Source organism: Bordetella genomosp. 5, assembly GCF_002261315.1.
Classification (GTDB): domain Bacteria; phylum Pseudomonadota; class Gammaproteobacteria; order Burkholderiales; family Burkholderiaceae_B; genus Bordetella.
The window spans coordinates 230,687-287,666 of record NZ_NEVP01000010.1; the positions used below are offsets into that span (position 1 = coordinate 230,687).

The 56,980-nt window shown below is 66.3% G+C and carries 51 protein-coding genes and 1 tRNA gene (2 of these 52 cut by a window edge); 27 read left to right on the forward strand and 25 right to left on the reverse strand.

Features of this window, described 5'->3' with window-relative positions; translation table 11 throughout:
* Nucleotides 1–893 carry the 3' portion of a YeeE/YedE family protein gene (locus CAL25_RS16510; RefSeq protein WP_094801968.1) on the forward strand. It extends 334 nt beyond the left edge of the window, so the window shows 893 of its 1,227 coding nt (coding positions 335–1,227); its start codon lies off the left edge, out of view; the stop codon is at nt 891–893.
* 131 nt (nt 894–1,024) lie between these two features.
* A complete protein-coding gene (locus CAL25_RS16515) occupies nt 1,025–2,713 on the forward strand; it encodes an FMN-binding glutamate synthase family protein (protein ID WP_094801970.1) in 1,689 nt (562 codons plus the stop codon).
* 57 nt (nt 2,714–2,770) lie between these two features.
* Here CAL25_RS16515 and CAL25_RS16520 read toward each other — a convergent pair whose 3' ends face one another.
* On the reverse strand, nt 2,771–4,225 hold the full coding sequence (locus tag CAL25_RS16520) for a phospholipase D-like domain-containing protein (protein WP_249279117.1): 1,455 nt from the start codon (nt 4,223–4,225) through the stop codon (nt 2,771–2,773).
* Between the two features lie 54 nt (nt 4,226–4,279).
* Nucleotides 4,280–4,867 (reverse strand): hypothetical protein, encoded by a 588-nt coding sequence (locus CAL25_RS16525; RefSeq protein ID WP_094801973.1) that lies wholly within the window; start codon nt 4,865–4,867, stop codon nt 4,280–4,282.
* Between the two features lie 323 nt (nt 4,868–5,190).
* Between CAL25_RS16525 and egtD the strand changes: the two genes are divergently transcribed.
* The 3 genes from egtD to CAL25_RS16540 all read left to right on the forward strand — a co-directional run bounded on the left by egtD (nt 5,191) and on the right by CAL25_RS16540 (nt 7,726).
* The gene (gene egtD / locus CAL25_RS16530) at nt 5,191–6,162 is read left to right on the forward strand and encodes an L-histidine N(alpha)-methyltransferase (protein ID WP_094801975.1); all 972 of its coding nucleotides are present in this window, start codon (nt 5,191–5,193) and stop codon (nt 6,160–6,162) included.
* 2 nt (nt 6,163–6,164) lie between these two features.
* A complete protein-coding gene (gene egtB, locus CAL25_RS16535; protein WP_432759247.1) occupies nt 6,165–7,526 on the forward strand; it encodes an ergothioneine biosynthesis protein EgtB in 1,362 nt (453 codons plus the stop codon).
* Between the two features lie 123 nt (nt 7,527–7,649).
* Nucleotides 7,650–7,726: transfer RNA gene (locus tag CAL25_RS16540), tRNA-Met, on the forward strand.
* Between the two features lie 71 nt (nt 7,727–7,797).
* Here CAL25_RS16540 and CAL25_RS16545 read toward each other — a convergent pair.
* Nucleotides 7,798–8,703, reverse strand: coding sequence for a LysR family transcriptional regulator (locus CAL25_RS16545; RefSeq protein ID WP_094801977.1), 906 nt, complete (start codon nt 8,701–8,703; stop codon nt 7,798–7,800).
* Nucleotides 8,704–8,859: 156 nt separating this feature from the next.
* On the opposite strand from CAL25_RS16545, the gene CAL25_RS16550 reads away from it, so the two are divergent.
* The 3 genes from CAL25_RS16550 to gvpU all read left to right on the forward strand — a co-directional run bounded on the left by CAL25_RS16550 (nt 8,860) and on the right by gvpU (nt 11,469).
* Nucleotides 8,860–9,852 carry a Bug family tripartite tricarboxylate transporter substrate binding protein gene (locus CAL25_RS16550; protein WP_094802219.1) on the forward strand — a complete coding sequence of 331 codons (993 nt, stop codon included), beginning with the start codon at nt 8,860–8,862 and terminating at the stop codon, nt 9,850–9,852.
* 91 nt (nt 9,853–9,943) lie between these two features.
* Nucleotides 9,944–10,909 (forward strand): 2-hydroxyacid dehydrogenase, encoded by a 966-nt coding sequence (locus tag CAL25_RS16555; protein WP_094802221.1) that lies wholly within the window; start codon nt 9,944–9,946, stop codon nt 10,907–10,909.
* 74 nt (nt 10,910–10,983) lie between these two features.
* Complete coding sequence (gene gvpU, locus CAL25_RS24435) at nt 10,984–11,469, forward strand: gas vesicle accessory protein GvpU (protein ID WP_249279118.1); 486 nt, start codon at nt 10,984–10,986, stop codon at nt 11,467–11,469.
* A gap of 55 nt (nt 11,470–11,524) precedes the next feature.
* Here gvpU and CAL25_RS16565 read toward each other — a convergent pair whose 3' ends face one another.
* Nucleotides 11,525–12,130 (reverse strand): HD-GYP domain-containing protein, encoded by a 606-nt coding sequence (locus CAL25_RS16565; protein ID WP_094801979.1) that lies wholly within the window; start codon nt 12,128–12,130, stop codon nt 11,525–11,527.
* Between the two features lie 828 nt (nt 12,131–12,958).
* Between CAL25_RS16565 and CAL25_RS16570 the strand changes: the two genes are divergently transcribed.
* Both CAL25_RS16570 and CAL25_RS16575 read left to right on the forward strand, forming a co-directional pair.
* Complete coding sequence (locus CAL25_RS16570; protein ID WP_141217942.1) at nt 12,959–14,137, forward strand: GGDEF domain-containing protein; 1,179 nt, start codon at nt 12,959–12,961, stop codon at nt 14,135–14,137.
* A gap of 106 nt (nt 14,138–14,243) precedes the next feature.
* The gene (locus CAL25_RS16575) at nt 14,244–15,683 is read left to right on the forward strand and encodes a diguanylate cyclase (protein WP_094801983.1); all 1,440 of its coding nucleotides are present in this window, start codon (nt 14,244–14,246) and stop codon (nt 15,681–15,683) included.
* Nucleotide 15,684: 1 nt separating this feature from the next.
* On the opposite strand, the gene CAL25_RS16580 is transcribed toward CAL25_RS16575, so the two are convergent.
* Entirely contained in the window at nt 15,685–16,062 is a 378-nt protein-coding gene (locus CAL25_RS16580; protein ID WP_094801985.1) for a hypothetical protein, read from the reverse strand.
* 110 nt (nt 16,063–16,172) lie between these two features.
* Between CAL25_RS16580 and CAL25_RS16585 the strand changes: the two genes are divergently transcribed.
* Nucleotides 16,173–16,508 (forward strand): YnfA family protein, encoded by a 336-nt coding sequence (locus tag CAL25_RS16585; protein ID WP_094801987.1) that lies wholly within the window; start codon nt 16,173–16,175, stop codon nt 16,506–16,508.
* Between the two features lie 88 nt (nt 16,509–16,596).
* On the opposite strand, the gene CAL25_RS16590 is transcribed toward CAL25_RS16585, so the two are convergent.
* Together CAL25_RS16590 and CAL25_RS16595 are read right to left on the reverse strand one after the other, a co-directional pair.
* On the reverse strand, nt 16,597–17,721 hold the full coding sequence (locus CAL25_RS16590) for an AI-2E family transporter (RefSeq protein ID WP_094801989.1): 1,125 nt from the start codon (nt 17,719–17,721) through the stop codon (nt 16,597–16,599).
* 54 nt (nt 17,722–17,775) lie between these two features.
* Nucleotides 17,776–18,447, reverse strand: a complete 672-nt coding sequence (locus CAL25_RS16595) for a DUF3053 family protein (protein ID WP_170948515.1) — start codon at nt 18,445–18,447, stop codon at nt 17,776–17,778.
* Between the two features lie 1,069 nt (nt 18,448–19,516).
* Between CAL25_RS16595 and CAL25_RS16600 the strand changes: the two genes are divergently transcribed.
* Both CAL25_RS16600 and CAL25_RS16605 read left to right on the forward strand, forming a co-directional pair.
* On the forward strand, nt 19,517–19,798 hold the full coding sequence (locus CAL25_RS16600; RefSeq protein ID WP_094801993.1) for a hypothetical protein: 282 nt from the start codon (nt 19,517–19,519) through the stop codon (nt 19,796–19,798).
* 54 nt (nt 19,799–19,852) lie between these two features.
* Entirely contained in the window at nt 19,853–20,527 is a 675-nt protein-coding gene (locus CAL25_RS16605; RefSeq protein ID WP_094801995.1) for a cytochrome b/b6 domain-containing protein, read from the forward strand.
* A 103-nt stretch (nt 20,528–20,630) separates the two neighbouring features.
* Here the strand turns inward: CAL25_RS16605 and CAL25_RS16610 are convergent, their stop codons facing one another.
* On the reverse strand, nt 20,631–21,086 hold the full coding sequence (locus tag CAL25_RS16610) for a c-type cytochrome (protein ID WP_094801997.1): 456 nt from the start codon (nt 21,084–21,086) through the stop codon (nt 20,631–20,633).
* A gap of 71 nt (nt 21,087–21,157) precedes the next feature.
* Complete coding sequence (purB, locus tag CAL25_RS16615) at nt 21,158–22,534, reverse strand: adenylosuccinate lyase (protein ID WP_094802224.1); 1,377 nt, start codon at nt 22,532–22,534, stop codon at nt 21,158–21,160.
* A 147-nt stretch (nt 22,535–22,681) separates the two neighbouring features.
* Here purB and CAL25_RS16620 point away from each other — a divergent pair, with 147 nt between their 5' ends.
* Nucleotides 22,682–23,293, forward strand: coding sequence for a glutathione S-transferase (locus CAL25_RS16620; RefSeq protein WP_094801999.1), 612 nt, complete (start codon nt 22,682–22,684; stop codon nt 23,291–23,293).
* Nucleotides 23,294–23,443: 150 nt separating this feature from the next.
* Here the strand turns inward: CAL25_RS16620 and CAL25_RS16625 are convergent, their stop codons facing one another.
* The 3 genes from CAL25_RS16625 to gcvA form a co-directional block, all read right to left on the reverse strand.
* Nucleotides 23,444–24,259 (reverse strand): sulfite exporter TauE/SafE family protein, encoded by an 816-nt coding sequence (locus CAL25_RS16625; RefSeq protein ID WP_094802001.1) that lies wholly within the window; start codon nt 24,257–24,259, stop codon nt 23,444–23,446.
* 128 nt (nt 24,260–24,387) lie between these two features.
* Nucleotides 24,388–25,509 carry a tRNA 2-thiouridine(34) synthase MnmA gene (gene mnmA / locus CAL25_RS16630; RefSeq protein WP_094802003.1) on the reverse strand — a complete coding sequence of 374 codons (1,122 nt, stop codon included), beginning with the start codon at nt 25,507–25,509 and terminating at the stop codon, nt 24,388–24,390.
* 7 nt (nt 25,510–25,516) lie between these two features.
* Nucleotides 25,517–26,443: a transcriptional regulator GcvA gene (gene gcvA / locus CAL25_RS16635; RefSeq protein WP_094802005.1), complete on the reverse strand. Its 927-nt coding sequence runs from the start codon at nt 26,441–26,443 to the stop codon at nt 25,517–25,519.
* 150 nt (nt 26,444–26,593) lie between these two features.
* On the opposite strand from gcvA, the gene CAL25_RS16640 reads away from it, so the two are divergent.
* The 5 genes from CAL25_RS16640 (at nt 26,594) to CAL25_RS16660 (ending at nt 31,679) form a co-directional block, all read left to right on the forward strand.
* Complete coding sequence (locus tag CAL25_RS16640; protein WP_094802006.1) at nt 26,594–27,583, forward strand: Bug family tripartite tricarboxylate transporter substrate binding protein; 990 nt, start codon at nt 26,594–26,596, stop codon at nt 27,581–27,583.
* 61 nt (nt 27,584–27,644) lie between these two features.
* The gene (locus CAL25_RS16645; protein ID WP_094802008.1) at nt 27,645–28,520 is read left to right on the forward strand and encodes an N-formylglutamate amidohydrolase; all 876 of its coding nucleotides are present in this window, start codon (nt 27,645–27,647) and stop codon (nt 28,518–28,520) included.
* Nucleotides 28,521–28,804: 284 nt separating this feature from the next.
* Nucleotides 28,805–29,923, forward strand: coding sequence for a Re/Si-specific NAD(P)(+) transhydrogenase subunit alpha (locus CAL25_RS16650; protein WP_094802010.1), 1,119 nt, complete (start codon nt 28,805–28,807; stop codon nt 29,921–29,923).
* A gap of 2 nt (nt 29,924–29,925) precedes the next feature.
* Nucleotides 29,926–30,243: an NAD(P) transhydrogenase subunit alpha gene (locus CAL25_RS16655; RefSeq protein WP_094802011.1), complete on the forward strand. Its 318-nt coding sequence runs from the start codon at nt 29,926–29,928 to the stop codon at nt 30,241–30,243.
* Complete coding sequence (locus CAL25_RS16660) at nt 30,240–31,679, forward strand: NAD(P)(+) transhydrogenase (Re/Si-specific) subunit beta (RefSeq protein ID WP_094802013.1); 1,440 nt, start codon at nt 30,240–30,242, stop codon at nt 31,677–31,679. The genes CAL25_RS16655 and CAL25_RS16660 overlap by 4 nt, the downstream gene beginning before the upstream one ends.
* A gap of 27 nt (nt 31,680–31,706) precedes the next feature.
* Here CAL25_RS16660 and CAL25_RS16665 read toward each other — a convergent pair whose 3' ends face one another.
* The gene (locus tag CAL25_RS16665) at nt 31,707–32,774 is read right to left on the reverse strand and encodes a helix-turn-helix transcriptional regulator (RefSeq protein WP_094802226.1); all 1,068 of its coding nucleotides are present in this window, start codon (nt 32,772–32,774) and stop codon (nt 31,707–31,709) included.
* Nucleotides 32,775–32,979: 205 nt separating this feature from the next.
* Here CAL25_RS16665 and CAL25_RS16670 point away from each other — a divergent pair, with 205 nt between their 5' ends.
* Together CAL25_RS16670 and CAL25_RS16675 are read left to right on the forward strand one after the other, a co-directional pair.
* Nucleotides 32,980–35,187 (forward strand): TonB-dependent siderophore receptor, encoded by a 2,208-nt coding sequence (locus tag CAL25_RS16670; RefSeq protein WP_094802015.1) that lies wholly within the window; start codon nt 32,980–32,982, stop codon nt 35,185–35,187.
* An 88-nt stretch (nt 35,188–35,275) separates the two neighbouring features.
* On the forward strand, nt 35,276–36,211 hold the full coding sequence (locus CAL25_RS16675; RefSeq protein WP_094802228.1) for an alpha/beta hydrolase: 936 nt from the start codon (nt 35,276–35,278) through the stop codon (nt 36,209–36,211).
* Nucleotides 36,212–36,244: 33 nt separating this feature from the next.
* Here CAL25_RS16675 and glcF read toward each other — a convergent pair whose 3' ends face one another.
* From glcF to CAL25_RS16710, 7 genes are all read right to left on the reverse strand, one after another.
* The gene (gene glcF / locus CAL25_RS16680) at nt 36,245–37,477 is read right to left on the reverse strand and encodes a glycolate oxidase subunit GlcF (RefSeq protein WP_094802017.1); all 1,233 of its coding nucleotides are present in this window, start codon (nt 37,475–37,477) and stop codon (nt 36,245–36,247) included.
* A gap of 3 nt (nt 37,478–37,480) precedes the next feature.
* Nucleotides 37,481–38,587, reverse strand: coding sequence for a glycolate oxidase subunit GlcE (gene glcE, locus CAL25_RS16685; RefSeq protein WP_094802019.1), 1,107 nt, complete (start codon nt 38,585–38,587; stop codon nt 37,481–37,483).
* A gap of 11 nt (nt 38,588–38,598) precedes the next feature.
* Nucleotides 38,599–40,098 carry an FAD-linked oxidase C-terminal domain-containing protein gene (locus CAL25_RS16690; RefSeq protein WP_094802021.1) on the reverse strand — a complete coding sequence of 500 codons (1,500 nt, stop codon included), beginning with the start codon at nt 40,096–40,098 and terminating at the stop codon, nt 38,599–38,601.
* A 205-nt stretch (nt 40,099–40,303) separates the two neighbouring features.
* Complete coding sequence (locus CAL25_RS16695; protein ID WP_094802023.1) at nt 40,304–41,713, reverse strand: FAD-binding oxidoreductase; 1,410 nt, start codon at nt 41,711–41,713, stop codon at nt 40,304–40,306.
* Between the two features lie 114 nt (nt 41,714–41,827).
* Complete coding sequence (aroG, locus tag CAL25_RS16700; protein ID WP_094802025.1) at nt 41,828–42,901, reverse strand: 3-deoxy-7-phosphoheptulonate synthase AroG; 1,074 nt, start codon at nt 42,899–42,901, stop codon at nt 41,828–41,830.
* Nucleotides 42,902–43,174: 273 nt separating this feature from the next.
* Nucleotides 43,175–44,635, reverse strand: coding sequence for a metalloprotease TldD (gene tldD / locus CAL25_RS16705; RefSeq protein WP_094802027.1), 1,461 nt, complete (start codon nt 44,633–44,635; stop codon nt 43,175–43,177).
* A gap of 4 nt (nt 44,636–44,639) precedes the next feature.
* Nucleotides 44,640–45,482, reverse strand: a complete 843-nt coding sequence (locus CAL25_RS16710; RefSeq protein ID WP_094802029.1) for a carbon-nitrogen hydrolase family protein — start codon at nt 45,480–45,482, stop codon at nt 44,640–44,642.
* Between the two features lie 123 nt (nt 45,483–45,605).
* Here CAL25_RS16710 and CAL25_RS16715 point away from each other — a divergent pair, with 123 nt between their 5' ends.
* Nucleotides 45,606–45,974: an H-NS family nucleoid-associated regulatory protein gene (locus CAL25_RS16715; protein WP_094802031.1), complete on the forward strand. Its 369-nt coding sequence runs from the start codon at nt 45,606–45,608 to the stop codon at nt 45,972–45,974.
* Between the two features lie 258 nt (nt 45,975–46,232).
* Here CAL25_RS16715 and CAL25_RS16720 read toward each other — a convergent pair whose 3' ends face one another.
* Nucleotides 46,233–46,892 (reverse strand): DUF4136 domain-containing protein, encoded by a 660-nt coding sequence (locus CAL25_RS16720; protein ID WP_094802230.1) that lies wholly within the window; start codon nt 46,890–46,892, stop codon nt 46,233–46,235.
* Between the two features lie 160 nt (nt 46,893–47,052).
* Here CAL25_RS16720 and pepN point away from each other — a divergent pair, with 160 nt between their 5' ends.
* Together pepN and CAL25_RS16730 are read left to right on the forward strand one after the other, a co-directional pair.
* A complete protein-coding gene (gene pepN, locus CAL25_RS16725; protein WP_094802033.1) occupies nt 47,053–49,758 on the forward strand; it encodes an aminopeptidase N in 2,706 nt (901 codons plus the stop codon).
* 9 nt (nt 49,759–49,767) lie between these two features.
* A complete protein-coding gene (locus CAL25_RS16730) occupies nt 49,768–50,787 on the forward strand; it encodes a class 1 fructose-bisphosphatase (protein WP_094802035.1) in 1,020 nt (339 codons plus the stop codon).
* Nucleotides 50,788–50,932: 145 nt separating this feature from the next.
* Here the strand turns inward: CAL25_RS16730 and CAL25_RS16735 are convergent, their stop codons facing one another.
* From CAL25_RS16735 to alaC, 4 genes are all read right to left on the reverse strand, one after another.
* Nucleotides 50,933–51,154, reverse strand: coding sequence for a YgdI/YgdR family lipoprotein (locus CAL25_RS16735; protein ID WP_094802037.1), 222 nt, complete (start codon nt 51,152–51,154; stop codon nt 50,933–50,935).
* A gap of 186 nt (nt 51,155–51,340) precedes the next feature.
* Nucleotides 51,341–52,753 (reverse strand): threonine synthase, encoded by a 1,413-nt coding sequence (gene thrC, locus CAL25_RS16740; protein WP_094802039.1) that lies wholly within the window; start codon nt 52,751–52,753, stop codon nt 51,341–51,343.
* Complete coding sequence (locus tag CAL25_RS16745; protein ID WP_094802041.1) at nt 52,750–54,054, reverse strand: homoserine dehydrogenase; 1,305 nt, start codon at nt 54,052–54,054, stop codon at nt 52,750–52,752. Before CAL25_RS16745 ends, thrC begins: the two co-directional genes overlap by 4 nt.
* Nucleotides 54,051–55,238 carry an alanine transaminase gene (alaC, locus tag CAL25_RS16750; protein WP_094802043.1) on the reverse strand — a complete coding sequence of 396 codons (1,188 nt, stop codon included), beginning with the start codon at nt 55,236–55,238 and terminating at the stop codon, nt 54,051–54,053. The genes CAL25_RS16745 and alaC overlap by 4 nt, the downstream gene beginning before the upstream one ends.
* A gap of 236 nt (nt 55,239–55,474) precedes the next feature.
* Between alaC and CAL25_RS16755 the strand changes: the two genes are divergently transcribed.
* The 3 genes in view from CAL25_RS16755 to CAL25_RS16765 are tightly spaced (at most 56 nt apart) and all read left to right on the forward strand, a layout consistent with a single transcriptional unit that may run on beyond the window.
* Nucleotides 55,475–55,933 (forward strand): Mth938-like domain-containing protein, encoded by a 459-nt coding sequence (locus tag CAL25_RS16755; protein ID WP_094802045.1) that lies wholly within the window; start codon nt 55,475–55,477, stop codon nt 55,931–55,933.
* On the forward strand, nt 55,930–56,394 hold the full coding sequence (locus CAL25_RS16760; RefSeq protein ID WP_094802047.1) for a peroxiredoxin: 465 nt from the start codon (nt 55,930–55,932) through the stop codon (nt 56,392–56,394). The genes CAL25_RS16755 and CAL25_RS16760 overlap by 4 nt, the downstream gene beginning before the upstream one ends.
* A 56-nt stretch (nt 56,395–56,450) precedes the next feature.
* A protein-coding gene (locus CAL25_RS16765; protein WP_094802049.1) for a PhoH family protein crosses the window boundary here: on the forward strand, nt 56,451–56,980 show its 5' end (the start). Its footprint extends 1,141 nt past the window's final position; the window shows 530 of its 1,671 coding nt (coding positions 1–530); its start codon is at nt 56,451–56,453; its stop codon lies off the right edge, out of view.

Below are 56,980 nucleotides of genomic sequence, written 5' to 3' on the forward strand. Positions count from 1 at the left end.
GCGGCTTCGTGTCGCCCCCGGGCGTGTCGGTCGTGCTCGGCGCATTCCTGTTCGGTATCGGCATGCAATTGGGCGGCGGCTGCGCCTCGGGCACGCTGTTCGCCGTCGGCGGCGGCAACACCCGCATGCTCGTGACGCTGCTGTTTTTCATCATCGGCTCGGTGATCGCCACGGCGCAGTTCGACTGGTGGTCGAACCTGCCCGCGCTCGCGCCGACCTCGCTGGTCAAGTCCTGGGGGCTGGGCACCGCACTCGTGGCCAACCTCGCCGTATTCGCCTTTATTGCGTGGTTCACGACCTGGCTCGAAAAGCGCCGTCACGGCCAACTGATTTCGTTCGCGTCGCGCACCGCGCGCCCGGGCTCGTTCCTGCAGGGGCCGTGGCCGCTGCTGTGGGGCGGCGTCGCGCTGGTGCTGCTCAACTTCGCCACCCTCGCGCTGGCCGGGCGCCCGTGGGGCATTACATCGGCCTTCGCACTGTGGGGCGCCAAGGCCTACGACGCCGTCGGCGGCGACGTCGCCACCTGGAGCTATTGGGTCAAACAGCAGGCCTCGCTCAACGCGCCGCTGCGCCAGGACGTGACGACCGTGATGGACATCGGGCTGATGCTCGGTGCCCTGGCCGCCGCCGCCGCGGCGGGCAAGTTCGCGCCGATCTGGAAGGTGCCGGCACGCTCGCTCGTCGGCGCGGTGGTCGGCGGCCTGCTGCTGGGTTACGGCGCGCGCCTCGCCTTCGGCTGCAACATCGGCGCGTACTTCAGCGGCATCCTGTCGGGCAGCCTGCACGCCTGGATGTGGCTGCCGGCCGCATTCGCGGGCAGCGCCCTCGGCGTGCAGCTGCGCCCGCTGTTCGGCCTGGCCGTGGAAAAGACGCCTCCCGCCGCCAGCTGCTGAGCGCTACCGGCTCTGCTAGCCACAAGCCCGGCGCCGCCGGGCTTTTTTGCATCCGGGCGGCCCCCGCGCATGGCGCGCCCGGCGATGGCCTCTGTTATGGTGAAGCCCCCTGCCGCACGAGGAGAACAACCATGGACAGGCTGTTTGGCCGCTACACCGCTTTTGCCTTGATCGTGATTGCCGCCGTGGTGACTGCCGCGCTGGGCTTCCGTGGCGCCTGGGGATGGTTTTGGGCCGCCCTGCCGCTCGCCGCGCTGAGCGTGCTCGGCGTCTACGACTTGGTGCAGACGCGCCATGCCATCCGGCGCAACTACCCCGTGATCGGCAACCTGCGCTTTCTGTTCGAATTCATCCGCCCGGAAATCCGTCAGTATTTCCTGGAAGACGACACCAATGCCGCGCCGTTCTCGCGCGCGCAACGCTCCATCGTGTATCAGCGCGCCAAACAGGATATCGACAAGCGCCCGTTCGGCACGCAGGAAGATGTGTACGGCGACCGATACGAGTGGATCAACCATTCGCTCACGCCTGCGGCCATCGAGGATCCCGATTTCCGCGTGAGGGTGGGCGGTCCGGACTGTACCCAGCCCTACTCGATGTCGGCGTTCAATATCTCGGCGATGAGCTTTGGCGCGCTGTCGGCGAACGCGGTGCTGGCGCTCAACGAGGGCGCCCGCACCGGCAACTTCGCGCACGACACCGGCGAAGGCGGGATCAGCCGCTACCACCGTGAACCCGGTGGCGCGCTCGTCTGGAACATCGGCTCCGGCTACTTCGGCTGCCGCGATGCGCACGGCAATTTTTCCGACGAGGCTTTCGTGCGCAACGCCACGTTGCCGCAAGTGAAGATGATCGAGATCAAGCTGTCGCAAGGCGCGAAGCCCGGGCATGGCGGCATTCTGCCGGCCGGCAAGGTCACGCCGGAGATCGCCGAGGCGCGCGGCGTTGCAGCCTGGCAGGACTGCAACTCACCGTCCAGTCACAGCGCCTTCGACACGCCGATCAGTCTGCTGCATTTCGTGGCGAAGCTGCGCAAGCTGTCCGGCGGCAAACCGGTCGGCTTCAAGTTCTGCATGGGGCATCCCTGGGAATGGTTCGCCATCGTCAAGGCCATGCTCGAGACCAACATCACGCCCGACTTCATCGTGGTCGACGGCGCGGAAGGCGGCACCGGCGCGGCGCCGGTGGAGTTCGTCGACCACGTGGGCACGCCGCTGCGCGAGGCGCTGCGTCTGGTGCACAACACCTTGATCGGTGTGAACCTGCGCGACCGCATCCGCATCGGCGCCTCGGGCAAGATCATCACCGCCTTCGACATGGCGCGCGTGATGGCGATGGGCGCCGACTGGTGCAACGCCGCGCGGGGCTTCATGTTCGCGATCGGCTGTATCCAGGCGCAGGCCTGCCATACCGGCAAGTGCCCCACCGGGGTCACCACCCAGGATCCGCTGCGTCAACGCGCGCTGGTCGTGCCGGACAAGGCGCAGCGTGTGATGCACTTCCATCGCAACACGCTGCACGCGCTGGCCGAGCTGCTGCAGGCCGCCGGGCTCACGCATCCCAGCCAGCTGCGGCCGCACCATATTGCGCGCCGCGTGTCCTCGTCGGAAGTGCGGCTGCTGTCCGCGCTGTTTCCCGAGCTGGCGCCCGGCGAATTGCTGCGCGGCGAATTCCGCCACAACGTGTTTCTGGTGGGCTGGACGATGGCGCGCGCGGATTCGTTCGCGCCCGCGACCGACATCACGTCGGCCCTCGCCCAGGCGCATCAGCCGGCCTCGGCGCCGATCCGCCCCGACCTGCCGGCCCCTGCCCCCGCCTAGGGCTTGCCGCAGGGCTTGCGCACGTCGATCCGCGGCCCCGGGCCGGGGATCGCGTTTTCAGAGCCAGCGCTCGAACATGCGCGAGAAGAATTCTTTGAAACGGTCGTCGGCCGCTCGCTCTCGCCAGGTCTGCGGGTCGATACGCACGGAGGCGGCGACGTCTTCGCGGAACAGCGCCTCCATCTCTGCGCCGAATCCCGGCCCGAGAATCACCGCGTTCAGCTCATAGTTGATCGCGAAGCTGCGCCAGTCCATGTTGCTCGAGCCCACGGTGGACCACACACCATCCACGACGGCCGTCTTGGCATGCAGCAGCGCGTCGCGGCGCTCGTAGATCTGCACCCCCGCCTCGAGCAAGTCCTGATAGTGGGACCGCCCCGCATGAAACACGAGACCCGAGTCACTGAAGCCCGGCAGCACGAGGATCACCTCGACGCCGCGCTGCGCCGCCTGCGCCAGCGCCCGAATGAATGCCGGATCGGGCACGAAGTAGGCCATAGTGATGTGAATGGATTTCTGGGCGCTTTCGAACGCCGACATCAAGGTCAGATAGACCGCATAGCCATCCTCGGTATCGTCGGGGTCGTTGGCCAGGATGCGCACGGACAGATCGCCCTGGCGCGGCACGATGCGGATAAAGCGGTCGCCCTCCAGCGGCGGGCCCTTTTGCGCGGCCCAGGCATCCAGAATGACCTCTTCGATTTCGGCCACCGCGGGACCGCGGATCTCGATATGCGTATCGCGCCACGGCATGCTCGAAGCATCCGGTTGCGGGCCATCCGCACCGGCCCCACTGGCGCCGCGGCCGCTTCCGCCCCCACTGCGCCCGCTTCCACCACTGCTTCCGCGCGAACTCGACGAATAGACGCTGCTGACGTTGATACCGCCGAGAAACCCGACCTCGCCGTCCACGACCAGCAGCTTGCGATGGTTGCGTTGATTGATCGACCAGCCTGCCCGCGCGGCGACGGGGTTGACCGGATTGAACACGACGACTTGCACGCCCGCGTCGCGCATCCGCGCGAAGAGCGCATCGGGCGTACTGATCGTGCCGACGGCGTCGACCATGACGGCGACGCTCGCCCCGCGTTGGCGCGCGGCGATCAGCGCACCGGCAAACCGGCGCCCTTCCTCGTCGTCTTCAAAAATATACGTCTCCATATGGACGTACCGCTGGGCGCGCGCAATCGCCGCCAGCATGGCCTTGTACGTCGCGGGGCCGTCCGCCAGCAGCTTGACGCCATTGCCATCGACCAGCGGCGCGCCGCTGATGGCCTGCTCCACCGCGAGGTGGCGCGCCATGAACGACGCCTCGTCACCCTTGCCGCCCTTGGAAGAGGACGCGACACGCGCGGCGATGTCATGGCCGCGCTGATAACTATCCCAACCCGAATCGGCGGACAGGCCCGCCTGCGCCCGCCGCTCGCTCAGGGCCTCGGGCCCCGGCACGCTGGCGCAGCCGGCGGCAAGCAATAAGGAACCTACCGCCAGCCATTGCGCGACCCGGCGCATCAGCCATCCACGCTCGCACCCGCCCGCGGGCGCCACCAATGCGACAGGGCTCATTCAGGGCTGCCATTGAGTATGATGCGCCGTCGCCGGCTTGCTGGTCACCATGCGGCGACCCGGTTCACGTTCTGCCCAACGGCCCGCGCGCCAGCGGCCGCGTTCGCGCTGAATATGTTGGCCGCCCGCGTCGCGCAACAGGGTGACCGCGCCGAGCTCGGCGCCCGGCTCCGACTGCACGGCCAGCAGCACCACGCGCTCGGCGAGCGCTTCGTCCTCGTCCTCGGCCGTCAGCGCACGCCGCAGGCCGGTCAGGACCCAGACGGTGCCCGCGAGGGCGCCCAGATAAGCACCTAGCGCCGCACCCATGACGAGCGCCATGCTGCCCGGGTCTTGCAGGGTCAACATGGCCAGCGCGCCCAGGATGGCGCCCAAAGTCGCCAGCGCAGCCGCGCTCGCCACGGCGCCGTAGCGCGCGGCGGGAGAACTGAGATCGGGTCCACCGGTGCGCCGCTGGCGCGACCCCTTCGGTGGATCTTCATACAGGATGCTGATCGCATCTTCCCGATACCCATCCGCCAACAGGGCATGTGCCGCGCTGCGTGCCGATGGGACGCTGTCAAACCGTGCGACGACGATTGTGGTCATGGTTCGCCTCCTGGCTCAGAGTCAGACTAGGCTAGGCGCCTCTATGACCTTATTCTCGTCCCGTCACTTTTTGCTGTCCTCAGGTTTGGCAACCAGCCGTAAAGCAGTATTTCTGCCGCAACCAATTCTTCACAGTGGCCGGGCCCGCACACGGTTGCACGAGGCAAAAGCGGCGACGCCACGGATCCGCCCTGACCACGGGGTTTTGCCATTCGTAAAAGTCCATTGCTGCGCGCAGGGCTCGCCTTGACACCCCGCGCCCGTCCGCACGCACAATAGCCCTTCAGTCGCGCGCTACGACACCATTCCCAGGGGAATACCACATGGCTCACCCGCAGAAGAAGCTGAACGCCGACCTCGAGGCCGACGCCGGCCAGGGGCCCTCCCACGAAGTCCGTAGCGCAATCAGCGAAGGCCTGCTGCGCGAGCAGGCGCTGATCGAACCGAAGTTTCTGTACGACACGCTGGGGTCGAGCCTGTTCACGGCCATCACCCAGTTGCCCGAGTATTACCCGACGCGCTGCGAGGCGGAGATCTACGCCACGCATGCGCAGGCCATGGCGGATCACATCGGCACGGTGGAATCCCTGATTGACCTCGGCGCGGGCGACTGCGTCAAGGCGGAGAAGCTGTTCCCCACGCTGCGCCCCCGGCGTTACATTCCGGTGGATATTTCGGCGCAGTATCTGGACCAGGCGGTTGCCCGTTTGCGACGCACCTGGCCGGACATCGCGATCACCGCGCTCGGACTCGACTTCTCGCAGGGCCTGCGCCTGCCGAGCTCGGTTCCGCCCGCCGGACGCCTGTTCTTCTATCCGGGCTCGAGCATCGGCAACCTCGACCCCGACGCCGCGCTGGCCATGCTGGTGCGCATCCGCAACCAAAGCCCGAACGGCGGGCTGCTGGTCGGCGTGGATCGCATCAAGTCGCGCGACATTCTCGAACCCGCCTACGACGACGCGTTGCACCTCACCGCGGCCTTCAATCTCAATATGTTGCGCCACGTGAATCAGCTGCTGGGCAGCGATTTCGACGTCAACGACTGGCAGCATCGCGCTCATTTCAACACCGAAGAAAGCCGCATCGAGATGCATGTGGTCGCTCGGCGTGACCTCGTCCTGACCTGGCCTGGCGCCACGCGCGTCTTTACCGCCGGCGAGACGATCCACACCGAGAATTCCTACAAGTATTCGGTCGAAGGCTTCACCGATTTGCTGGAGCGAGCCGGCTTTCGCGGCATCCGTCATTGGTCGGATCAACGCGACTGGTTCAGCGTCTTCAGCGCAAGGACCTGATCATGATGGCGCGCCGCACGTTCTCTCCCGATGCTCCCGTGTTGGACAGCTCCTGTGCCCTCACGCATCCGCCGGCGATGCGCGCAGGCCCGCCCACGCTGGCCGAACGCTTCCACGCCGTCCGTACGCAGTCGCGCACGCTCGCGGCGCCCCTGTCGCCGGAAGACTGTCAGGCCCAGTCCATGCCAGACTGCAGCCCGGTGAAGTGGCATCTGGCGCACACCACCTGGTTCTTCGAGACCTTCGTGCTGGCGCGCTACTACCCGGCTCATCAGCCCGTGAATCCGCAATACCGCGTGCTGTTCAATTCGTACTATCACGGCGTCGGCGAGCGTCACCCCCGCCCGCAACGCGGCCTGCTCACCCGCCCCACGCTTGCCGAGGTGCTCGAGTACCGCGAACGCGTGGATGCCTCCGTGCAGGCCCTGCTGCGCAAACTGGGCGATGACCCCGACGGCGAGCCCGCGCGTGCGCTGATCGAACTGGGCTTGCATCACGAACAGCAGCATCAGGAACTGATCCTCACCGACGTCAAGCACCTGCTGTCGTGCAACCCGATCGCGCCCGCCTACGCCGACGCGCCGCTGCCCGCCCTGCCGCCCGGCACGCCGGCCGGCTGGACCCGCTACGACGGCGGCGTCGTACGCATCGGCCATCAAGGCGATGGGTTCGCGTTCGACAACGAATCGCCGGCGCACGACGTCCTGCTCCAGCCCTTCCACCTGGCCAATCGGCTCGTCACGCAGGGCGAGTATCTGGCGTTCATGCTGGACGGCGGTTACCGCCGTCCGGAGCTCTGGCTCTCGCTGGGCTGGGATCAGGTCAGCGCCCAGGGCTGGCGTGCGCCCATGTACTGGCAGGGCCAGAAAGACGAGTGGCAGGCCTTCACGCTGCACGGCATGCAGCCCCTGGACCTGCAGGCGCCGGTGGTGCATGTCAGCTATTTCGAGGCCGACGCATATGCGCGTTGGGCGCGAGTGCGGCTGCCCCGCGAAGCCGAGTGGGAATACGCCACGCGCTCGCGCCAGGGCGCGGCGCCCGGCGCCGACGCCCACGCCAACTTCCTCGAGAGCGGTCGCCTGGGCCCCTGCCCCGCGCCCCGGCCCAATGCGGCGGGCGGGCCCGTGCAGCTTTACGGCGATGCCTGGGAATGGACCAGCAGCAGCTACGACGCCTACCCGGGCTTCACCGCGCCGGCGGGCGCCGTCGGCGAATACAACGGCAAGTTCATGTGCAACCAGTACGTCCTGCGCGGCGGCTCCTGCGCCACGCCGGAAAGCCACATCCGCGCGAGCTACCGCAACTTCTTCCCTGCCGATGCGCGCTGGCAGTTCTCCGGGATCCGGCTGGCGCGCGACGCCTGACCAGCCCTGTGCCCACGATCAGCTCGCAGAGATGTCATCCTTGTTGCACGCACAAAAAACTTTGTGCTAGAATTTCGTTCTTCGCTGATCACGCAATCACTTGCGGCGATCAAACAGCGAGATGGCGCATTAGCTCAGCCGGTTAGAGCGACGGAATCATAATCCGCAGGTCCCCTGTTCGAATCAGGGATGCGCCACCAGAATTTAAGCGGCCCGCAGAGATGCGGGCCGTTTTGCATTGGCTTCGCAGTTCGCGCGCCCTCCTCCAAGCTCACCGCGCCCGCAACGCCTGCGGCGCATCGTCGATGCGGGCCACCCGCTCCAGAAAGGCCGCAAGCGCCGGGTTCTCGTGCTGGGCGTGCCATGCCAGATACATGTCGGCGTTGAAGTTGCGCACCGATAGCGGCCGGTAGTGCACGCCGTCGAGCCGTAGTTCGCGGGCGGAATCCGGCACGATGCCGACGCCCAGGCCGGCGCGCACCAGCGCGAGCAGCGTGTGGGTCTGGCCGGCACTCTGCACGAATCGCGGCTGCACGCCCGCCAGCCCGAACGCTCCCACGATGCGGTCGTAGAAGAACTTGCCCTCGCGCGGCGAGTACAGCACGAACGGCTGCCCGTGCAGTTGCTTGAGCGTGATCGACTCATGTTCGAGCAGCGCATTGCCGTCGGGCAGTGCCAGCACCAGCGGCTCGCGCACGATGAGCCGCGCTTCGACCCCCGGCTGTTGCGGCACGCTGCGTGCCAGGATGGCATCCACCTCGCGCGCGAGCAGCAGCCGATTGAGGTCGGTGGAGACGGTCTCGCGCAGCTGGATCTCGACGTCGGCGAGCACCTTGCGCGCCTGCATGATCATGGCCGGCATCAACCGGTACGACGCCACCGCCGTGAATCCCAACGTGATATGCCCCGCCTCGCCGCCGCTCGCGCGACGCGCCGTGGCGGCCGCACGGGCGGAGTACTCCAGCAGGTGGCGCGCATCGCGCAGGAAATGGCGTCCCGCCGCGGTGAGTTCGACCTGCCGGCTGTTGCGCTCGAAGAGCGTGACGCCCAAGGCCTGCTCCAGCAGTTGAATCTGGCGCGACAGCGGCGGCTGCGTCATGCAGAGGCGTTCGGCCGCGCGGCCGAAGTGCAGCGACTCGGCCACGGCGACGAAACATTCGAGCTGGCGGAATTCCATCGATTCAATCCTGGTATTGATCAATGCTATTTATAGCTCAAATGGCTATCCATGACATCGCCTCCCTATACTGGCCCGGCATGCAGACGGGTGCCCCGGAAGGCCTCGATGCAGGCGCCCCGCGGCCCACCGCCGCCCAAACACAAAGAGAAGATCATGGAGACAACCCAACCCGCGCGTTCGCGCATCCGCCTCGTCGCGGCGGCCCTGGTAGCGAGCGTCTGCGCCGCGCTGCCCGTGGCCGCGCAGGCCGAGTATCCGGACCGCCCCATCAATCTGATTGTGCCGTTCTCGCCTGGCGGCGGGACCGACATCTCGGCGCGCCTGCTCGCGGCGGCGCTGCAGCAGAAGCTCGGCGCGTCGGTGGTTGTCGACAACCGCCCGGGCGCGGGCGGCCAGATCGCCGCCGACCTGGTGGCGCGCGCGCAGCCCGATGGCTATAGCCTGCTGTTCGCGAACTCAGGCATGCTGGCGATCAACCCCTGGATCTACAAGCTCAACGCCGAGCCGACGAAGGCCTTCGCGCCGGTGTCCTTGTTCTCCGATCTGCCCTTCGTGCTGGTCGTGCCCGCGACCCTGCCTGCCAAGAATGTGCAGGAGCTGGTCGGCCTGGCGCGCAATGCGCCTGGCAAACACACGTTCGCCAGTTCCGGCACGGGCGGCGCACCGCACCTGTCCGGCGAGATCTTCCAGCAGGCGACCGGCACCGAGCTCATGCACGTGCCCTACAAAGGCGGCGGTCCCGCCATGACGGATCTCATGGCCGGCCGCGTCGACATGTTGTTCGCGTCCGTGCTCGAGACCATGCCGTACGTGAGCGCGGGCAAGCTGCGGGCGCTGGCCGTCACCGGCGCGGCGCGATCCCCCGCCATGCCCGATGTGCCCACGATCGACGAGGCCGGCGTGCGCAATGCGCAGTCGGGCTCGTGGACCGCCGTCCTGGCGCCGGCCGGCACGCCGCAGCCGGTGATCGACAAGCTGTCGCAGGCCATCCGCGACATCGCGGCCGATCCCGCCATGAAGGCCAAGCTCGAGGCCCAGGGCGCGGTGGCGCATGGGTCGACGCCGAAGGAACTGGCCGACCTCGCCGCCCGCGAACGCGCCCGCTACGGCGAGATCATCAAGAGCCGGAATATCCAGACCAATTGAGCGCACGACCGCGGCGCCGAGTGGCTTGTCTCGCTCGGCGCTGCCCGACTTTACGCTTCGCCTCTTCTTTCAATCCACCAAGCTGCACGCCATGACCGATACCCCGCGCCAAACCTCGACCGAGATTCTGATGGTCGGCCCCCTGTTGCCCGATCTGATCGCCACGCTCGAAAGCCGCTATCGCGTGCACCGGCTCTGGGAGGCGCAGGACCCGGCGGCGTTCCTGCGCGAACACGGCGCACGCATCCGTGGCATCGCCACCAGCGGCCGCTTCGGCGCCACCCGCGAGCTCATCGACGCCCTGCCCGCGCTCGAGGGCATCTTCAGCTTCGGCGTGGGCTACGACAGCATCGACATCGAGGCCGCGCGCGCACGCGGTGTCGTGGTGACCAACACGCCGGGCGTACTGGATGCCTGCGTGGCCGATACCGCGCTCGCGTTGATGCTCGCGGCCACGCGCCGCATCGCACAGGCCGACCGCTTCGTGCGCGCCGGCCGATGGACCAAGGAAGGCTTCGAGCTCGGAACGCGTTTGACCGGCAAGCGCTGCGGCATCGCCGGGCTGGGCAACATCGGCCGCCAGATCGCGCGCCGCGCCGAGGCCTTCGACATGGAGATCTCGTATTTCAATCGCAGCCCGCGCGCCGACGCGCCCGCGCATTACCGCTATTGCCCCGACCTGCGCACGCTGGCGGCGCAATGCGATGTGCTGGTGCTGGCGGTGCCCGGCGGCGCGGACACCCGGCATCTGGTCGACGCGGCCGTACTGGACGCGCTCGGCCCGAAGGGCTGGCTCATCAACATCGCCCGCGGCACCGTGGTCGATGAAACCGCGCTGGTGCGGGCGCTGGTCGAAGGTCGGATCGCCGGCGCGGGGCTGGATGTGTTCGAACACGAGCCGCAGACGCCGCCCGAACTCAATGCCATGGACAACGTGGTACTGCTGCCGCACATCGCAAGCGGCACGCACGAAACCCGCCGCGCCATGGCCGACCTGATGCTGGCCAATCTGGATGACTGGTTCTCCGAGGGCCGCGTGCACACGCGCGTCGTCTGAGCACGCGACAGTAGGCTGGCGAGGCGGGTTTGCGGTATCGTGCGCTCACCTCCACCACGGATCTCAGGATTTTCATGAGCGACATCGATACCGGCGACCTCGCCCCGGGCGCCGCGGCGCCGCAGACGGCCGCGCAATCCGGCCCGCAGGCCGACGCCTTTCTGCAGTTTCTGGTCAACCTCGTCAACAGCGGCACCGCGCTGCAGAGCGTGGGCGTCACGCTGCAGATCGACGGCATGCTCGTCGCAGGCCATATCGTCTCGGGCGCCGAATACTTCGACCGCTTCGCGGTGGCGTTCTCCGACGCGCTCACGGGTGAGCAGGCGGGATCGCGCGAAGCCGTGCGCACCGCGCTGGCCGGGTTCGGCGATGTGTTCCGCCAGGAGCAGCCGGCATCGCCGCTGCCCAACTACATTCACCTGACCAACGCCCAGTTCTTCACGACCAATGGCGAGCCGATCTCGCATCAGCCCGTGCTGTGGCGCGGCCGCCTGGCGGAAGTCGACGGGTTCGTGCTCGGCAACCTGCAATGGACGAACACGCCCGCCGGCAATAGCTGATCGTCGTGTCGCCCGACGGCCCCGCGCGGCACCGCCGCGCGGGGCCGTTTTGCGTTCAGCGCTGGAGCGCGCCGTCTTCGACGACCACGCGCTCCAGGCGTTCGAACAGGACGGGGTCCGTGTGGCCTCCCGCCTCCTGCGCCATGATCGTCATGATCTCGTCGTGCGCGAGCGCGGGCCGATAGACGCGCGGCTCGCCGAGCGCATCGTAGATATCGCAGACCGTCAAAATCCGCGCGCCCAGCGGAATGTCGTGGCCCCGCAAGCCATCGGGATAGCCGCTGCCGTCGAAGTGCTCATGGTGCCAGCGCACCAGCGCCGCGACCTCCTCGCCACGCGGCAGGCCGGCCAGCCGGACGATCTCCTCGCCGATCACCGGGTGCTGCTGCATCACCTTCCATTCCGCGTCGTCGAGGCGGCCGGGCTTGTGCAGGATGGCGTCCGGCACGCCGATCTTGCCCAGATCGTGCAGACGCGCGGCGAGTGCCAGCGGCGCGAGGTCGCGTGCCCGCACGCCGCTGCGCCGCGCCAGCCCCAGCACGAGGCGATTCACGCGATCGCAATGGTCATGGCAGGCGATGTCACGGGCCCGCACGACGGCGGACAGGGCGGCGCTGGCGGGATGCTCGGCGGAAGCGGACGATGAAAGCGGATCGGACAAGGGCGAACTCGGGCACGACGGAACAACAAGCCGCGATTATCCCGGGATTTTCTCGAGCCTGCCAAAACACGCGGCCGAATATAAAAAACACAAAATAGAAAAATGCGGCGACTGCAATAATCAATTCAAAGCAATTTACTTTGATGCGCTCATTTGCTCACCTATGCGCAATATTTCCGACCTTGCCGTAATATTTCCTTACCGAATTGGGGCGATTCGGGCAGGTGGCCCAGACTCGTAAATAAGCGGATTTTTAAGGGCTTTTTTGCGATTTTCGCTTCCTATCCAGCAAGAGACTGCGTTACGATACGCTTCAGCATCACCCCTGTTACATAGCCCCGACGTAACCATTCCGTCGTCGCTGTAACAAAAAAATAAAACGAATGCCACAGGAAGCACCTCCCACCGGAATTCCAAAATTCCGTTCGGCAAGATAATCCTCGAGGGCGAAGCGAATATTCATGCGCGCGTATCAGACCGCGCATTCCGGGGATGCACGCCAGGGGATTTCCATATATTCCCGGCACCTGCAAGACCGAGGCACCGTACCTGGCTTACACCAAGATCAGCCACGTTTGCACATCGCTACTTCCGGGAGTCATGATGAATCGCCACTTGCTGTTCCCATCGATCGCTACGATGTCGCCCGCCCGGACCCGCCAAGGCGGGACGCGGGCGCAGCCAGGCCGTCACGTCGACCGCCGTTCGGCGCGCTGAGCGCCACACGCCGCAATTCGCCGGCACGCGCCTTGGCGCTGGCCGGCAGCCTGAACGGGCGTGCCTCACCGCACGCTGCAGGCACGTATTGCGCCCGACGCAGACTCCGCCGTGACTCTCTCACTCAGCGCCACTCAAGTCCTCACACTGGGCAGCCCCGCGATTGCCCTGGTGCTGTCGGGCTGTTTCCTGTGCATCTGGAGATTTTTCGACCGCCGGTCGTATCTCCCGATGCTGGCGCTCGCCTTTCTGTTTTACGCCGCCGGCGCGGTGATGCAGATCCTGGCCTGGCCGGTAGACCCGGAGATGAACTCCGCGCTCTCCGCGGGCATCTATCTGGCCAGCATCGGCTGCATGGCCGCGGGCATTCTGCGGCGCTACGGCGTGCGCGCCGAACTCGCGCTGACCGCCGCCTGTGTGCTGCTGTTCGGGGCGGTGGCCTACTACCACTTCGGCAGACCCGACCTCAACGGCCGCACGTACACTCTGAATTTTGGCATCGGCACCGTGCTCTGCGCGGCCGCGTGGCGCATCCGCCGCGCGACGCGAACCACCCGCATCGACCGCTGCATTTTCTGGGTGTTCGCGCTGTTCGGCATGAGCTTCTTTCCGCGCACGCTGCTCACCATGGCGCTGCCCTTGCCCTTCGTACCCAACGTGGTCGGCAGCGCGACGTTCTGGTTGCTGCTGCAACTGACCCTGGTGCTCACGGGCCTGATCCTCGCGCTGGCGCTGCTGGTCGCGAGCCTGGCGGACATGATCGCGCGGCTGCGCGACGACCGGGACATCGACGGGCTCACCGGCCTCTGGAACCGGCGTGCGCTCGACGAGCGCGCGGCCGCGATGATCGGTCACGCCGGCCTCGCCGAGCACGCCCTACTCCTGATCGACATCGACCATTTCAAGTCCATCAACGACCGCTACGGCCACGCCACCGGCGATCATGTACTGAAAGTGTTCGGCGGCATCATCCGTGACACCGTCGGCGCGGACGGACTGGCCGGCCGCGTCGGCGGTGAAGAGTTCGCGGTCGTCGTGCAGCGCGACGTCGACGCGGCCCACGAACTGGCCCAATGCCTCGCCGACCAGCTGCGCGAGGTGCGGCTGGCCGAGTTCGCGCACGACCACGTCATCACGGCCAGCACGGGCATATCGATGCTGGTGCCGGGTGATAACGTGTCCAGCTGGATGCGTCGTACCGACGCCCTTCTCTATCAGGCCAAACGCGACGGCCGCAACCGCGTGGTTCGCCAGAGCCCCGACGCCGTCTCCGAATTCGGCATGACCTGATACCGCGCATTTCGCCCGCGCGGCGCGCAGCCCGCGCCCGCGGCCATCTCCATCCCGCCCGCGCGGCTCGAAGCCGCCGGGCCATACGTTGCTCCGATTCTCCGCCGTGCCCAAGCTCTCCACCGAACTTCTTGCCCAACGCTGGAAAGAAACCTGCGCGCCTTACGGCGCCACCGAAATTGCCCTGGCCCAGACCCTGATCGAGGCCAACACCGTCGTACTGGCCGATTACTTCTACAACCGGATGCTGATCGACCCGAACGCCGCCTTTTTCCTGTCGGACCAACTGGTGCGCAACAAGCTTCATGCGTCGATGCAGGACTGGCTGCGCGCCGTATTCGCCGCCGCGCCGGGCGGCCAGTTCGAGCAGGCCGTGGCGTTTCAGCGCCGCGTCGGCGAGGTCCATGCCCGCATCGAGATCCCGGTGCACCTGGTCATGCGGGGCGCACGCGCCCTGATCCGGCGCATGCACGAGTTGCTCGCCGCTCACCGCGATATCGACCTGGACACCCTCATCCAGACGTCGAAGTACATCAACGACGTCACCCTGATCGCGATCGAGATGATGTGCCATGCCTACGCCGTGTCGCACGACCGCAATGCACGCGCCGAGGAAGGCTATCGCCTGCTGGCGCTGTCGCAGAACGTCGGCGCCGAAAAGGAACGCCAGCGCGCCGCGCTGCTCGACTGGGAGAACCAGCTGATGTTCGGCCTGTCGGTGGGCCAGCAATGGCGCGAACTGCCGCGACTGGGCAAGTCGGAGTTCGGTCTGTGGTTCACGCACAAGGCGGCGCATGCGTTCGACGGATCACCGGAAGCGCGCGACGTGCGCGGCCATATCGAGGCGATCGACCAGCGGCTGGACCGCATTCGCGACGACAGCGGTGAGGCCGCCGAGCGCATCGAATTGCTGCATGCGGTGCGCGACACGACCAAGGCCATCGGCTTTCTGGTGGACGATCTGTTCGAGCAGGCGAGCAATCTCGAATCGGGCCGCGACACGCTGACCCATCTGCTCAATCGCAAATATCTGCACGTGGTGATGAGCAAAGAGGTCGCCTACGCCCGCAAGACGGGCGCGCCGCTGTCGGTGCTGGTGGCCGATGTGGATCACTTCAAGAAGATCAACGACGAGCACGGCCACGACGCGGGCGATCTCGTGCTGCAGCAGACCGCCTCGCTGATCTCCTCATACAGCCGCGGCGGCGACTACACCTTCCGGCTCGGCGGCGAGGAGTTTCTGGTGGTGCTGGTGGACGCCGGCGCGAGCCAGGCGCTGAACGTGGCGGAATCGCTGCGGCGCCGGGTCGAAGACAAGGCGATGGTGTTGCCCGATGGCGCCCATGTGCGCATTTCGCTCAGCGTGGGCGTGGCCGCCCATGACGGCCATCCCGACTATCAACGGCTGCTCAAGCGTGCCGACCGGGCGCTGTACTGGGCGAAGGACGAAGGGCGAAACCGCTGCGTGCTGGCGGACGACCGCCATGACCCGAACCTGCACGGCGACGAGGGCGCCTGGCAAGGGCCGCCCATCGAAGCGCGCTAGATCAGTGGCTGCTGGCCTTCCAGTTGCCTTCGGGCTGGCGGCAGAACCAGAAAGACCAATCCTCCTTGCCCCCGCTCTGCGTGAAGCGGCCGTGCAGCATGCGGCAACGATCGGCTTTCTGGGTCTGGGTGGTCTGGGACGGCGTGAGCGCCACGCTGACGGGCGCGCGGCCACGCTGCTTCGTGCTGGTCCAGTTCGTGGTCTGGCCGTCGGCCGAATCGTTGAGCGCCTGGCTGACGGCGGCGCGGAACGAGGGCAGGTCGGCCTTCGGGATATTGACGATAATGCTGTGGTTCAGATACACGGGCGGGGCTGCATGCACGGGCGCGATCACGCTCGCGAGCAGCAACAATCCAGCAAAAACCTTGGGGCCAGTCATGACTCACTCCTCAGGCAATCTGAACGGGCACTATATACCAAGCCCGTGACCACTTTCACATTTTTGCGAGTGTCTCACTCGCCTCTGAATTCGCTCCGGAAGTTGCCTTCATGTACGACCTGATCAAGCTGGTTGCCCTGTTCGCCGTCACGGCGCTCTTCGAGATCGTGGGCTGCTACCTGCCGTGGCTGGTCCTGAACCAGGGGCGATCCTATTGGCTGCTCGTGCCGGCGGCCGTCGCGCTCGCGCTTTTCGCCTGGCTGCTCACGCTGCACCCCGCCGCGGCCGGGCGCACTTACGCCGCCTATGGCGGCATGTACATCGTGATCGCACTCGTCTGGCTGCGCGTGGTCGACGGCGTCGAGCTCACCCGCTGGGACGCCGCAGGCGCGGTGCTGGCGCTCGCCGGAATGGCCGTGATCGGCCTGCAGCCGGCACGCGCCTGAGTCGGCCTCGCGCGGCGGCGAGGCCGCGCACGACTGGCACCCTGCAACGACACGGGCCGGCTGAAACAGCCGGCCCGATCACACGTCTTTATTCGGTATCGCGCGCCCGCGCGGGTATGGGCGGCGGTGCCGTGGGCACCTCGGCGTCGCGTGCCTCCGACCCATCGGCATGGGGCGGCGCGAACAGGTCCCAGCACGCGACGAACAACGCGGCCACCAGCGGTCCGATCACGAAGCCGTTCAGACCGAACAGCGCCATCCCGCCGAGCGTGGAAATCAGCACGACATAGTCGGGCAGCTTGGTGTCCTTGCCCACCAGCACCGGGCGCAGGACGTTATCGACCATGCCGATGACCAGCACCCCGAACGCGATCAGCACCACGCCCTGCCAGATCGCGCCCGTGAGCAGGAAGTAGATGGCGACGGGAGCCCAGATGAGGCCCGCGCCGATCGCGGGCAGCAGCGACAGGAACGCCATCACGACGGCCCACAGCAAGGCGCCCTGGATGCCGAGCACCCAGAAGATCACGCCACCCAGCGCGCCCTGGCACGCGGCCACGGCGATGTTGCCCTTGACCGTGGCGCGGATGACCGTCGTGAACTTGCGGAACAGATGCTGCTTCTGGTGCGTCTCGAGGGGCACGGCCGCGCGCAGGCGGGCCGACAGATGCCGGCCATCGCGCAGCAGGAAAAACAGCAGGTACATCATCACGCCGAACCCGACCAGGAACTGGAAGGTGTCCTGACCGATGTTGACGAGCTGGGTCGCGAAGAACTGGCTCGCCGCCATGGCACCCGAAGACAGCTTTTCCTGGATGCTGCCGAGGTCGGCCAGATCGAAGCGCGCCAGCATGTCGTGCACCGAGGCCGGCATCGCGTCCATGGCCTGCTGGAAATAGCTGCCGAAGTTCAGGTTGCCCGACTTCATGCGCTGATAGAGACTGGCGCCCTCCTGCACGAGCGAGCCCGTGATGGCAATGAGCGGCAGGATCACGAGCAGCAGCACCATCAGCAGGGTGATCAGCGCCGCCAGGTTGTTGCGCGTGGGCATTTTGGCGAGCACGCGGCGATGCACGGGCGCGAAGATGATGGCCAGGATGGTGCCCCAGAACACCGCCCCGTAGAACGGCCAGAGAATCCAGCCGAACGCGATCGTCACCAGGATCAGAAGCGCGATGAAGGTGCGGTTATGGAGCAACGTGGGCTGATTCATGGGTAATCTCGAGTGCGGCAAGCCGCGGTCGCGTAATTGTATCCAAGCGCCTTGTCAGCGCGCACACGATTGCGGGTTCAGCGCGCAATAGCGTTGCCGCGCCTGGCCGAGTTCATCGGCATGCTGGTTGAAGGCGGCCAGCCGCGCGTTGAGCGCGTCGCGCACCGACGGGTCGCGCACCTGCGTGAGCGGCCCCTTCGTGGCGATCTCGCCCTGTCGCAGCGCGACGAAATCGGCGGCGTCCAGCGCGCTCGCGAGCGTCGACTCCAGCAGCGGCCAGAGCGGCTCGAGCTCCCGCGCCGGCCGTTCCACCGCGGCCTCGAAAGCCTGGTCGTACACGGTCTTGAGCTCGGCGGCCTGCATCAGATCGGCACGTGCCTGCCTGGCCTGAGCCAGCGCACGGGGCAGATCCGTTGCCTGCCGGTGCACCTCGGCCCGCAGGTTGAGCCATTGCGCGCGGCGCTCGAGCAGTTCTTCGACGGTGTGCACGCTCAGCGTCTGGGTGGCCTCGTCCGAGGTGCGCAGGGCACCCCGAACGCTGGCCTGGAAGACCGTGAGCACCTCATAGTGCTTGTCGTAGCCACCGATAGCCTCGCGCAGCTCCGGCGTGAGCGGCGGCGCGATCACGCCCTGCATGACCACGACGTGATCGCGCAGAAAGGCAATGAAGGCGGCGCGCTCTTGCGGCTCACGATTGACGCAGGCCACCAGAAGGCCAGCGACCACGATGCCGCAAAGGCCACGGGCAAGCGCGCGCCAGCGTGGCATTGAGAACAACGGACGAACCACAAAATCGAGCACGGGCATACACCTGCGGCGCCCCTCGGCAGCCAAAAAAAGGGATGCATCGAGCTTAGCGCAGCGCCCGGGCCAGCCTCCCATTCGCCCAGACTTTGTTGCCATCGAATCGCTCTGTGACACGGCCGGCGCCTAGCGCCGTTCGAGACCACCGGACGCCGGGTGAGCGCGCGCGATGCCACCTGTCGCGTGCCTGCCGGCCGGCGTCGCGCTCGGCACCCTGATGCCGAGCGCAAACAAAAGCCTTGACAGAACAAAGGCTTAGAGATATGATCGCAGTCTTGCCTGTATTCTTGGCGCGGCCGGCATGCATCTCATGCACCGGATTACGCCAACTTCCTGGCCCTGCGCCCTGCATCACTGCCATTGCAGTACCGCACCCGCAGCACGCCGCCGCAAGCGAACGACTTCTCTCGATCGACCTTCTCTCGATCGACCCTCTTTCGGATAGCACCGTCAGAAGCATGGCCTCCAACCCCACAGAGGCCTTGCCAGAGCATCGTTTACCGGCACCCGCTTCGAATCTCGTCGCGTCCGACCCCGAACCCGAACCCGAACCCGCCGCGCTACCCGCACACCCCGCGCTCATTTGCGTCACGGGAATGTCGTTCAAGCCGTAGCGACCGCGCACCCTACTCCGATAACCATCCCGGTGCGCAAGGGCAGCTCGAAGACGTCGCGCTCGATTTCCAACCCAGCCAGGGCGGCTTAGCCGACGTGGCTTTTAAACCTCGTGCGACTCACCCAACGCACGAGCAGGCCGAGTTCCGCGTGTTTCCAGAACGCGACCCGCCCGGCCTTGTGGCGCGCCTTTTGCCATCGGCATCGGACGCGCCTGTCGACCGCTGCACTGTGCAGCGGGTCCGTCTCTGTCCCGACCCTCCGTGGTCAGAACGGCGACACCCCGGCACCCGCCGGAGCCAGGAGGTCGGCGCCCGCCGCCTCCGAAGCATCCCGCACTGCCGTTTCCACAACTAGAACTTGAACGAGGAAACTCATGAATTCGCTTTTCAACATTAAAAATCTCGTGCGCCGCGCAGATCGCTCCGCACTCGACAACATGCAGATCAACGTGGGCGATGTCGTCCATCTGCAAGTGGCCGATGGCCCCGCCATTCGCGCCAAGGTGATCTACAACGCGCCGTACAACGGCACGACCACCTACACCACCGACCTGGTGTGCGCCGGCAACGGCGCCGGCGCTCGCGCCGCCCGCATTCGCTTCCGTCACGAACACGTGCATCGGATCGAGTCCGTACGTCACCAGCAACACGCGTAAACGGCCATGGCTGCGTGCTAAAGTGCGGCGATCTATCGCCGCCCTTTACCCGCCATGTCCGCTTCCGCCGTTCGTATCTGGGATCTCCCCACCCGACTCTTTCACTGGGCCCTCGCCACCTGTGTGATCGGCGCCCTGGTCACGGTGAAACTGGGGGGCCTCTATATGGACTGGCACGTCCGATTCGGGCTGGCCACGTTCGGCCTGATCCTGTTCCGCCTGATCTGGGGCTTCGTCGGCCCGCGCTACGCACGGTTCACCACCTTCGTGCGCGGCCCGAGCGCGTTGCGCGACTACCTGCGCGGCGCGCGTCAGGCCGGGCACAATCCGCTGGGCGCACTGTCGGTCATCGCCATGTTGCTGGTGCTGGGCTTTCAGGCCGCGAGCGGTCTGTTCACCACCGACGACATCATGATCCAGGGCCCGTTGTATAGCTACGCGAGCGAAGACCTGGCGGCCACGCTGACGTCGCTGCACAAGCAAAACGAATGGATCATCTACGGCCTGCTGGGCCTGCACCTGCTGGCGGTGCTCTGGTATGCCCTGGTGCGGCGCCAGCGGCTGGTGCGCGCGATGATCACCGGCAACGCCCCGGTCCACGAGCTGCCGCTCGACACCACGCCCGCGCGCGATGGCTGGGGCACGCGCTTGGCGGCGCTGGTGCTGGCCGTTGCCATCACCGCCTTCGTCCTGTGGCTGCGCACCCTCGAGGTCGTGCCGAGCTACTGAACCCGAGCCTCCAAAGACAAACGCCCGTCGGCATCGCTGCCAGCGGGCGTTTTTCATTGCGGTGCCAGAAATCCGGTGGGGCTCCTGACGCTGCGGCGTCCGATCACTTCTTGCGATAGGCGTCGTGACAGGCCTTACAGCTGGCGCCCACATCACCGAATGCGGCACGCACCTTGTCGAGGTCACCCGCGTCGGCGGCAACCGACAGCTTATTGACGTTGTCGATCAGACGCTGTTGCTTGGCCTTGAAATCATCGGCGTTGCTCCAGATCTCGGGCTTGGCGTCGCCGCCTTCGGTGCCCGGACCAAACGCGGCCCAGGGCAGCGTGGCGAGCGTCTTGAGGACGTCCACGTTGGCCTTGATCTGGGCGGCATCGTAAGGCGCCTGGCCGCGCACGACGGGCTGCATGCGGCCGAAATGCGATGCGATGAGTTTGAACGAGGCTTCGCGGTACTTGACCGCATCCTCGGCCTTGGCGAACTGGGCATGCGCCGGCGCGATCATGAGCGGCGCAAGCGACGTACAGACGAGCGCGGCAATCGCGGACAACTTCTTCATGGGGCTCTCTCCTGAGACGGCAATGGGACCCGCTGGCACGGCCCTCAAGAGGCCATGCCAGCGTGGCCACACTATACCGTTCGGGCGAGCTTCGCGGCCAGTCCGATATAGCTGCGCGGCGTCATGGCGAGCAGGCGCGCCTTGGGCTCTTCGGGCAGCTCGAGACCGGTAATGAACTCGCGCAGACCTTCTTCGTTGATGCCCTTGCCACGGGTCAGGGCCTTGAGCTGCTCGTAGGGCTGGGGCAGGCCATAGCGGCGCATGACAGTTTGCACCGGTTCGGCCAGGACTTCCCAGCACGCATCGATGTCGGCGTCGATCGCGGCCGCGTTGACCTCGAGCTTGCCCAGGCCACGCATGCACGAATCCCACGCGACCAGGCAGTAACCCAGACCCACGCCCAGGTTGCGCAGCACCGTGGAATCGGTCAGGTCACGCTGCCAGCGCGACACCGGCAGCTTCTCGGAAAGGTGACGCAGCACGGCGTTGGCCAGCCCCAGATTGCCTTCGGAGTTTTCGAAGTCGATCGGGTTGACCTTGTGCGGCATCGTGGAGGAACCGACCTCGCCTTCTTTCAGGCGCTGCTTGAAGTAGCCCAGCGCGATGTAGCCCCAGATGTCGCGATCCAGGTCAAGCACGATCACGTTGGCGCGCGCGATGGCGTCGAACAGCGCGGCCATCCAGTCGTGCGGTTCGATCTGGATCGTGTGGCGGTTTTGCGTGAGACCCAGGCCGGCCAGGACCTTGCGGCTGAACTCGGGCCAGTCGATCTCGGGATAGGCCGACAGGTGAGCGTTGTAGTTGCCGGTGGCGCCATTGAGCTTGGCGAGCGGCTCGACGGCCTCGATCGCGCTCACGGCACGCGCCAGACGGGCGGCCACGTTGGCGAATTCCTTGCCCAGCGTGGTGGGGCTGGCGGGCTGGCCGTGGGTGCGCGAGAGCATGGGCTGGTCGGCCTGAGCGGTGGCGATCTCGTTGAGCTTGGCGACCATGTCGCGCAGGCGCGGCACCACCACCTGATCACGCGCGCGAGTGAGCATCAGCGCATGCGAGGTGTTGTTGATGTCTTCGGAGGTGCAGGCGAAGTGGATGAACTCGGCCGCGCGCGCCAGCTCGGCGTCGTCGGCCACGCGCTCCTTGAGCCAGTATTCAACCGCCTTGACGTCGTGGTTGGTGACGCGCTCGATGTCCTTGATGCGCTCGGCATCCGACTCGGAGAAGTCGCGCACGAGCTGGGCCAGGCGCTCGCGGGCGGCCGGCGTGAAGGACGGCAGCTCGGGCAGGCCGGCATCGGAGAGCGCGATCAGCCACGCCACTTCGACCTCGACACGATGGGCCATGAAGCCGGCTTCGGACAGCAGCCCCCGCAGCGCATCGCCGCGCGACGCGTAGCGCCCGTCGAGTGGCGAAAGGGCATTGAGTTGGGTAAGCTGGGCGGCAATCTGCATGATCATCAAAAATAGCGGTTGGGAGGCGGGCCACGATTTTATCACCCGCCCTTCTGTAACAATCTGGCGTCGCCCGGATTGGCCCCTGCGACAAATGGGGGTCGGTCCTGCGCTATACTGCGCCCGCTTCGACTACGCCTTACAAAAATGAAACTCATCGGCTCGCTTACCAGTCCTTACGTGCGCAAAGTGCGCGTCGTCATGGCGGAAAAAAAGCTGGATTACAAGCTCGAGCTCGAAAATGTCTGGTCCGCGGATACGCAGATCCAGCAATACAACCCGCTGGGCAAGGTTCCCTGCCTGGTGATGGAAGATGGCGGCGCGCTGTTCGACTCGCGCGTCATCGTCGAGTATCTCGATACCCTGTCTCCCGTGGCGCGGCTGATTCCGCAGTCCGGCCGCGACCGCGCGGCGGTCAAGTGCTGGGAAGCCATCGCCGACGGCCTGCTCGACGCCTGCGTGACGATCGTGCAGGAAAACAAGCGTCCGGCCGCCGAGCGCAGCGCCAGCTGGATCGAGCGTCAGTACGCCAAGATCCACGCCAGCCTCGACGCCATGAACAACAGCCTCGGCGACAACGTGCATTGCATGGGGGTGAACTACACCCTGGCCGACATCGCCGTGGGCTGCGCCCTCGGCTATCTCGACCTGCGCTTCGCCGAGCTCGATTGGCGCGCATCGCAGCCCAACCTGCTGCGTCTGCACGAAAAGCTGAGCGCGCGCCAGTCGTTCATCGACACGCTGCCGCCCACCGCCTGACCTGAACGACGCAGGGCGCTCGCGCCCCGTCATGCAAAACGCCCCGGATACCGCATTGCGGCGTCCGGGGCGTTTTGCATGGGGCCTCGGGCAGGCCGGGCAGGGCCCCACCCTCACCCACGGCGCGCCCGTGGGCGCGCCGCCGCCTCGTCAGGCAAATGCCTGCCAGGCCTTGAACAGCATGTAGGCCGCCAGTGCGAACAGCAGGAAGGCGAACACGCGCTTGAGCGTGACCACCGGCAGGCGATGCGCCATGCGCGCGCCGAAGGGTGCGGTCAGCACGCTGGTGCAGATCAGCGCCAGCAGCGCGGGCCAGTAGATGAAGCCCAGCATGCCGGGGCGCGAGATTTCTTCGTTCAGGCCCGAGATGATGTAGCCCACGCTGTTGGCCAGCGCAATGGGAAAGCCCAGGGCCGCCGACGTGGACACCGCGGTATGCAGCGCCACGTTGCACCACACCATGAACGGCACGGACAGAAAACCGCCGCCCGCCCCGACCAGCCCCGACAGGAAGCCGATACCCGCGCCGGCCGCCGTCGTGCCGACCACGCCCGGCATCTGCCGGGTGGGCTTGGGCTTCTTGTTGCGCAGCATGCTCCAGCCCGAGTAGCCGACGAAGATCGCGAACACCAGCGAGAGCCAGCCCGTATTGAGGGCGGCGAAGACCGCGCCGCCGGAAATCAGGCCGCCGATGATGATGCCGGGCGCCATCGCCCCGACGATCTTCCAGTTGATCGTGCCCTTCTGCTGGTGCGCGCGCACGCTCGAGACGGACGTGAACAGAATCGACGTCATGGAGGTGGCGATCGCCACGTGCACGACCAGATCGGGCGCCATGCCCTGCCAGGTAAACAGCATGGTCAGGAACGGCACCAGCAACATCCCACCGCCGATGCCCAGCAAACCTGCAGCAAATCCCACCAGCGCGCCCAGCGCCAACAGGCAAATCACCAACGTCACATCCACGACCTTCCCCTCTCTATCGATTTATGAAAATCGGGGCCCGCCATCGCTGGCCGGCCCCTTGGAACCTGTCGGTCTTCCCCTCGAAGACCGGCATTGCAACATCGCAGCCACCGTCGGGTGGCCACGCGTCAGGCGATGATGCCACCGCCCAAACAAACTTCGCCATCGTAAAGCACCGCGGATTGCCCGGGCGTGACGGCCCACTGCGATTGCGCGAACTCGAGCGTGAATCCCTCGCCGTCGGCCTGCGCCAGCCGGCACGCGGCGTCGGTCTGGCGATAGCGGGTCTTGGCGCCGAACCCTCGCGCCTCGGGTGCGTGTCCCGCCACCCAGCTCGCATCCTGCGCGTTCAGGCGGCTGGACAGCAGCCACGGATGATCGTGCCCCTGCACCACATAGAGCGTGTTGTTCTCGAGGTCTTTGCGCGCCGAGTACCAGGCGTCTGCCGTGCCGTCGTCGCGCTGGCTGCCCTTCACGCCGCCGATGCCCAGGCCCTTGCGCTGGCCGAGCGTGTAGAACGACAGGCCGTGATGCGTGCCCACGCGCTTGCCCTCGGGCGTCAGAATCGGACCCGGCGCCGTCGGCAGATAGCGATTCAGAAACTCGCGGAAGGGCCGCTCGCCGATGAAGCAGATGCCCGTCGAGTCTTTCTTGGCGGCATTGTGCAGGCCGATCTCGTGCGCGATGCGCCGCACCTCGGTCTTGTGCAGCTCGCCGAGCGGAAACAGCGTGCGCGACAGCTGCGCCTGGTTGAGGCGATGCAGAAAATAGCTTTGATCTTTCGAGGCGTCGAGCGCCTTGAGCAACTGGTATTCGGTGCCCTGCCCGCCGGCCGCCTCGACCGCGCGCACGCGCGCGTAGTGGCCGGTGGCGATGTGCTCGGCGCCCAGCGCCATGGCGTGATCCAGGAATGCCTTGAACTTGATCTCGGCATTGCACAGCACATCCGGGTTGGGCGTGCGGCCCGCCGAGTATTCGCGCAGGAAGTCGGCGAACACGCGGTCTTTGTACTCGGAGGCGAAATTGACGAACTCGAAGTCCACGCCCACGAGATCCGCGACGCTCGCGGCATCGAGCAGATCCTGGCGGGTGGAACAGTATTCGGAATCGTCGTCGTCTTCCCAGTTTTTCATGAAAAGGCCGACGACCTCATAGCCTTGTTGTTTGAGAAGCCAGGCCGTGACCGACGAATCGACCCCGCCCGACATCCCGACCACGACGCGGCCTTTCTTGGTGGAGGTATGAAGCATGATGACTCTATTTTAGTGCGATGGCGTCCGTGGCGGCCGGCACGGGCTCGGCCGCGCGCGACACCTCCATCAGCCAGGCCCGGAATGCCTGCAGCGTGGGCAGGTTGGCCTTCTGCTCCGGGTAGCACAGGTAGTAGCCCTGGCGCGCCCGGATGGGCAGCTGAATGGGCACGACGAGCTTGCCGTCGCGCAGCTCGTCCTCGATCAGACAGCGCGGAATCAGCGCAATGCCGAAGCTCGCGGCCGCGGCTTGCGACAGCAGCGAGTATTGATCGAAGCGGGCGCCTTCGAGGCTGCGGCGCGTGTCGCAGCCGGCCTGCTCGAACCACTCGAACCAGCCCTCGAGCGCCGAGGTGTGGTGCAGCAAGGGATAGCGCAGCAGGTCGGCCGCGTCGTCGCAGCCCTCGGCAATGAGACGCGGACTGCACACGGGCACGATCTCGCGGCCCACGATGTAGTCGGCGCCGCTGCCGGGCCAGATACCCTCGCCGAATCGCACGGCCGCATCGAGCTCGGGCGTGGAAAAGTCGTAGCCCTGCCGGTGCGGCATAAATTCGACGTGGATATCCGGACGCAGGCGATTGAAGGCGATCAGCCGCGGAATGAGCCAGCGCGCGCCGAAGGTCGGCATGGCGGTGAGGTTGAGCGTGCCGCCGCGCCCCTGGTGGGCGATGAGCTCGACGGTGGCGGCCTCGATCTGCGACAGGCCCGCCTGCACCTTCTTCAGATAGCTGCGGCCCGCCTCGGTCAGGACCAGCCCTTGCCTGATCCGCAGGAATAGCTCGACACCGACGAACTCTTCCAAATGTTTCACTTGTTTGCTCACGGCGCCCTGCGTCACGCAGAGCTCCTGGGCGGCGCGGGTAAAACTGCTATGCCTGGCAGCCACTTCGAAGGCCTGCAGGTCGGTCAGCGAGGGACAGAATCGACGCATACTTCGCAATACCGCCAGATTTGCTTACAGCTCTGGCATGAGTAAAAGGAATAGCTTACGGAGAATCTTTCGTTTGTGCAAACCAGGGGCAGCTTTCAGAATCGACGGGTTTGCTTATGCATCCGAACTAATTTCCTACAGGGGAAACTCATGCAACGTCGCAATGTCATTCTGGGCCTGTCCCTCGCCGCTGCTGTCCTGGCCTCGCCGTTTGCCGCCGGTGTCGCCCACGCGCAAGACAGCTATCCGAACAAACCCATCCGCCTGATCGTGCCCTTCCCGCCGGGCGGCACCACCGACATCGTCGGCCGCCTGTTCGCCGACAAGCTGACCAAGGAACTCGGTCAGACCGTCGTCGTCGAGAACCGCGGCGGTGCCGGCGGCTCGATCGGCAGCGCCTTCGTCGCCTCGAGCGCGCCCGATGGCTACGTGCTGGGCATCGCCACCGTCAGCACGCACGGCATCAACCCGGCCATCTATCACAACCTGCCGTTCGACGCCGAAAAGGACTTCAGCCCGATCTCGAATCTGGCTGCCGTGCCGAACGTCATGACCGTGAATCCGAAGGTGCAGGCCAAGAGCATGGCCGACTTCGTCGCGCTGGCCAAGAAAGAGCCCGGCAAGCTGACGTACGCCTCGGCCGGCAACGGCTCGGTTTCGCACATGATGGGCGAAATGTTCAAGATGGCTTCGGGCACCGATCTGATGCACGTGCCTTACCGTGGCGTGGGCCCCGCGCTGAACGACACGCTGGCCGGCCAGGTCGACGTGCTGTTCGACAACCTGCCCTCCTCGCTGCCGCACATCCAGCAAGGCGCCCTGGTCGCGCTGGCCGTGGCCGCGCCCCAGCGCGTCGCCGCGCTGCCCAACGTGCCGACCTTCGCCGAAGCGGGTCTCGCGCCGGTGAATGATTCGTCGTGGTTCGGCCTCGTGGCCCCGGCCAAGGTGCCCGCTCCGATCCTCGAGAAGCTGCACGCCGCCGTCGTCAAGGTCAGCGCCGAAGACGACGTGAAGAAGCGCCTCGAAGGCCTGGGCGCCGCGCCCGTGGCGAACACGCCGGCCGAATTCGCGCAGCAGATCGCTACCGAAATCGCCAAGAACAAGCGTATCGCCAAAGAAGCCAACGTGAAGATCGACTGAGCGATCGGGTCCCCGCCCCCGGGCGGGGACCATCACCCCTTTTCGTAGCACCCGTTTCGTCATGCCTATCATCAAGCCCCTGTCCTACCGACTCGATTCGCCGCAGAACTACCCGGACGCGCCGCTCTGCGCACCGCTGGTGCTGGACTCGCCGCACAGCGGCACGACGTACCCGCCGGATTTCGCGCCCGCCGTCGGCTTCGGCGCCCTGCGCACCGCGGAAGATACGTGGGTGGATGATCTGTGGGGCGATGCGGTGGACCTGGGCGTGCCGCTGCTTGGCGCCTCCTTTCCGCGCGCCTATATCGACGCCAACCGCGGCGCCGAAGAAATCGACCAGCTTCTGCTCGACGAAGCGTGGCCCGATGCGATCAGCGAGTCGCCCAAGGTGCGCCTGGGCAAGGGCCTGATCTGGCGCATGCTCGACGACGGCACCCCGCTGTACGACCGCAAGCTGTCGGTGGCCGAAGTGCGTCATCGCATCGAAGCCTGCTGGAAGCCTTACCACGCGCAACTCGGCACCCTGCTCGACAAGGCGCACGCGCGCTTTGGCAAGGTCTGGCACATCAACTGCCACTCGATGCCCAGCGTGGCCGGCGCCTACGCGACCGACAAGCCCGGCCTCGTGCACCCCGACTTCGTGCTGGGTGACCGCGACGGCGCGACGAGCGACCCGGCCTTCCGCGAGTTCGTCGCGGCCTGGCTGCGCGAGCGCGGCTACAACGTGACGGTCAACGATCCGTACAAGGGCGTGGAACTCGTGCGCGCCTTCGGCCGCCCCGCCGAAGGCCGTCACAGCCTGCAGATCGAGATCAACCGCAAGCTGTATATGGATGAAGTGTCGCTGCAACCCAGCGAAAACTACGTTCGTCTTAAAAACCATCTGCGCGAACTGACCATCGCGCTGGTTGACTGGACGCGCGCGCAGACGGCCTGACGCCGGACGTTCTGCACGCACGCGATGCCGCGGCCACGACCGCGCATCGACCCCACGCCCCTCGCGCCGCAAGGCCGAGGGGCGTTTTTTGTCGCCGGGCCGCCCCAAGACAAAAACGCCCCCCCTCGGGGGGCAGCAAGCCGAAGGCGCAGCGTGGGGGCATTTTTGTCGCCGGGCCGCCCCAAGACAAAAACGCCCCCTCGGGGGGCAGCAAGCCGAAGGCGCAGCGTGCGCGATGCCGCCCCTCGTGTATAACTACGCTCACCCTTCGAGGAGGAGCGTCGATGCAGATCGGGATACCTAAAGAAACCCGAGACGGGGAAACCCGTGTCGCCGCCACGCCGGAGACGGTCAAGAAGTACGTCGCCAGTGGCCATGCAGTTGTAGTCGAACACGGTGCGGGTCAGGCCGCGCATTATCCGGACAGTGCATTCGAGACTGCCGGCGCCCGCCTCGCCGATGCCGCACAGGCATTGGGCTCGGAGCTGGTTCTCAAGGTGCGGCCCCCGGATGCCGCCGAGCTCGCGCAAATGCGCAGCGGCGCGGTACTCGCCGGTATGCTCGACCCGTTCGATGCCGAACAGCTCCAGCGGCTCGCCGCCGCCGGGCTGACGGCCTTCGCGCTCGAAGCCGCGCCGCGCATCACGCGCGCGCAAAGCCTGGACGTGCTGTCGTCGCAGGCCAACCTGGCGGGCTACAAGGCGGTGTTGCTGGCCGCCAATCAATACGGCCGCCTCTTTCCGATGATGATGACCGCGGCGGGCACGCTCAAGGCCGCGCGCGTGGTCGTGCTCGGCGCCGGCGTTGCCGGGCTGCAGGCCATCGCCACCGCGCGCCGACTCGGCGCCGTGGTCGAGGCCTCCGACGTCAGGCCCGCCGCGCGCGAGCAGATCGAATCGCTGGGCGCGAAATTCATCGACGTCCCCTACGAAACGGACGAAGAGCGCGAGATCGCGCAAGGCACGGGTGGCTACGCCCGCCCGATGCCGCCCGCCTGGATGGCGCGTCAGGCCCAGCGCGTGGCCGAGCGCTGCAAGGATGCGGACATCGTCATTGCGACCGCGCTGATTCCGGGTCGGCCGGCCCCGGTCCTGCTCACGGCCGAAACCGTCGCCTCGATGAAGCCCGGTTCGGTGGTGGTGGACCTGGCGGTCGAACGCGGCGGCAACTGCCCGCTGTCCGTGAAGGGCGAGATCGTGCAGGCGCACGGCGTCACGCTGATCGGGCTCACCAACCTGCCCGGCCTGCTGCCCACCGACGCGTCGGCGCTGTATGCCCGCAATCTGCTCGACTTCGTCAAGCTGATTGTCGATGCCCAAGGCGCGCTTGCGATCAAGCGCGATGACGAAATCGTTGCGGCCTGCCTGATGTGCGAGGGCGGCCAGGTCTTGCGGAGGACCTGAACATGGAAGCCATCAGTCCCACCCTCATCAACCTGATCATCTTCGTGCTGGCGATCTACGTCGGCTACCACGTGGTCTGGAACGTCACGCCGGCCCTGCACACCCCGCTCATGGCGGTGACCAACGCGATCTCCGCCATCATCATCGTCGGCGCCATGCTGGCCGCCGCGCTGACCGAAGGCGGCCTGGCGCGCGCGATGGGCGTGCTCGCCGTGGCGCTCGCCGCCGTCAACGTGTTCGGCGGTTTCCTGGTCACGCGCCGCATGCTCGAGATGTTCAAGAAGAAGGAACGCAAGCCCGCGCGGGAGGGCACGCAATGATCTCGCTGAACCTCGTCACGCTTTTCTATCTGATCGCATCGATCTGCTTCATTCAGGCGCTCAAGGGCCTGTCGCATCCGACCACCTCGCGCCTGGGCAACGCCTTCGGCATGGCGGGCATGACCATCGCCGTGCTCACCACCGGCGCGCTCATCCACAGCCTGTCGGGCGGCGGTCCCGCCGCGCTCGGCCTGGGCTGGGTGGTGCTGGGCCTCCTGATCGGCGGCAGCGTCGGCACCCTGATGGCCCGCCGGGTCGAGATGACCAAAATGCCCGAGCTGGTGGCCTTCATGCACAGCATGATCGGTCTGGCGGCGGTGGCGATCGCCGTGGCCGTGGTGGCCGAACCGCACGCCTTCAACATCGCCGCGCGCGGCGCGCCGATCCCGACCGGCAACCGCTTCGAGCTGTTCGTCGGCACCTTCGTGGGCGCGATCACGTTCTCCGGCTCGGTGATCGCGTTCGGCAAGCTGTCGGGCAAGTACAAGTTCCGGCTGTTCCAGGGTGCGCCGGTGGTGTTCACGGGCCAGCATTTCGTCAACCTCGCCCTGGCGCTGGCCATGCTGGGCTGCGGCTTCTGGTTCATGGCGACGCAGGCCTGGCTGCCCTTCGTGCTGATGACGCTGCTGGCCTTCGTGCTCGGCGTGCTTATCATCATCCCGATCGGCGGCGCCGACATGCCGGTCGTGGTGTCCATGCTCAACAGCTATTCCGGCTGGGCGGCGGCCGGCATCGGGTTCTCGCTCAACAACCCCATGCTCATCATTGCCGGCTCGCTGGTGGGCTCGTCGGGCGCGATCCTGTCGTACATCATGTGCAAGGCGATGAACCGATCGTTCTTCAATGTGCTGCTCGGCGGCTTCGGCGCGCAGGCGGGCACGGGCGGCCCGGCCGGCGATGCGCAACAGCGTCCGGTGAAGTCGGGCAGTGCCGAAGACTCCGCGTTCCTGCTCGCCAATGCCGAGAGCGTCATCATCGTGCCGGGTTACGGTCTGGCGGTGGCGCGCGCACAGCATGCCCTGAAGGAACTGGCGGCCAAGCTCACCGAGAAAGGCGTGACCGTGAAGTACGCGATCCATCCCGTCGCGGGCCGCATGCCGGGCCACATGAACGTCCTGCTGGCCGAGGCCGAGGTGCCCTACGATCAGGTATTCGAGATGGACGAGATCAACGGCGAATTCTCGCAGACGGACGTCGCCCTGATCCTCGGTGCCAACGACGTGGTGAACCCCGCCGCCAAGAACGACCCGCAATCGCCCATCGCGGGCATGCCGATTCTCGAGGCCTACCGCGCCCGCAATGTGATCGTAAACAAGCGTTCGATGGCGGCAGGCTATGCGGGCCTGGATAACGAGCTGTTCTACATGGATGGCACGATGATGGTCTTCGGCGACGCCAAGAAGGTGCTCGAAGACATGGTCAAGGCGGTGGAGTAGACCGCCGCGACGGGCGCCGCCGGTAGCTTATGCCGGCGCGCCGCCCGCGCCGGCGCTGCGCGAACGGCCGGGCGCCCCGGCCTCCGCGCCGCCCAGATGCGCGCGCAACTGTCCCGGCGATACCCCGTAATGGCGCCGGAACGCCGTGGCGAAATTCGCCGGGCTGTTGTAGCCGGCCAGCCAGGCCGCCTGCGCCACGGTCACGCCGTCACGCTCGAGCGCCACCCGCGCGCGCTGCATGCGCGCCTCGCGCAGAAACTCGAATACCGTGCAGCCCCAGGCCGCGCGGAAATGCCGCTGCAAGGTGTTGGCGCTGACGCAGGCCTGCAGCGCGATCTGTTCGAGCGACATATGGTCGGCCGCCCCGCTCTCCAGCAGATCCCGCACGCTGCGCATGCGTAGCCAATCGCGTTTGCCGAGTCCCGAGCCTGCCTGCAGCGAGGTATCCGAGGCCTGCCCGAGCTGGCTTGCCGCCTCGACCAGCAGATCGAAGGCGCGCGACCGCAGATAGAGCCGCGTGGTCGCGGCATCCAGCGCCGGCGGCCGCAGCATCTGCTCGACGTTGGCCAGCGCCTGGGCCGAGGGGGTCCAGGTGCGCGTGGCAAGGTGGGTCCGTGCGAACGCGACGATTGCGCTGTCATCGCCGAAGTGGTCGGCGAGCCAGGTGGCGCCAAAAGCCAGATCGACGGTGCGCTCGACATCGCCGCGCCGTGACTGGCGCGAGAAGGTCGCGGGCTCGTGCAAGGCCATCATCCACGCCGTGATCGGCGCGCCCCGTCCGGGACCGGTGGGCAGCGCGCGGCAGGCGATCGCCATGTTGGCGTAGCCCCCGATCGTGAAGCCCAGCCGCAGCGCCGGTTTGAGCGTGGCCCTGACCGTGCTGCCCTGCACGTCACGCACGTCGATCCGATGCGCGATCAGTCCCGGTTCGAGCGCGGTCACGTCGAACACCCCTTCGAACACCGGGCGATCCTCGCCGGGGACGGTCAGGTAATGATCGGCGGCGGTCTGGCGCACCAGGGTATCGACAGTCGAGCAGGACACCGGCGCGGCATGGTCGCGCGGCCGGTCGGAGAGCGCGGTCGGCAGAGACATGGACATCGAACGGAAGTGCGGGATATGGCGCCGGCGCAAAGACGGTTGGTTTCCGCACAAAGCTGAGCCGCCGCGTTCCCTGACAGAATCATGAAAAATCAAACGGTATTAAAAATCATTCCCAACTAAATAGCAAATCGCCGGCCCGCCCTGGCGCCGATCACGCCTGCGCCGCCGCTTTGCACCGCACATGGAGTTTTCTCGTATGTCTTGCCGGTATCCGCTGCACTACGCCAGCGCCGCCCTCGTCATGGCCTGGTCCGGCCTCGCCCATGCCCAGGCCACCCAGATCCAGGATCCGTCGCAGATCCAGGAGATGGCCACGGTGCAGGTGCTCGGCACCGCCGAAGAAGAAGTGAAGGAGTCGCTGGGCGTCTCGGTGATCACGGCCGAGGAGATTGCGCGCCGTCCGCCGAGCAACGATCTCTCGGATCTGATCCGCCGCGAACCCGGCGTGAACCTGACCGGCAACAGCGCCAGCGGTGCGCGGGGCAACAACCGCCAGATCGACATTCGCGGCATGGGCCCCGAGAACACCCTGATCCTGATCGACGGCAAACCCACGTCCTCGCGCAATGCCGTGCGCTACGGCTGGAACGGCGATCGCGACACGCGCGGCGACACCAACTGGGTGCCGGCCGAAGAGGTCGAACGCATCGAAGTGATCCGTGGCCCGGCCGCCGCGCGGTATGGCTCGGGTGCGATGGGCGGCGTGGTCAACATCATCACCAAGCGCCCCACCGACAAGCCGTCGGGCTCGATCACGTATTACCTGAACCAGCCCGAGGACAGCAAGGAAGGCAACACCAATCGCGTCAATGTCCGCCTCGCCAGCCCGTTGAGCGAGAGCCTCTCGATGCGGGTCTATGGCAACTACAACAAGACCAACGCCGATGCCCGCGACATCAACGCCGGCCGCGCCGCGGCGGGCGCCAACGGCACGACCAGCACGGCCGGACGCGAAGGCGTCATCAACCAGGACCTGAACGCTCTGTTCTCCTGGAAAGCCAACGCGCAGAACACGTTCGACCTGGATCTGGGTTACAGCCGCCAGGGCAACATCTACGCCGGTGACACGATGAACAACGCCAACAGCGACTTCAGCGACAGTCTGTATGGCGAAGAAACCAACATCATGTACCGCGAGAACTACGCGCTCACGCATCGCGGCAGCTACGACTGGGGCACGACGCGCGCCTCGCTGGGCTACGACTACACGCGCAACTCGCGCCAGCAGGAAGGCCTGGCCGGCGGCCCCGAAGGCGCGCCGACCGACCTCGGCTTCGCCACGGCCCGACTGAAGAACTGGCGCGGCGCCGCCGAGGCCAACGTGCCGTTCCATCTCGGCTTCGAGCAGGTGGCGACGGTCGGCGTTGAATGGCTGCGCGAGAGCCTGGACGACCCCAGCGGCCTGCGCCAGACGTACACCGGCGGCACCATCGGCGGCACCAGCGCCGAGGGCCGCGACTCCAAGACCAAGCAGAACAGCTACGCCCTCTTCGTCGAAGACAACATCGAGCTGAGCACGCGCGCCATGCTGACGCCCGGCGTGCGCCTGGACTACAACAGCGAGTTCGGCAGCAACTGGAGCCCCAGCCTGAACGCCTCGTACGCGGTCACGGACGCGTTCAAGATCAAGGGCGGCATCGCGCGCGCCTACAAGGCGCCGAACCTGTACCAGTCCAACCCCAACTACCTGCTCTACAGCCGCGGTCAGGGTTGCATTGCCGCCGAGACCAACACCAACGGCTGCTACCTGGTGGGCAACGCGGATCTGTCGCCGGAAACCAGCGTCAACAAGGAAATCGGCTTCGAGTACGACCCGGGCACGTGGCGCACCAGCATGGCGTACTTCCGCAACGACTATCGCAACAAGATCGTCGCCGGCACCGACATCGAGTACCGCCTGACCAACGGCGCACGCGTGCTGCAGTGGACCAACAGCGGCAAGGCCGTGGTCGAGGGCTTCGAGGGCAATCTGTTCATCCCGCTGGCAAGCACCCTGGACTGGAACACCAACTTCACGTACATGATGCAGTCCAAGAGCAAGAGCACGGGCGAGCCGCTGAGCGTGATTCCGAAGTACACGATCAACAGCACGCTCGACTGGTTCTACACGCCGCAGCTGTCGTTCCAGGCCAACGTGACCTACTACGGCAAGCAGGTCGGCCCGAGCACCAACGTGCGCACCGGCGCGACGCTCACCGACGGCGGCCGCCAGCAGCTCAGCCCCTACGCACTCGTGGGTCTGAGCGCGGGCTACGAGGTCAACAAGAACCTGCGTTTCCGCGTCGGCGTGAACAACCTGTTCGATAAGCAACTGTATCGTGAAGGCAATGCCGCCAATGCCGGCGCCGCCACGTACAACGAACCGGGCCGCGCCTACTTCGCGACCGCCACTGTGTCGTTTTGACGCAGCGCACGGCGAGGCATGCCCTCGCCGCCCGCCGATGCGCGCCGAGGGGCGCGCATCGGCGTTTTACCGTTTGATGGAGTTGAAGATGCGAGCCCGCGCCGCACTGCTATTGTCGATCCCACTGCTCGCCGCCGCCGGCGAGGCCGCGGCCCAGCCCGCACGTCAAACCCTCAGCCCCGAGCAGGTGCGCGCACAGCTCGGACGCCTGGGCTTGGTACAGCAAGAGGTGCTGCCGCGCGCGGCCGGACTGCGCGCGGTGCGCCTGATGCTGTCGGTACCGCCGGGGCCGGCGCCTGCCGGCGGTTGGCCGGTCGTGTACCTGCTCGACGGCAATGCCGCCATGCAGGCGCTGGCCGAGCGCGACCGCGGCGACCTGACCGCCGGTGTCGTGCTGGTCGGGATCGGTTACGACACCAACGAACGGGTGGACGGTGATGCGCGTGCATGGGACTACCTGCCCGCCCTCCCCGGCGCCGGTCCACAAGGTACGCCCGATCCCCGCAACCCGCTGCGACGCAACGGCGGCGCGGCCGACTGGCGCGCGTTCATCGAAAACGAGGTCAAGCCCTGGGCCACGCGCCACGCACCGATCGATCCGGCGCGCCAGACGCTGTACGGGCATTCGTATGGCGGCCTGTTCGTGCTGGACACGCTGTTCACGGCGCCCGGCAGTTTCCAGCGCTTCGTGGCGGCCAGCCCGTCGATGTGGTGGCAGGCGCCTTACATGATGGACCGCGCACGCGAGTACGTGGCGGCGCCCCGCCCGGGCCCGGCGCCTGAGGTCGTGATCATGGTGGGCGATGCGGAACATCTGCGCAAACCGATCCCCGGGGCCCCTGCCGCGGAGATCAGGCAGGTGCCCGCGGGTCAGGCGGCCGGGCTGGCCGGCCTGCTGCGCACGCGCGATCCGGAGGTCGCGTACATCACGTTTCCGGGCCTGACGCACGGCCCGATGTTGCCGGCGTCCGCCGAGCGCGCGGTGGAAATCGCCGCGGACCGCCCTGCCACTCAGCCGCGGTAGGCCCGCGCACCCGGGCGGGTCGCGGCCACCGACTCAGCGCGGCCGCGCGCTCAGGCGCTCGTCGACCACCTCGACCCAATGCCGCACCGGCACCTCGGTGCCGCTCTGGAGGTGGCCGATGCAACCCATGTTCGACGACACAATGACCTCGGGCTCGGTGCGCGAGATCTCGGCAAGCTTGCGGTCGCGCAGGCGGGTCGATATCTCGGGTTGCAGCACCGAATAGGCACCCGCCGAACCGCAGCACAGATGCGATTCGCCGAAGGGCTGCAAGACGAAGCCCAGCTCCGCCAGCAACCTTTCGGACAGCGGCCGCAGGCCTTGCCAGTGCTGCACGGTGCACGGCGGATGGAACGCGGCACGCGGCGCGGGCCCCAGCTGCGCGGCGAGCCGGTCGGCATGCGGCGCCACGATCTCGGCCACGTCCTTGATCCGGTCGGCCAGCTCGGCCGCGCGCGCGGCGTACACCGGCTCGTGCCGCAGGTGATGGGCATATTCGCGCACGGTCGCGCCGCAGCCCGACGCATTGATCACGATGGCTTCGACGGCGCCATCCTGCAGCAGCGGCCACCAGGCATCCACGTTGGCGCGCATCTGCTGCAAGGCGTCTTCCTGCGCATCGAGGTGGAAGCTGAGCGCGCCGCAGCAGCCCGCTCCCGGCGCCATGCGCGCGCCGATGCCGATGGCATCGAGCACGCGAATCGTCGCCGCATCGATGCTCGGCATCATGGCCGGTTGCACACAGCCTGTCAGCAGCAGCACCTGGCGCGCGTGCCGCTCGGGATCGGGCAACACCCCGGCGTCGCGCCGCGCCGGCACCTTGCGCCGCAGCGCCTGCGGCAGGAGGGTTCTGACGCTTTGTCCCACCCGCATCGCCGGCGCGAACAGCGGCGAGGTCAGCCCGCGCCGCAAGAGCCAGCGCCTGAGGCGGTCGGGCCAGCGCCGCTGCACGCGTTCATCGACGATGGCGCGGCCGATGTCCACCAGATGCCCGTACTGCACGCCCGAGGGGCAGGTGGTTTCGCAATTGCGGCACGTGAGGCAGCGGTCCAGATGCTGCTGGGTGGCCGCGGTCGGCTCCGCCCCTTCCAGCACCTGCTTGATTAGATAGATGCGGCCGCGCGGGCTATCGCGTTCGTCGCCCAGCACCTGATACGTGGGACAGGTCGCCGTGCAAAAACCGCAATGCACGCAGCGCCGCAGGATGGCGTCGGCTTCGAGCCCCGCCGAACGCTCGCGCGCCCATTGAACAAGATGCGTCTGCATGGTCTAGAGCTCCGGCACCAGACGGCCCGGGTTGAACAACCCGACCGGATCGAATTCTTGTTTGAGCCGCCGCGTGATCGCGGCCACCGCGGGAGACAGCGGATGAAACACGCCATCGGCCGGCGCGCCGCCCGCGGCGCGAAACAGCGTGGCGTGCCCCCCTGCCGCCTGCACCGCGGCACGCAGGGCCGATGGGTCGTGCCGCGCGCTCAGCCAGCGCTGTCCGCCGCCCCACTCGATCAGGGTGGGGCCGAGATTCAGCGCGGGGGCCGTCGGCGGCACCGCCAGGCGCCACAGCGGCACGCCTCCCTGGAAGAACGGATGGGTCTGCTCCCGCAGGGCCAGCCACCAGTCGTTGGCCGCCACCGCGTCGAGCGGCTCGCCTCCGATACGCGCCCGCGCCGCGGAGATTGCCGGCGGCGCGCCCGACAGCCGCACGGCACAGCGGCCGGGCTGGCCCGGCTGCGCGGCCGGCACCCAGCAGGCCGCCGAGATCGGCAGCGGCTGGCTGCGCCAGCGCGCGAAGGCGTCGAGTGCCTGCGCTTCGTCCAGCGCCAGACACAGTGTGAGTTCTTCGGCGGGCCGTGGCACGACCTTGACCGATACCTCGAGGATCGCGCCGAAGATGCCGAGCGAGCCGGTCAGCAGACGCGCCACGTCGTAGCCGGCGACGTTCTTCATGACCTCGCCGCCGAAGGCCAGCAAACGGCCCTGCGCATCGAGCAGGCGCGCGCCCAGCACGAAGTCGCGCACGGCGCCCGCGGCCATGCGGCGCGGCCCCGACAAGCCACTCGCGACGCAGCCGCCGATCGTTGCGGACGGCTCGAAATGCGGCGGTTCGAATGCCAGCATCTGGTTGTGCTCGGCCAACGCGGCCTCGAGCTCGACGAGTGTGGTGCCCGCACGCGCGGTCACCACCAGCTCCGAGGGCTGATAGTTGATGATGCCCCGGTAGGCCGACATGTCGAGCATGCAGTGGCCATCCTGTGGGGTCACGGGGCGATGATTGCCATAGAACGACTTGCTGCCACCGCCACACACAAACAAGGGCTTGTGGCCGGCGCGCGCCGTCATGACCTGCTCGCACAACTCGGACAGAACGAACTCCATCGCGGCCGGCCTCAGAATCGGGCCAGGTCGGGGAATCTCAGTTCACCGCCGTGCACGTGCATCTTGCCGTATTCGGCGCAACGGGCGAGGGTCGGGATGACTTTCTCGGGATTGAGCAGGCCAGGCGGGTCGAATGCCCGTTTGACGGCCAGGAACGCGTCGAGCTCTTCACGCGAAAATTGCACGCACATTTGATCTATTTTCTCCATACCCACACCGTGCTCTCCGGTCACGGTGCCTCCCACCTGCACGCACAGCTCGAGGATGGCGGCGCCGAACTTCTCGGCGCGCTCGACCTCGTCAGGCTTATTCGAATCGAACAAAATCAGCGGGTGCAGATTGCCATCGCCCGCATGGAAGACATTGGCGCAGCGCAGCCCGAACTCGTCTTCCATCTGCTCGATGGCGCCCAGCACGCGCGCCAGATGGCGGCGCGGAATCGTGCCGTCCATGCAGTAGTAATCGGGCGACACGCGCCCCGCGGCCGGAAAGGCGTTTTTGCGGCCGGCCCAGAAGCGCAGCCGTTCGGCCTCGCTGGCCGACACCTGGCAGCGCGTGGCGCCCGCCTCCTTGAAGATGGCCTCCATGCGCGCCACCTCGTGCGCCACTTCTTCCTGGGTGCCGTCCGACTCGCACAGCAGGATGGCCTGCGCGTCGAGGTCGTAGCCGGCCTGGACGAAGGGTTCGACCATGTGCGTCGCCTGGCGGTCCATCATCTCGAGACCGGCCGGGATGATGCCGGCGGCGATGATGCGCGTGACGGCGTTGCCGGCGGCCTCGACGCTCGAGAAGCTCGCCATCACCACCTGCGCGCAGGCCGGGCGCGGAATGAGCTTGACGGTCACCTCGGTGACCACGCCGAGCATGCCTTCCGATCCGATGAACACCGCGAGCAGATCGACGCCGGCGGCGTCGGGCGCTTCGGAGCCCAGCTCGACCACCTCGCCGTCGATCGTGATCATGCGCACGCGCAGCACGTTGTGTACCGTGAGGCCGTACTTCAAACAGTGCACGCCGCCGGAGTTCTCCGCGACATTGCCGCCGATCGAACAGGCGATCTGGCTAGAGGGATCCGGCGCGTAATAGAGACCGTAAGGCGCGGCGGCTTCGGAGATCGCGAGGTTGCGCACGCCGGGCTCCACCGTGGCGGTGCAGGCATGTGCGTCGATGTGCTTGATGCGGTTGAACTTCGACAGCCCCATGAGCACGCCCTGTGCGTGCGGCATCGCGCCCCCGGAAAGCCCGGTGCCCGCGCCCCGTGCCACCACCGGCACGTTCATGCGCTTGCACAGCTTCATCACCGCCTGCACCTGCGCCTCGGTTTCGGGCAGGACCACGGCGGCGGGCAAGGCCCGAAACAGGGACAGCCCGTCGCATTCGTACGGGCGGGTATCTTCTTCACGGTGTAGCACGCAATGCGTGGGCAACACCTGCTGCAGGGCGCGCACCAGCGATGCGGCGGAAAACGGCGCCTGCGCGTGGCTCAGGCCAGATTCGACCAGGGAGTTCATGAAGGAACGATAACAATCCCCCCTGCTTCGCACACGCCGGGATTTACCCGCAGGGGGCCGCACGCGACCCGCCCGCCGCACCCCGCGCGACCGCGCGCGCGCACGGCTCACGGCGTGGCGCAAAGCAAATGGCCGGCACCGCTCGCGCGGTGCCGGCCAGAAATTTGTGGCCCTCAGGCAACGGATGGCACGGATGCCACGCCGATCACCAGTTGATGATCTTGCCCGGATTGAGGATGTTGTTGGGGTCGAAGGCATGCTTCAGGCTGCGCATCAGGGCCAGCGCGTCTTCGCCATGCTCTTCGGCCATGAACTGCATCTTGTGCAGCCCCACGCCATGCTCGCCCGTGCAGGTGCCATCGGCCGCGATCGCACGGCGCACGAGATTGTGGTTGATGACCTCCGACTCCTGCCACTCTTTCTCGCTGTCGGCATCGAGCAGCATCAGGACGTGGAAATTGCCGTCGCCCACGTGACCGACGATGGTGTACGGGAAGCTGGCGGCGTCGAGCTCGTCGACGGTCTCGCGCACGCACTCGGCCAGGCGCGAGATCGGCACGCAGACGTCGGTGGTGCTGGCGCGGCAGCCGGGGCGCAATTGCAGGCCCGCGAAATACGCGTTGTGGCGGGCCGTCCAGAGGCGGTTGCGATCCTCGGGACGCTCGGCCCACTCGAAATCCATGCCGCCGTGTTCGGCGGTGATGGCCTGCACGGTCTCGGCCTGCTCCTGCACGCCGGCCGGGCTGCCGTGGAACTCGAACACCAGCATGGGCGATTCGGTGAGGGTGAGCTTGCTGTACTGGTTGACCGCCTTGACCGCCGCGCTGTCCATGAATTCGACGCGCGCCACCGGCACACCCATCTGGATGATCTCGATCACGCTCTGCACCGCATCGTCGAGCGAGGGGAAGTTGCAGATCGCGGCCGACACGGCCTCGGGCTGCGGATACAGCCGCACCGTGACTTCGGTGATGATGCCCAGCGTGCCCTCGCTGCCCACGAAGATGCGGGTGAGGTCGTAGCCAGCGGAAGACTTGCGCGCACGGCCCGCGGTGCGGATCACGCGGCCATCGGCGGTGACCACCGTGAGCGACATGACGTTTTCGCGCATGGTGCCGTAGCGCACGGCATTGGTACCCGAGGCGCGGGTCGCGGCCATGCCGCCCAGGCTGGCATCGGCGCCCGGATCGATCGGAAAGAACAGGCCCGTGGAACGGATCTCTTCGTTGAGCGCCTTGCGCGATACGCCGGCCTGCACCGTGGCGGTGAGGTCTTCGGCATTGACCGAGATCACCTGATTCATCTGGGACAGGTCGAGGCTGATGCCGCCCTGGATGGCCAGCAGATGGCCCTCGAGCGACGAGCCCGCGCCATAAGGAATCAGCGGCACATGATGCTCGTTGCACAGGCGCGCCACGAAAGCGACCTCGTCGGTGCTCTGCGCGAACACGACCGCGTCGGGCAGCATCGGCGGATACGGCGACTCGTCGGTGCCGTGATGCTCGCGCACGCTCTCCGACACCGTGAACCGCTCGCCGAACTTGTCTTTCAGCGCATCGAGACAGGCGGCGGGCACGGGACGGCGCAGCGTTTCGGGGTGCAAGGGAGCGTTCATGGCAGCTTGAATGAGTGGAAGGGAATCCTGCGATTCTACGCCTGCGGGCACGGCGGATCGGCATCGGCGCCCGCTTCCCGACCCAGGGACAACCCTAGGTCGGGACGGAAGCGATCACTTGCCAGTCGTCATCGTCACGCGGCGGCGCTCGCGCACGGCCTGCGCCAGACGCTCCAGCACCTGCACGGAAGCATCCCAGTCGATGCAGCCATCGGTGATGCTCTGGCCGTAGGTCAGCGGCTGGCCGGGAACCAGATCCTGGCGGCCGGCCAGCAGGTGGCTTTCGATCATGATGCCGACGATGCGGCCGTCGCCGCGCTCGAGCTGGCGGGCCACGTCGTCGGCCACCTGCGGCTGATTCTCGGGCTTCTTGCTGCTGTTGGCGTGGCTCGCGTCGATCATCAGGCGCTGCGCCAATCCCGACTTGGCGAGCTCCTGGCTGGCGGCCTCGACGCTGGCGGCATCGTAATTGGGCGTCTTGCCGCCGCGCAGAATCACGTGGCAGTCTTCATTGCCGGCCGTCGACACGATGGCCGAATGACCGCCCTTCGTCACCGACAGGAAATGATGCGGCTGCGACGCTGCCTTGATCGCATCGACGGCGATCTTGATGTTGCCGTCGGTACCGTTCTTGAAGCCCACCGGACACGACAGGCCCGAGGCCAGTTCGCGATGCACCTGGCTTTCGGTCGTGCGCGCCCCGATCGCCCCCCAGGCCACCAGATCGGCGATGTACTGCGGCGTGATCATGTCCAGATATTCGCACCCCGCCGGCACGCCTTTGTTGTTGATCTCCAGCAGCAACTCGCGCGCCACCCGAACGCCCTTGTTGATGTCGAAGCTGCCATCCAGATCGGGGTCATTGATGAGCCCCTTCCAGCCCACGGTCGTGCGCGGCTTCTCGAAGTACACGCGCATGACGATTTCGAGATCGGCCTTGAGCTTGTCGCGCAGGGGCTTGAGCCGGTCGGCATATTCCAGCGCGGCGCGGGTATCGTGAATCGAGCAGGGGCCGATGACGACGATCAGACGATCATCCATGCCGTGCAGGATCCGGTGCGAGCCCTGGCGCGCGGCGAAAACGGTTTCGGACGCGACGCGGGTGCAGGGGAATTCGCGCATCACATGCGCGGGCGGATTCAGCTCTTTGATTTCACGGATACGAAGATCGTCGGTGTTGTGCGACACGGTAAGGCTCCTGGGTGGTGAACCCGCCAGGCTGACGGCAACAAAAAAGCCGCCAGATCGCTGGCGGCTTTTTCGGGGGATTCTCTACATACTTCAGGTTGAGCGCGTCCCTTCCTCCGCCAGCGGCTTCAGAAAACCAAAAAAATAAAAATAAAAGGCGGGGGACGCGTATTTCATGGCGACAGACTCTAGCACAAAAAAAACCGCGCGTCGCGCGGTTTTTTTGAGCAGGCCGTCCCTCGGGGGGGCGGCCGCGGTGCGGGCCGGGACCGCTTATTCGGTGCCGCCGACGGTAAGACCGTCCATGCGCACGGTCGGCATGCCCACGCCCACCGGCACGCTCTGGCCTTCTTTGCCGCAGGTGCCCACGCCCGAATCCAGCGCCAGATCGTTGCCGATCATGCTGACCCGGTTCATGGCGTCCAGGCCATTGCCGATCAGGGTGGCCCCCTTCACCGGATAGGTCACCTTGCCATCTTCGATCATGTAGGCCTCGGACGCCGAAAACACGAACTTGCCGCTCGTGATGTCGACCTGGCCGCCGCCGAAATTCACCGCGTACAGGCCGCGTTTGACCGAACGCAGGATTTCTTCGGGCTCTTTGTCGCCGGCCAGCATGTAGGTGTTGGTCATGCGCGGCATGGGCAGATGCGCGAAAGACTCGCGCCGGCCGTTGCCGGTGGCGGCCGTCTTCATGAGGCGGGCGTTGAGCGTGTCCTGCATGTAGCCTCGCAGAATGCCGTCTTCGATCAGGACGTTGCGCTGCGTGGCATTGCCCTCGTCGTCGATATTGAGCGAGCCGCGGCGGCCTTCGATGGTGCCGTCGTCGATCACGGTCACGCCCTTGGACGCCACGCGCTCACCCACGCGGCCCGAGAACACACTCGAGCCCTTGCGGTTGAAATCGCCCTCCAGACCGTGGCCCACCGCCTCGTGCAGCAGAATGCCGGGCCAGCCCGAACCCAGCACGACCGTCATCTCGCCCGCGGGCGCCGGACGGGCCTCGAGGTTGATCATGGCTTCGTGCACCGCGCGCTCGACATAGCCGCGCATGATGTCGTCGGTGAAATAGGCCAGACCGGTGCGTCCGCCGCCACCCGCATGACCCATCTCGCGCCGGCCGTTGCGCTCCACGATCACCGTAAGCGAAAGGCGCACCAGGGGCCGCACATCGGCGGCAAGGCGGCCGTCGCTGCCCGCGATCAGGACCACGTCGTATTCGGCGCCGAGGCCGGCCATCACCTGGATCACATGCGGATCCTGGGCGCGCGCCATGCGTTCGATGCGCTCGAGCAGCGCGACCTTGTCGGGGGCCGACAGCGTGGTGAGCGGATCGACATCGTCATACAGACGCCGCGCGTCGTCGACGGGCCGGTGGGCCGCCACCTTGACGCGGCCGGCGCCGCGGCGCGCGATGCCGCGCACCGTCTGGGCGGCCGACATCAGCGCCTGTTGCGACAGCGAATCGGAATAGGCGAAGGCGGTTTTTTCGCCGCTCACGGCCCGCACGCCCACGCCCTGTCCGATCGAGAAGCTGCCGGTCTTGACGATGCCCTCTTCCAGGCTCCAGCCTTCGCTGCGCGTGTACTGGAAATACAGGTCGGCGTAGTCGACCTTGTGGGTGAAGATTTCTCCCAGCGCCCGCGCCAGGTCGGCTTCCGTGAGCCCCCAGGGGTCGAGCAACAGCGATTTGGCAGTGGCCAGGGATTGGATGGCGGGTTCGATCAGTTTCATTGGATTATCTTTCAGCCGAGAGGACTCGATGGCGCAGTGCGGGCAGGCTGGCCCGGACGTGCGCGATGCGCTCAGGCTCTATGGTACCGCCGATGACGCCCGGCCCTTCGGGCAACACATCGACGATTTCGCCCCAGGGATCCACCAGCATGGAATGGCCCCAGGTGCGCCGGCCCGTCGGGTGGGTGCCGCCCTGCGCCGGTGCCAGCACGTAGCACTGATTTTCGATGGCGCGGGTTCGCAGCAGCAATTCCCAATGCGCCTGCCCGGTCGTATACGTAAATGCGGCGGGAACCAGGATCAGGTTTACCGGTCCCATGGCACGATAGAGTTCCGGAAAACGCAGGTCATAACAAACCGATAATCCGACCTTGCCGGCCTCGGTATCGAAGGTCTGGACCTGAGCGCCCGGGCAAATTGCCCGCGCCTCGTCATAAGACTCTTCGCCCCGCTGGAAATTGAACAGATGGATTTTGTCGTAGCGCGCCGCGGGCTTGCCGTCCGGGCCGAACACCATGGTGGTATTGAAAACCCGCTGCGGTTCGGGGCTGGCCATGGGCAGGGTTCCGCCCACCAGCCAGATGCCGTGGCGCTGTGCGGTGCGGGCCAGAAATTCCTGGATCGGGCCAGCGCCGTCGGCCTCTTTGATCGCAAGTTTGTCAGTATCTTGACGGCCCATAAAACAGAAGTATTCAGGCAGAGCCACCAATTTGGCGCCGCTTTGCGCCGCTGTTTCGATCAATTGACCAGCGGTTTCGAGGTTTTCATGGAGATCGGGCGCGCTGACCATCTGGATGGCGGCAACCCGCATGGCGCTTGGCTCGGACGGAAATAGGCGGTCGGTCATTTGCTACAAATTCCTTCACAAAAGTCTAGAGACTGGTCGGAATAATTTCTGTATTATTGAAAAACAACTAAAGCATATGAAAGCAAGCCGGCGAATTTGAATCAATACCAGGAAACAAAAATCATGCCCCGTGAGACTTACGCAGCGCAGCAACTCAAGATCGAAAAGGAAATCAACAAACTCCAGAAGCGCGCCGAAGCCCTTCAGACCCGGCGCCGCAAGCCGGTGATCGCCTCGATCATCAAGTCGATGCGCGAATACAATATCACCCCCGAAGAGATCGTCGCCGCCCTGGGTTCGGCCAAAGCGCCGCGCAGTGCGCCGCGCAGCAAGAACACCTCCGGCGCGAGCTCCAGCGCCAAGCGCGCCGTGGCGCCCAAGTACCGTCACCCCAAGACGGGCGAAACCTGGAGCGGCCGTGGCAAAGCCCCGCGCTGGCTGGTGGCCGAAGAGAGCAGCGGCGCCGCCCGCGACAGCTTCCTGATCAAATGACATCGCCCGACACGATTTATTGTCGGCAAAAAAGCGCGTCTCGATGACGCGCTTTTTTTTCGCCCGCGCACTGCAATATTTCGGCGAATTGCCCAACATTTAACGGGCGGATTGATATATTTCCGCAACCCGGAACGCCGCCGTGAAATATCCGGTGATTTTCCGCAGGCGCGAGATTTTTGTCTCACCGCCAAAGTCAGTAAATCGTCAGGCAATACGGAACGCTGTGGGATTAAACAGACAGCGCCCGCCGTATTTTCACTGGTCTACCGGGAACGCCACCTGACGCTCCGCGCCGTTGTTGCCCGGGAAATTGTCGAAGATGGCACGCACCAGGTAAGGCATCGTGCGCACGAGATTGTCGCGCTCGGTGTTGATATAGGCCGACGAGCGATACACCTCGGCGCCGTTGCGCGCGTTGTCGAGGATGCGCAGGCTGAGGTGGTTGCGATAGGCCACCATCGGCACGTCGACCCACTCGGGGCCCCAGTAGCCGAAGCCGCCCCACCGCGGACCATAAAAACCGCCGTAGCCGCCGTAGAAATACGGATCGTACGCGCGGCGCACCATCACCTGGGTTTGCGCGACGCCATATTCGAACGACACGGTAAACCGCGCCGGGCCATTGCCCTGGGCTTCGACGAGGCCGGTGGCGCCGATACCGGCGCGAACGGTGTCGCGGTAAGACTGATATTCGAGATTATTGGCCTGGACCGGATCCACGGTCGCGAAGCGGTAGGTCTGCCCGGTGGCGTCCGCCGGCCACTGCTGGAAGGACGTGACCCGCGCGGCCACGGTGGGGGTGGCGCAGCCACTGATCACCGCGGCGCCCGCCAGGACGACGGACAAGCCGATCCAGCGGCACACCCGGGCGACGGCGGGGCCTGCGGCGCGTGCAATTGCGTATTTATTGAACATGTCAGCGTACATATCGGGCATCCAAAGACGAGCAGGCGAGCGCGTCTGTACAGTTGGACCGGCGCGACAGGCAAAAGTTTAACTCTTGCAATACCGTGTCCGATAGAGGATGACGGCCTGCGCCTACAATACGTCTTTGTCCTTCAGCCCTCGGGAAGCCATGCGCACTGATACGCCAGTCACCATCTATCGCAAGGACTACGTTCCGTATCCCTACACCATCGACGAAGTCGCCCTGACCTTCGATCTGGCGCCCGAGAGCACCGACGTGCACTGCGCGATGCTGGTGCGCCGCCGCGCCGACGCGCCCGCGAATGCCGCGCTCGAGCTCGATGGCGAAGACCTCGAACTGGTGTCGGTGTCGGTGGACGGCACGCCCTGGCCGGCCGAGCGCTGGAGCGTGACCGAGCGCCAGCTGGTGCTGCGCGACCTGCCCGACGAAGCGCGTGTCGAGACCCTGAGCCGCTGCCGCCCGAGCGAAAACTCCACGCTGATGGGTCTGTACGTCTCCGGCGGCAACTTCTTCACGCAGTGCGAGGCCGAGGGATTCCGCCGCATCACCTGGTTCGCCGATCGCCCGGACGTGATGTCGCGCTACCGCGTCACGCTGCGCGCCGACGAGGCCTATCCGCTGCTGCTGTCCAATGGCAACCTCATCTCGACGCAGCGCCTGCCCGACGGCCGCCACCAGGCCGACTGGGAAGACCCGTTCCCCAAGCCTTGCTATCTGTTCGCGCTGGTCGCGGGCAACCTGACCCACCGGGAGTCGAGCGTGCGCACGGCGTCCGGCCGCGAGGTGCTGCTGCAGGTCTACAGCGACCCGGGCTCCGAATCGCGTACCGAATGGGCGCTGGAGTCTCTCGAACGCGCATTGCGCTGGGACGAGACGCGCTTCGACCTGGAGCTCGACCTGGACCGCTTCATGGTGGTCGCGGTGCGTGACTTCAACATGGGGGCCATGGAGAACAAGGGCCTCAACATTTTCAATGCCGCGTATGTGCTGGCGGATCCGGACACCGCCACCGACGCCAACTACGACGGCATCGAGTCGGTCGTGGGCCACGAGTATTTCCACAACTGGACGGGCAACCGCGTCACCTGCCGCGATTGGTTCCAGCTGAGCCTCAAGGAAGGGCTCACGGTGTTCCGCGATCAGGAGTTCAGCGCCGACATGATGGCGCGCGACCTCGACGCGGCCGCCGCCGCGAGCGCGCGCGCCGTCAAACGCATCGACGACGTCGTGACGCTGCGCGCCGCGCAGTTTCCCGAGGACGCGGGTCCGATGGCGCATCCGATCCGGCCCGACAGCTACCAGGAGATCGGCAACTTCTACACCGCCACGGTGTACGAAAAAGGCGCCGAGGTCATCCGCATGCAGCACACGCTGCTGGGCGAGGCCGGGTTCCAGGCGGGCATCGCCGAGTACTTCCGCCGCCACGACGGCCAGGCCGTCACCTGCGACGACTTCGTCGACGCCATGGATTCGGTGTATCGCACCCAGCACCCCGGGCGCGACCTGACGGTGTTCCGCAACTGGTACTCGCAGGCGGGCACGCCGCGCGTGGCGGTCCAGATCGACCACGACGCGCAGGCACGCCGCGTCACGATCACGCTCACGCAGCGCTGCGCGCCGGTGGGCGTCGAGAAGCGCGCGGGCAACGGCCGCACCAAGCAACCGTTCCATATTCCTTTCGCACTCGGCCTGCTCGGGCGCGACGGCCGTGCGCTGCCGCTGCGCAGCGGCGGCCAGACCGTCGATACGGCGCTGCTCGAGCTCACCGCCGAATCGCAACAATGGACCTTCGACGATATCGACGAAGCGCCGGTGCCGTCGCTGCTGCGCGGCTTCTCGGCCCCGGTGATCGTCGAATACGACTGGACCGACGAAGAGCTGGCCCTGCTCTCGGCCCATGACAACGATCCGTTCGCCCGCTGGGAAGCCGGTCAGGAGCTCGCCACGCGCCAGATCCTCGCGCTTGCCGCTCAGCATCGCGAAGGCGCGCCGCTCGAGGTGGATGACGCCTTCTTCGAGGCATGGCGCGCCCTGCTCTCGGACCCTGAACTCGACGCCGGCTACCGCGCCCGCGCGCTGTCGCTGCCCTCCGAGAAAACGCTCGCCGAGCGCATGGAGCCGATCGACCCGCCGGCACTGGCCGCCGCGCGCGACTTTCTGCGCGCCGAGCTCGGCCGCCGGCTGGCCGCGCTGTGGCGCGCCGCGTTCGACGCCAACCAGACGCCCGGCGCGTATAGCCCGGCGCCCGGCCCCGTGGGCCGCCGCGCGCTCAAGAACCTCGCCCTGAGCCACCTGATGGCCGGTGGCATCGAGGGTGCACAGGCGCTGGCCCAGACCCAATACGACCAGGCCGGCAACATGACCGACAGCCTGGCCGCCCTCTCCTCGCTCGTGAATTACGCCGACGAAAAGGCGGCCGCGGCTGCGCTGGCTCACTTCTATCAGCGCTGGGAAAAAGACCCGCTGGTGGTCGACAAGTGGTTTGCGCTGCAAGCCACCGCCCGTGGCGCCGGCGTCGCGCAGATCCGTGCGCTGATGCAGCACCCGGCCTTCACGCTGCGCAACCCGAATCGCGCGCGCGCCCTGATCTTCCAGTTCTGCCTGAACAACGCCCGCGGCATGCACCACACGGACGCGAGCGGCTACGGCTTCTGGGCGGATCAAGTGCTCGCGCTCGACGCGCTCAATCCGGAAATCGCGGCGCGGCTGGCCCGCGCCCTGGACAACTGGTCCCGCTTCATCCCCGCGCTGCGCGCGCCGATGCAGAAGGCGCTCGAACGCGTTCGCCAGCATCCGGACCTCTCGCGCAACGTACAGGAAATCGTCTCGAAAGCATTGGAATTCGCCGCATAGGAGGCTCATTTGAAACGCAAAACCCTGACTCAATACCTGGTCGAGCAACAGCGCTCGGCCGAGGCCATCGCACCCGAAGTGCGACTGCTCATCGAAGTGGTCGCGCGTGCGTGCAAGGCCATCAGCCACGCCGTCAGCAAGGGCGCGCTGGGCGGTGTGCTCGGCAGCCTCGATAGCGAAAACGTGCAAGGCGAAGTGCAGAAGAAGCTGGACGTCATGTCCAACGAGATCCTGCTCGAAGCCAATGAATGGGGCGGCCACCTCGCCGCCATGGCGTCGGAAGAGATGGAAACGATCCATCCGATTCCCAACCGCTATCCCAAGGGCGAATACCTGCTGTTGTTCGATCCCCTCGACGGCTCGTCGAACATCGACGTGAACGTGTCGATCGGCACAATCTTCTCGGTGCTGCGCGCGCCGCACCACGTCGCGGGCGCCCCCGTGACCGAACAGGATTTCCTGCAGCCCGGCAGCCAGCAGGTCGTGGCCGGCTACGCCGTGTACGGCCCGCAGACCATGCTGGTCCTCACCGTGGGCCATGGCGTGGTGGGCTTCACGCTCGATCGCGAAATGGGTTCGTGGGTGCTGACGCACGACAACATGCGCATCCCCGCCGACACCAAGGAATTCGCCATCAACATGTCGAACATGCGCCACTGGGCTCCCCCGGTCAAACGCTATATCGACGAGTGCCTGGCCGGTGTCACCGGCCCGCTGGCCAAGGACTACAACATGCGCTGGATCGCCTCGATGGTGGCCGACGTGCATCGCATCCTGACCCGCGGCGGTGTGTTCATGTATCCCTGGGATGCGCGCGAACCGGGCAAGGCGGGCAAGCTGCGCCTGATGTACGAAGCCAATCCGATGAGCTTCATCGTCGAACAGGCAGGCGGCGCCTCGATCAACGGCGTGGAACGCATCCTCGACATCAAGCCGGACCAGCTGCACCAGCGCGTGAGCGTGATCCTGGGCTCGAAGAACGAAGTCGAGCGCGTCGGACGCTATCACCAGGAGGCCGCGGCGGGCTGACGTCCTTCCGCTGCTCGAACGAAAAGGCCGTACCCGCGCAAGCCGGTACGGCCTTTTCAATGAAAACCGCCCGCCGCTGGCGCCCCCTGGGGGCCGTCATCGGCGGGCGGATCGCAATCACCCGGCCATCAGCGATGGCCCGCGATCACTTGACCTGTTCCATGGTCTTCACGTCGTCCTTGTTCATCTGGACCTTCTTGCCGTCCTTCTCGTACTCGTACATACCGGTCTTCTTGTTGTAATCGGGCTCGTCCGACGTCATGACCTGACTTCCGTCACGCTTTTCCACGACGGTGGGCGACGAGCAGCCGGCCATCACGCCGACACCGGTCAGGACAAGGGCTAGCGTCATGTTCTTGAAGCGCATGGGCGTTCTCCGTTTGTCTTAAGGTGAATTCACTGTACCTGCGCGAAGCCGCCTTGCCGGTGACGGGTTGTGGTCAAAGTGCATGGGTCTGTATCCGCCGCTACAGATCCCGGCGAAAACGTAACAAGCATGAAAAAACCCCACCCGGCACGCGTCCGGATGGGGCCTCCGCGCAACGCGCGGCGCTCAGATCTTGGCGTTGGCCTCGATAAAAGCGCGCACATCCGCCTGCGTGCAGTCCATGACGGTGACACGCTGCGGCAGCGATTCGAGGTCGGCCAGTGCCAGCGGCGGCGGGACGGGATGCCCCAGCGCGGCCTCGATGGTGTCGGAGAACTTGGCCGGCAACGCGGTCTCGAGCACCAGCATGGGCACGCCCGGCTCGAGGAAATCGCGCGCGACCTTCACGCCGTCCGCCGTGTGCGGATCGATCAGGACGCCGCTCTCCTCGTACACCTGCCGGATCGTGGCCAGGCGGTCGTCGTGGTTGCTCACGCCGGACACGAAGCCATACTGGCGTTCGAAGTCGGGCTGACGCTCCGACAGATCGAAGCTGCCCTGCTCGGCGAGCTGGGCCCAGAGCGCCTTGACGCGGTCGGCGTCGCGGCCGACCAGCTCGAACACGAAGCGCTCGAAATTGGAGGCGCGCGAAATGTCCATCGACGGGCTGGAGGTCGCGTAGGTGTGCTGCGGCCCGCGCGGACGATAGATGCCGGTGCGGAAGAACTCTTCGAGCACGTTGTTTTCGTTGGTGGCGAGCACCAGGCGGCGCACCGGCAGACCCATGCTGCGGGCGATGTGGCCCGACAGGATGTTGCCGAAGTTGCCGGACGGCACCGCGAAGGAGACTTCCTTCGCACCGCCCTCGTCGGTCGCGCGCAGCCAGCCGTGGAAGTAGTACACCACCTGTGCCGCGATGCGGGCCCAGTTGATGGAATTGACGGCGCCCAGGCGGTAGCGGTTCTTGAAGTCCAGATCGCCGGCCAAAGCCTTGACGATGTCCTGGGCCTCGTCGAACACGCCGCGCACCGCGATGTTGTGGATGTTTTCGTCTTGCAGCGAATACATCTGCGCGCGCTGGAACGTGCTCATGCGGCCGTGGGGCGACAGCATGAACACGGCCACGCCCTTCTTGCCGCGCAGCGCGTACTCGGCAGCGGAGCCGGTGTCGCCGGACGTGGCGCCCACGATGTTGAGCGTGGTGTTGCGCTCGGTGAGCACGTATTCGAAAACCTGGCCCAGGAACTGCATGGCCATGTCCTTGAATGCCAGCGTCGGGCCTTCGGACAGGCCCAGCAGCTTGAGCTCGCCGCCCAGCGGCCGCAACGGCACGATGTCTTCGCTCGAAAACACCTGTTCGTTGTAGGCGGCCGCGGTCAGGCGGCGCAGCACGTCGGCCGGGATGTCGGTCGCGAAGAGCGACAACACCTCGTAGGCGAGCCCGGCGTAATCCAGGCCGCGCCAGGATTCAAGCGTGGCGGCGTCGACGCGGGGCAGGGTCTCGGGAATCGCCAGCCCGCCGTCGGGCGCGAGGCCCTCGAGCAGGATGTCGGAGAACGCTTGCGGGGCCATGCCGCCACGGGTCGAAACGTACTTCATGTGAGGTTTTCCATGCGCAGTCGGGTCACCTTGGAGCGCACGAACGACAGGGATTCGATGCGCTCGATGGCCTGGTTGACGTTGCCCTCGACGGCCTGATGGGTCAGGAAGATGATGTCGGCGCCGCCGATGTGCGACGGTTGCTGGATCATCGACCCGATCGAGATGCCGCGATCGGCCAGGATGCGCGCGATGTCGGCCAGCACACCGGGCTGGTCGTCGACGCGCAGGCGCAGGTAGTAAGAGGTGCTCACCTGCTCGATCGGCAGGATCGCCAGGTCGGACATCGCATCGGGCTGGAAGGCCAGGTGCGGTACGCGATTACCCGGGTCCGCGGTATGCAGGCGGGTCACGTCGACCAGGTCGGCCACCACGGCCGAGGCGGTGGGTTCTTCACCGGCGCCTTGACCATAGTACAACGTCGGGCCGACGGCGTCGCCGCGCACCAGCACAGCGTTCATCGCGCCTTCGACATTGGCCAGCAGACGCTCGGCCGGCACCAGCGCGGGGTGCACGCGCAGCTCGATGCCTTCGGCACGGCGCTTGGTGATGCCCAGCAGCTTGATGCGGTAGCCGAGCTTCTCGGCGTGCGCGATGTCTTCCTGGGCCAGTTGCGAGATGCCCTCGATGTGGGCCTTGTCGAACTGCACCGGCACGCCGAAGGCGAGCGAGGCCAGCAGCGTGAGCTTGTGCGCGGCATCCACGCCTTCGACGTCGAAGGTGGGATCGGCCTCGGCGTAGCCCAGGCGCTGGGCCTCGGCCAGCACCTCGGCGAACGGCAGGCCGCGCGAGCGCATCTCGGAGAGGATGAAGTTGGTGGTGCCGTTGATAATGCCGGCCACCCACTCGATCCGGTTGGCCGTCAGGCCTTCGCGGATCGCCTTGATGATGGGAATGCCACCCGCCACCGCGGCCTCGAAGGCCACCATCACGCCACGCTCGGAAGCCGCGGCGAAGATCTCGTTGCCGTGCTTGGCCAGCAACGCCTTGTTGGCGGTGACCACGTGCTTGCCCTGGGCAATGGCTTCGAGCACCAGTTCGCGGGCCACGGTATCGCCGCCGATCAGCTCGACCACGATATCGATGTCCGGATCGCGCACCAGCGCGTTGACGTCGGTGGAGATATCGATGCCCTCGCCCACGCGCGCGCGGGCCTTGGCCACGTCACGCACCGCGATGCGGCTGACTTCGATGCGCCGTCCGGCGCGACGTGCGATTTCTTCGGCGTTGCGGGACAGCACACTCCAGGTGCCGCCACCGACCACGCCCAGGCCCAACAGGCCGACCTTCATGGGATTCATTTCAGCAAACCGTCCTTGCGGAACATATCTTTGATGCCGCGCACCGCCTGGCGGGTGCGCTGCTCGTTTTCGATAAGAGCGAAGCGCACGTATTCGTCGCCATACTCGCCGAAGCCGATCCCGGGGGACACGGCGACCTTCGCATCCGACAGGACACGCTTGGAGAATTCCAAAGAGCCCATTGCCCTGTAGGGCTCTGGGATCTGCGCCCATATGTACATCGACGCCTTCGGGATTTCCACATTCCAGCCTGCTTCGTGCAGACCGCGCGCCAGCACATCACGCCGGCGCTGATACTGGGCCACGATCTCGTTCACGCAATCCTGCGGACCGTCCAGCGCGGCAATCGATGCCACCTGAATCGGCGTGAACGTACCGTAGTCGTGATAACTCTTGATGCGTGCGAGCGCGCCCACCAGCTCGCGGTTGCCCACCATGTAGCCGATGCGCCAGCCCGCCATGTTGTAGCTCTTGCTCATCGTGAAGAACTCTACGGCGACATCGCGCGCGCCCGGCACCTGCATGATGGAAGGCGCCACGTAGCCGTCGAAACAGATGTCGGCGTAGGCCAGATCGTGCACGACCAGAATGTCGTGCTCCTTGGCGAGGGCGACTACGCGCTCGAAGAACGACAGGTCGACGCACTGCGCCGTGGGATTGCTCGGGAAGCCCAGGATCATCATCTTGGGCTTGGGAATCGACTCGCGCACCGCACGCTCGATCTCTTCGAAGAAATCGATGCCGGGCGTCATGGGCACGGAGCGGATGTTGGCGCCGGCGATCACGGCGCCGTAGATATGGATGGGGTAGCTCGGGTTCGGCACCAGCACGGTGTCGCCGCGATCGAGCGTCGCCAGCATCAAGTGAGCCAGGCCTTCCTTGGAGCCGATCGTGACGATGGCTTCGGAATCCGGATCGAACTCGACGGCGTAGCGGCGCTGATACCAGTCGCAGATGGCCTTGCGCAGACGCGGGATGCCCTTGGACACCGAGTAGCCGTGCGTGGTCTCGCGGCTCGAGGCCTCGACCAGCTTGTCGACGATGTGCTTGGGCGTGGCGCCGTCCGGGTTGCCCATCGACATGTCGATGATGTCTTCGCCCCGACGCCGGGCCGCCATCTTGAGCTCGCCAGTAATGTTGAAAACGTACGGGGGCAGGCGCTCGATGCGAGAGAACTTCCTCATGGGAATGATCCTAAATGGCGAGGGGATGAGACGGTGTCGGAACCCGGGGGGCACGCGTGGCGCGGCGTCGGGCATGGTTCTTGCGCGATTGCGGCGCAACAAAACCTTGTAATCTAGCGCAAGCGTGCCCGTCCGGCAAATGGGCCGCGCTGTGTCCCCGGCGCCCCCGTGATTCCCCTGCAACATACCGTCACGGCGATGCGCTATCATCGGACCCGTATAAGCCGGAGTATTTATTGAAGCTGCATACTGATCCTGCGTCGGCCCTGAACACGGTCACCGCCTATGGCGAGGGCTATATCGAGGTCAACCAGGCAAGATTTTCTCACGCGGTCGCCTTTGGCCCCGAAGGCGACGTCACCGAATGGCCGGTCCGAGTCGCGACCGACATCACCGCCGCCCTGCTTCAGCAGGCCGCCGGCCTGGCAGCCCCCGCCCGCGATCCCCTGGCCTTTCTCGACGAACCCGAGAGCACCACGCTCACGCGCTCGCCCGATTCGCCCGAAGTCCTGATCGTGGGCACCGGTTTGCGCCAACGCATGCTGCCTCCCGAAGTCCTGCGCCCGCTGCTCATGGCCGGCGTCGGCGTCGAGGTGATGGACACCCAGGCGGCCGCCCGTACCTACAACATCCTTATGGCGGAAGGCCGGCGCGTGGTCGTCGCCCTGCTGCCCACCGACGAGATCTCTCCATGAGCGCAACCATCGGCAAGCCCGCCCCTCTGTTCACGGCTGAAAGCACGATCGGCCCGGTCAGTCTGGAACAGTGCCAGGGCCGCGCGGTCGTGCTGTATTTCTACCCGAAGGACAACACCCCGGGCTGCACGACCGAGAGCCAGGATTTCCGCGACATGCACGACGAGTTCCTCGGCGCCAGCACCATCGTGCTGGGCATTTCGCGCGATTCGCTCAAGTCTCACGAGAACTTCAAAACCAAGTTCGAACTTCCCTTCCCCCTCATCTCCGACGCCGACGAAACCGTGTGCAATCTGTACGGCGTCATCAAGCAGAAGAATATGTATGGCAAACAGGTGCGTGGCATCGAACGCAGCACTTTCTTGATCGATGCCTACGGTGTGCTGGTGCAGGAGTGGCGCGGGGTGAAGGTGCCCGGCCACGCCAAGGAAGTCCTGCAGGCCGCCAAGAGCATCGGCTAGCCTCATATATCGGTTATGTCAGGCATTCAGCCGGCTTACACAGGAGATTGACCCTTATGCCGCTTCCGAAGTTGCCTACCCGACCCGCAGCGATCCTGACCTTTCCTTCTGGAGAGGCCGCCCGGGCCAAGCCCCGGGGGGACGCCAGCGCCGACCTCGACGACGAGGATCTGCTGGTTCAGCCCGAACTCGAAGGATTGACCGCACCAGGCCGCAAAGAAGCCCCTGAGCCGCAGGCCAAAGCCCCTGCAGCCGTTCCTGCCAAACCCGCGCCGGCGGCCAAGACCGCCAAGCCTCCCCGCACCGCCAGCACACCGCGCAAGACGCACGCCCCGGCGTCCGGCGAGCCGCGCAAGCTGTTCGTGCTCGACACCAACGTGCTGCTGCACGATCCCACGTCGATCTTCCGCTTCGAAGAACACGACATCTTCCTGCCCATGATGACGCTCGAAGAGCTGGATCATCAGAAAAAGGGCATGTCGGAAGTGGCGCGCAACGCCCGCCAGGTCAGCCGTTCGCTCGACGCCCTGGTGCAGGACGGCGCGCAGCTCGACGAGGGTCTGGCGCTCGACAAGCTGGGCAACAA

Excerpts from the sequence above, each read along its gene's own strand:
- CAL25_RS16515 (WP_094801970.1), top strand. The coding sequence starts at position 1,025 with ATGGACAGGCTGTTTGGCCGCTACACCGCTTTTGCCTTGATCGTGATT.
- CAL25_RS16520 (WP_249279117.1), bottom strand. The coding sequence starts at position 4,225 with ATGCGCCGGGTCGCGCAATGGCTGGCGGTAGGTTCCTTATTGCTTGCC.
- CAL25_RS16525 (WP_094801973.1), bottom strand. The coding sequence starts at position 4,867 with ATGACCACAATCGTCGTCGCACGGTTTGACAGCGTCCCATCGGCACGC.
- egtD (WP_094801975.1), top strand. The coding sequence starts at position 5,191 with ATGGCTCACCCGCAGAAGAAGCTGAACGCCGACCTCGAGGCCGACGCC.
- egtB (WP_432759247.1), top strand. The coding sequence starts at position 6,165 with ATGATGGCGCGCCGCACGTTCTCTCCCGATGCTCCCGTGTTGGACAGC.
- CAL25_RS16545 (WP_094801977.1), bottom strand. The coding sequence starts at position 8,703 with ATGGAATTCCGCCAGCTCGAATGTTTCGTCGCCGTGGCCGAGTCGCTG.
- CAL25_RS16550 (WP_094802219.1), top strand. The coding sequence starts at position 8,860 with ATGGAGACAACCCAACCCGCGCGTTCGCGCATCCGCCTCGTCGCGGCG.
- CAL25_RS16555 (WP_094802221.1), top strand. The coding sequence starts at position 9,944 with ATGACCGATACCCCGCGCCAAACCTCGACCGAGATTCTGATGGTCGGC.
- gvpU (WP_249279118.1), top strand. The coding sequence starts at position 10,984 with ATGAGCGACATCGATACCGGCGACCTCGCCCCGGGCGCCGCGGCGCCG.
- CAL25_RS16580 (WP_094801985.1), bottom strand. The coding sequence starts at position 16,062 with ATGACTGGCCCCAAGGTTTTTGCTGGATTGTTGCTGCTCGCGAGCGTG.
- CAL25_RS16585 (WP_094801987.1), top strand. The coding sequence starts at position 16,173 with ATGTACGACCTGATCAAGCTGGTTGCCCTGTTCGCCGTCACGGCGCTC.
- CAL25_RS16590 (WP_094801989.1), bottom strand. The coding sequence starts at position 17,721 with ATGAATCAGCCCACGTTGCTCCATAACCGCACCTTCATCGCGCTTCTG.
- CAL25_RS16600 (WP_094801993.1), top strand. The coding sequence starts at position 19,517 with ATGAATTCGCTTTTCAACATTAAAAATCTCGTGCGCCGCGCAGATCGC.
- CAL25_RS16605 (WP_094801995.1), top strand. The coding sequence starts at position 19,853 with ATGTCCGCTTCCGCCGTTCGTATCTGGGATCTCCCCACCCGACTCTTT.
- CAL25_RS16610 (WP_094801997.1), bottom strand. The coding sequence starts at position 21,086 with ATGAAGAAGTTGTCCGCGATTGCCGCGCTCGTCTGTACGTCGCTTGCG.
- purB (WP_094802224.1), bottom strand. The coding sequence starts at position 22,534 with ATGCAGATTGCCGCCCAGCTTACCCAACTCAATGCCCTTTCGCCACTC.
- CAL25_RS16620 (WP_094801999.1), top strand. The coding sequence starts at position 22,682 with ATGAAACTCATCGGCTCGCTTACCAGTCCTTACGTGCGCAAAGTGCGC.
- mnmA (WP_094802003.1), bottom strand. The coding sequence starts at position 25,509 with ATGCTTCATACCTCCACCAAGAAAGGCCGCGTCGTGGTCGGGATGTCG.
- gcvA (WP_094802005.1), bottom strand. The coding sequence starts at position 26,443 with ATGCGTCGATTCTGTCCCTCGCTGACCGACCTGCAGGCCTTCGAAGTG.
- CAL25_RS16640 (WP_094802006.1), top strand. The coding sequence starts at position 26,594 with ATGCAACGTCGCAATGTCATTCTGGGCCTGTCCCTCGCCGCTGCTGTC.
- CAL25_RS16645 (WP_094802008.1), top strand. The coding sequence starts at position 27,645 with ATGCCTATCATCAAGCCCCTGTCCTACCGACTCGATTCGCCGCAGAAC.
- CAL25_RS16650 (WP_094802010.1), top strand. The coding sequence starts at position 28,805 with ATGCAGATCGGGATACCTAAAGAAACCCGAGACGGGGAAACCCGTGTC.
- CAL25_RS16655 (WP_094802011.1), top strand. The coding sequence starts at position 29,926 with ATGGAAGCCATCAGTCCCACCCTCATCAACCTGATCATCTTCGTGCTG.
- CAL25_RS16660 (WP_094802013.1), top strand. The coding sequence starts at position 30,240 with ATGATCTCGCTGAACCTCGTCACGCTTTTCTATCTGATCGCATCGATC.
- CAL25_RS16665 (WP_094802226.1), bottom strand. The coding sequence starts at position 32,774 with ATGTCTCTGCCGACCGCGCTCTCCGACCGGCCGCGCGACCATGCCGCG.
- CAL25_RS16670 (WP_094802015.1), top strand. The coding sequence starts at position 32,980 with ATGTCTTGCCGGTATCCGCTGCACTACGCCAGCGCCGCCCTCGTCATG.
- CAL25_RS16675 (WP_094802228.1), top strand. The coding sequence starts at position 35,276 with ATGCGAGCCCGCGCCGCACTGCTATTGTCGATCCCACTGCTCGCCGCC.
- glcF (WP_094802017.1), bottom strand. The coding sequence starts at position 37,477 with ATGCAGACGCATCTTGTTCAATGGGCGCGCGAGCGTTCGGCGGGGCTC.
- glcE (WP_094802019.1), bottom strand. The coding sequence starts at position 38,587 with ATGGAGTTCGTTCTGTCCGAGTTGTGCGAGCAGGTCATGACGGCGCGC.
- CAL25_RS16690 (WP_094802021.1), bottom strand. The coding sequence starts at position 40,098 with ATGAACTCCCTGGTCGAATCTGGCCTGAGCCACGCGCAGGCGCCGTTT.
- CAL25_RS16695 (WP_094802023.1), bottom strand. The coding sequence starts at position 41,713 with ATGAACGCTCCCTTGCACCCCGAAACGCTGCGCCGTCCCGTGCCCGCC.
- tldD (WP_094802027.1), bottom strand. The coding sequence starts at position 44,635 with ATGAAACTGATCGAACCCGCCATCCAATCCCTGGCCACTGCCAAATCG.
- CAL25_RS16710 (WP_094802029.1), bottom strand. The coding sequence starts at position 45,482 with ATGACCGACCGCCTATTTCCGTCCGAGCCAAGCGCCATGCGGGTTGCC.
- CAL25_RS16715 (WP_094802031.1), top strand. The coding sequence starts at position 45,606 with ATGCCCCGTGAGACTTACGCAGCGCAGCAACTCAAGATCGAAAAGGAA.
- CAL25_RS16720 (WP_094802230.1), bottom strand. The coding sequence starts at position 46,892 with ATGTTCAATAAATACGCAATTGCACGCGCCGCAGGCCCCGCCGTCGCC.
- pepN (WP_094802033.1), top strand. The coding sequence starts at position 47,053 with ATGCGCACTGATACGCCAGTCACCATCTATCGCAAGGACTACGTTCCG.
- CAL25_RS16735 (WP_094802037.1), bottom strand. The coding sequence starts at position 51,154 with ATGCGCTTCAAGAACATGACGCTAGCCCTTGTCCTGACCGGTGTCGGC.
- thrC (WP_094802039.1), bottom strand. The coding sequence starts at position 52,753 with ATGAAGTACGTTTCGACCCGTGGCGGCATGGCCCCGCAAGCGTTCTCC.
- CAL25_RS16745 (WP_094802041.1), bottom strand. The coding sequence starts at position 54,054 with ATGAATCCCATGAAGGTCGGCCTGTTGGGCCTGGGCGTGGTCGGTGGC.
- alaC (WP_094802043.1), bottom strand. The coding sequence starts at position 55,238 with ATGAGGAAGTTCTCTCGCATCGAGCGCCTGCCCCCGTACGTTTTCAAC.
- CAL25_RS16760 (WP_094802047.1), top strand. The coding sequence starts at position 55,930 with ATGAGCGCAACCATCGGCAAGCCCGCCCCTCTGTTCACGGCTGAAAGC.